We start from the raw sequence: 57,012 nt of genomic DNA on the forward strand, positions 1-57,012 counted from the left end.
CCGTCGCCGACCCGTCGGCCGCCCGCGCCGCGGCGACCGAGATCGAGATGGAGCGCGGCCCGGGCGGGGTGTGGACCGCGACCGGCGAGGCCGGCTGGACCGATCAGGCGTACACCTACGCGGTGGAGGTCTTCGTGCCCTCCCTCGGAGAGGTCGTCACCAACACGGTCACCGACCCGTACTCGGTGGGCCTGACCCTGAACTCGCAGCACTCGGTGCTGCTGAATCTGGACGATCCGCGCTGGGCGCCCGAGATCTGGGCCGAGACCCCTGCCCCGACAGTCGACCAGTTCACCGACCAGACCATCTACGAGCTGCACATGCGGGACTTCTCCGCCGGCGACGAGGCCCTGCCCGAGGAGCTGCGCGGCACCTACGCCGCCTTCGGCCACCCCGACTCGGCCGGCTCGGCACGCCTGGCCGAGCTCGCCGAGGCGGGGATGACCACCGTGCACCTGCTGCCCACCTTCGACATCGCCACCATCGAGGAGGACCGCGCGGTCCAGGTCCAGCCGGACATCCCGGCCGATGCGGGGCCGTCATCCGAGGCGCAGCAGGCGGCGGTGACCGGGGTCGCCGACCAGGATCCCTACAACTGGGGCTACGATCCGTTGCACTACATGACCCCCGAGGGCTCCTACGCGACCGAGGGCCACGAGGTGGGCGGCGAGCGCACGCGCGAGTTCCGCTCCATGGTGGGCGAGCTGCACGCGATGGGCCTGCAGGTGGTGCTCGACAAGGTGTACAACCACACCGCCGCGCACGGCCAGGCGGACACCTCCGTGCTGGACCGCGTGGTGCCCGGCTACTACCACCGGCTCAGCCTCGAGGGCGCGGTGGAAACCTCCACCTGCTGCTCGAACATCGCCACCGAGCACGCCATGGGCGAGAAGATCATGGTGGACTCCACCGTGACCTGGGCCCGCGACTACGGGGTGGACGGCTTCCGCTTCGACCTGATGGGCCACCACAGCTCCGAGAACATGCTCGCCGTGCGCGAGGCGCTCGATGCGCTCACCCTCGAGGCCGACGGGGTGGACGGCGAGAGCATCTACCTCTACGGCGAGGGCTGGGACTTCGGCGAGATCGCCGGCAACGCACGCTTCACCCAGGCCACGCAGGGGCAGCTGGGCGGCACCTCGATCGGCACCTTCAACGACCGACTGCGCGACGCCGTCCACGGCGGCAGCCCCTTCGACACCGACAAGCGCACCGCGCAGGGCTTCGGCAACGGCCTGTACACGATGCCCAACGGCCACGCGGAGGCGAGCGAGGAGGAGCAGCTGGGCGACCTGCGGCACCGCACCGACCTGATCCGCCTGGGCATGGCCGGGAACCTCGCCGACTTCGAGCTGCTGAGCTCCTCCGGCGAGGTGGTGCGCGGTGACCAGCTGGACTACAACGGCGCTCCGGCCGGGTACGCCACCCGGCCCGAGGAGTCGGTCAACTACGTCGACGCGCACGACAACGAGGCGCTGTACGACCTCAACGTGTGGAAGCTGCCGCAGGACGCGCCGATGGACGTGCGGCTGCGGATGAACACGCTGTCGCTGGCCACCGCGACGCTCGGCCAGTCCCCATCCTTCTGGGCGGGCGGCACGGATCTGATGCGCTCGAAGTCGATGGACCGCGACAGCTACAACTCCGGCGATCACTTCAACACGATCGACTGGACCATGCAGGGCAACGGCTTCGGCGAGGGCCTGCCCCCGGAGGAGAAGAACGGCGAGGCCTGGGACCTGATGGTCCCGATGCTCGAGGATCCGGCCAAAACCCCCACGCCCGAGGACATCGAGCTCTCGAGCGAGGTCACCCTGGACCTGCTGCGCCTGCGCTCCTCCTCGACCCTGTTCACGCTCGGCGACGCGGGGCTGATCCACGAGAAGGTCTCCTTCCCGAACGCCGGCGCCGACGCCACCCCCGGCCTGCTGGTGATGCGGGTGGACGACACAGTGGGCGAGGACGCGGACCCCGCGCTCGACGGCCTGGTCACGGTGTTCAACGCCTCCGACGAGCCGATCACCGAGGCGATCGACGGCATGGCCGGTCTCGAGCACGAGCTGCACGAGGTCCAGGCCGACGGCGCCGACGAGGTGGTCAAGGGCGCGACCTGGGATGCCGCGACCGGCTCGGTCACCATCCCCGCACACACCGTGGCCGTGTTCGTGGCCCCGCAGGCCGGCGGTGAGCAGCCCGGTGGCGGGGACGAGGAGCCCGGTGAGGGCGACGGCGGTGACGGCGAGCAGCCGGGTGACGGCGAGCAACCGGGCGACGGCGAGCAGCCGGGCGACGGCGGCGAGGCACCCGGCGACGCTCCCGGCGCCGGTGACGAGGGCACGACGCCCGGCGACGGGGACGAGGACGACCAGGCCCCCGGCACCGGCGCGGGCACCGACACCGGCTCCGGCTCCGGCTCCGGCTCCGGCTCCGGCTCCGAGGAAGCGGCCGACGGGGGGCGCGGGCCGCTCGCCCGCACCGGGTACGAGCTCCTGCCGTGGGCGCTCGCGGTGACGCTCGTGCTCGCCGCAGGCATCGGCCTCACAGCCCGGGCCCGCCGCCGGGTCTGAGCAGGAAGCCCAGCCCACCAGGGGCCGCTCCCCCTCCCCGCCCGGCCGGGCGCCAGCCCACCAGCCACGGGCAGAAAAGTTCCACTCACCTGGTACTTTCCGTCAGGTGGCCGGGCGGCCGGACGGGCGGCCGGGCGGCGGGTCTGCACGGCTTCCCTCCCCCGCCACAGGCCGAAACGTTCCACCACGGTGGTACTTTCCGTCGCGTGGCCGGGCCAGGAGGTCGCGGGCTACTGCCGGGGCCCCGCAGGCCTCCGCCACTCGGCGAAAGGTTCCGCGTCAGCGGAACTTCTCGTCACCTGGCCGGACGGGCAGAGTGGACAGTAGAGCGCCGACGATCGGTTCCGGGTCCACCACGCGGCCTCGGTCGACGATGCCGTGGACGGCGCGGACATCATCACCACGTGCACGGCCGACAAGGCCCGAAACACGATCCTCGACCTCTCCCAGGTGCGGCCCGGCGTGCACCTGAACGCGATCGGCGGCGACTGCCCCGGCAAGACCGAGCTCGACGCACGGATCCTCGAGCAGGCGGGGGTGTTCGTCGAGTTCACCCCGCAGACCCGCATCGAGGGCGAGATCCAACAGATGGCCCCCGACTTCCCCGCCACCGAGCTGTGGGAGGTGCTCACCGGCGCCGCACCGGGCCGCACGAGCGCCGAGCAGATCACGCTGTTCGACTCCGTCGGCTTCGCGATCTCGGACTTCGCGGCGCTGCGCTGCGCCCGCGACGCGACCGCCGGCAGCGACCTGCAGGACGAGGTGGACCTGGTGGCCCGACCCGACGACCCCAAGGACCTGTTCTCCCTGGTGGACGTCCTGGCCCCGGTGAGCTGAGGATGAGCGAGCAGGCGCCCTCCCACGTCGTGCTCGTCCGTCCCCACCATTTCCGTCCGAACCCGCAGACCGCGGCCGACAACGCCTTCCAGCACGAGCTCACGGCGTCGGGGAGAGGGTGCTGGCGATGTCGACTGGGCGGCGGCGCAGCTCAGCTCGTCGCAGCGGCGCGTGATCGAGCGGTCGTGCCGGATCCTCGCGGTGCAGCGGTGCGCCGAGCCGTTGCTCCTCCCGCACGCACGGGGTACGGTCGGGCTCAGCTGTGACACGAGCGACGACGAGGTGGATCGTGATCAACGCTTTGCCCTTCGTCCCCTTCTCCCGGGACGACCTCGGATGACCGCCACCAGCTGGTCGCCGACGGATTCCGCCTACCAGGCGAGACTGCTGCGCGCCCATGAGGAGCTGCGCGAGCACTCCAACCTGCGCGGTGGCGGGACTGCGGTGCGCGAGCCGGTGCTCGCCTCCTGGCGCCGCTCCCTCGCCGCCGTCCCCACCGCCGACGCCGTGCCCACGCGCCCCGTGCTCGAGGGCGAGGAGCTCGCCGTCGCTCGGCAGGAGCACCTCTTCTCCGCCGTGCTGCCGCTGCTGCGCTCGCGGCTGATCGTCCCCGCTGTCGAGGCCGGGCTGATGGTCGCGCTCGGGGACGCCCGCGGCAGGCTGCTGTGGGTCGAGGGCAGGCCGCAGCTGATCTCCCGCGCCGATGACATGGGATTCGCCGCCGGCGCCGACTGGTCCGAGACGGTGATGGGCACCTCCGCCCCCGCACTCGCCCTCACCACCAGCTCCCCGATGCAGGTGGTGGGTGCCGAGCATTTCCACGAAGCGGTGCACCCGTGGAGCTGCAGCGCCGTGCCCGTGCTGCACCCGCACACGGGAGAGACCCTCGGCGTCCTCGACGTCACCGGGACCGCTGAGGCGGTATCCCCGCTGGTGCTGCCGCTGCTCGAGGCCACCGCCCGTGCCGTCCGGGAGGAACTGCGCAGCCTGCTGCCGGTCGCTGCCGCGATGGAAGAGCGCGCCAGCAGTGCTCCCGCGCCGCCCCGTCGGCCCCGGATCCTGCCCCGCTCGCCCTCCGCGCCGGCAGTGCCCGCCGCGCCGGAAGCGCCGGCACCCGCGGAGCTGCTGCTCACCGGCCGACGCACCGCCCTGCTGCGCCACGGCGGGCAGAGCATCGAGCTGAGCGGTCGGCACGCCGAGCTGCTGGCCCTGCTGCATCTGAGCCCCGACGGCATCAGCGGCGGGGAGCTCGCCGAGCAGCTGCACGGGAGCCTCCGCGCCGAGGGGACGGTGCGGGCCGAGGTGGTGCGGCTGCGCAAGGTGCTCGCGGCGGTGCCCGCGCTCGAGATCGCCTCACGCCCGTACCGGCTCACCGGTGCGGTGGTCAGCGACCTGAGCCGAGCCCTCGCCGCTCTCGAACACGGCGACCTCGATGCCGCCCTCGACCACGCCGCAGGCGACCTGCTGCCGAGCTCCGAAGCTCCCGCGATCCGTGCCCTGCGCGGCCGCACCGACGCCCACCTGCGCGAGCTGCTGCTGGAGACCGGCACCTCCGTCCAGCTGTGGCGCTACGCCCAGCGGCCCGAGGCCGACGGCGACCTCGAGGTGCTCATGGCGATCCTCGAGATCGCCCCGTCGGACGCCCCCGAGCGCTCCGCCGCCGCGGCCCGCGCCCGCGCCCTCCGCGGCGAGGGCGGCTGAGCCGCCGCCGCACCCCTTCCCGGCTCCGGGAGTGACGAAAGTGGGGTTATCCGCGCGTCATAACCACAGGTCTGACACGTTCGCGGGCGGAGATGGGGTGTGCGGGCGGGCACCCCCGCGGGCGCCGTCCGCAACGTTCGTGCAACGTGACGTGGATTACGGTGCTGGGCATCCGACGAGGACGTCGGCGCGCAACGCAGCGAAAGGAACGTCATGACCGTCTACGCACGTCCCGGCACCGAGGGCGCGAAGGTCACCTTCAAGCCCCGCTACGACAACTACATCGGCGGCCAGTGGGTCCCGCCCGCCAAGGGCGAGTACTTCGAGAACCCCACCCCGGTCACCGGCGAGATCTTCACCGAGGTGGCTCGCTCGACCTCCGAGGACATCGAGAAGGCGCTCGATGCCGCCCACGCCGCCGCGCCCGCCTGGGGGAAGACCTCGGTGGCCGAGCGAGCGGTGATCCTCAACAGGATCGCCGACCGCATCGAGGAGAACCTCGAGATGCTGGCGGTCGCGGAGACCTGGGACAACGGCAAGGCGATCCGCGAGTGCCTGAACGCGGACCTGCCGCTGGCGGTGGACCACTTCCGCTACTTCGCCGGCGCGATCCGGGCGCAGGAGGGCGCCCTCTCGCAGATCGACGATGACACCGTCGCCTATCACTTCCACGAGCCGCTGGGCGTGGTGGGGCAGATCATCCCGTGGAACTTCCCGATCCTGATGGCGGTGTGGAAGCTCGCTCCCGCCCTCGCGGCCGGCAACTGCGTGGTGCTCAAGCCCGCCGAGCAGACCCCCGCCTCGATCCTCGTGCTCACCGAGCTGATCGGGGACCTGCTGCCGGACGGCGTGCTGAACATCGTGGGCGGCTTCGGCGTCGAGGCGGGCAAGCCGCTTGCCTCGAACAGCCGGATCGCGAAGATCGCCTTCACCGGTGAGACCACCACGGGCCGCCTGATCATGCAGTACGCGAGCCAGAACCTGATCCCGGTGACCCTCGAGCTCGGCGGCAAGAGTCCAAACATCTTCTTCGACGACGTCGCGATGCAGGACGACGCGTTCTACGACAAGGCGCTCGAGGGCTTCGCGATGTTCTCCCTGAACCAGGGCGAGGTGTGCACGTGCCCCTCGCGCGCGCTGGTGCAGGAGGGCATCTACGACTCCTTCGTCGCCGACGGCATCGCGCGGGTGGAGGCCACGAAGCAGGGCGATCCGCTGGACACCGACACCATGATCGGTGCGCAGGCCAGCAACGATCAGCTCGAGAAGATCCTCTCCTACATCGACATCGGCACGCAGGAGGGCGCGAAGCTGCTCACCGGCGGCGGGCGCGCTGATCTGGGCGGTCACCTCTCGGGTGGCTACTACGTCACCCCCACGATCTTCGAGGGGGACAACTCGATGCGCATCTTCCAGGAGGAGATCTTCGGGCCGGTGCTCGCGCTGACCCGCTTCAGCGACTACGACCAGGCCATGTCGATCGCGAACGACACCCTCTACGGGCTCGGCGCCGGAGTGTGGAGCCGTCAGCAGAACACCATCTACCGTGCCGGCCGCGAGATCCAGGCCGGCCGCGTGTGGGTGAACCACTATCACAACTATCCGGCGCACTCGGCGTTCGGCGGGTACAAGTCCTCCGGCATCGGCCGCGAGAACCACCTGATGATGCTCGACCACTACCAGCAGACCAAGAACCTGCTGGTGAGCTACTCGGAGAACAAGCTCGGCTTCTTCTGACCCCGGGCCGGACCCCGGTCGCGGCCCCTCCGCCCTGCGTGGCGGAGGGGCCGCCTCATGCACGCGAGCGCCACAGCAGCCACACGAAGTACGGCGCGCCGAGCAGCGCGACCATCAGCCCGGCCGGGACCTGTGCGGGGGCGATGAGGGAGCGTCCCAGCGCGTCGGCGAGCCCCACCAGCGCGCCGCCCAGCAGCATCGCCACCGGTATCACGCGCAGGTGCCGCCCGCCCACCAGAGCGCGGGCCAGGTGCGGGGCGACCAGGCCCACGAAGCCCACCACCCCGACGGCGACCACGCTGAACGAGGCGAGCACCGCGGCGAGGCCCATCACCGCGAAGCGGGTGCGCTCCAGGCGCACCCCGAGCACGCGCGGGCTGTCCTCGTCGATCGCGAGCAGGTCCAGCTCCCGGTGCAGGGCCAGCAGCGCGGGCGCGATCAGCACCAGCGCGATCAGCACCGGGGTGACGTCGGCGAGGCTGCGCCCGTAGGTGGTGCCGGAGAGCCAGGTGAGGATCTTCGGGGTATCGAAGGGGTTCGCGCTCAGCAGCAGGAACGTGGTCAGGGCGCTCATCGCGTAGCCCGTGCCGATGCCCACCAGCACGAAGCGTTCCGGGGCCAGTCCCCCGCGCCAGGCCAGCAGCGAGATCAGCGCGAACGTCGCGACGCCCACCGCCACGGCGCACAGCACCATCAGGGGGCGGGAGCCGCCCAGCAGCGTCACCACGCCCGCCGCGCCGAGGCCGGCCCCGGCGGTGATGCCGAGCAGGCCGGGCTCGGCCAGCGGGTTGCGCACGGTGGTCTGCACGGCGGTGCCGGCCAGTGCCAGCGCCGCCCCGGCGATGACGGCCGCGCCCACCCGCGGCACCCGGTCGGTGAGCGCGCGGGCGATCAGCTCGGGGGCGGCGCCGCGCGCCCACAGCAGCAGGTCGCCGGTGCGCAGCCAGAGGCTGCCGGCGAGCAGGCCGAGCACCACCACCGCTGTCACCAGGACGGTCAGCACGGCGAGGACCAGCAGGACCCGTCGGCGCGAGCGCGGGCCGATGCGCGCCTGGGGAGGCTGTGCGGCGGGTCCGGAGTCGCGCAGGCGGCGGGCGAGCAGCACGATCATCACCGCGCCGAGCAGGGCGGTGGGGATGCCGGTGGGGATCGCGGCGGCGCCCTGCGGGGTGAGGAGGGCGCGCATGCCCGCATCGGCCAGCAGCACGATCAGTGCGCCGAGCAGGCCCGAGACCGGGATCAGCAGGCGGTGGCGGTTCACCGTGCCGACCAGGCCGCCCAGCAGCCGCGCGAGCACCGGCGCGCCGAGGCCGACGAAGGCGAGCGGGCCCGCGACGGTGACGGAGACGGCGGTCAGCAGCACCGCGCACAGCACCGCGAGGGCACGGGTCGCGGCGACCGGGATCCCCAGGGAGCTGGCCGCGTCATCGCCCAGGCCCAGAACGTCCAGCCGGCGCGAGAGCAGGAGCGCGCCGAGCAGGCACAGGGCGATCACCGGCAGGGCCCGCAGCGAGGCGTCGAGGTTCAGCTGGCTCAGCGAGCCGCTGCCCCAGGCGTACAGGCCGGTGGTCTCCGCCTCGAAGAGGATCAGCAGCATCGAGGTGCCGGCCTGCAGCGCCATCGCCACGGCCGAGCCGGCGAGGATCAGCCGTGTGGTCGAGGAGCCGGCGCCGCCCGCGATCGCGAGCACGAGCGCCGCGGCCGCGAGTCCGCCGACGAAGGCGACGCCGCCGGAGGCCCACAGCGGGACGGTCAGGCCGAGGGCCGCCACCGCGGTGATCGCGAAGTAGGAGCCGGCCGTGACCGCGAGCGTGTCCGGGGAGGCGAGGGGGTTGCGGGAGATGGACTGCAGCAGCGCCCCGGCGGCGCCGAGCGCGATGCCCACGGCGATGCCGGCGGCCAGGCGCGGCAGCCGCGAGGCCACGAGCACCTCGGCCACGCCCACCGCGCGCTCGGGGCCGGGCAGCCCGGCCAGGTGGCGCAGCAGGTCGATGACGCCGAGGTCGGAGGTGCCCTGGGTGAGGTGCCACAGCCCCACCAGCACCACCGCCCCCGCGAGCGCGAGGACGGTGACGGCCCCGACGAGGTGCCCGCCGGTGGCCCGCCGGGTCACGGAGCGGTGAGGGCGTCGACGTAGGCGTCGATGGCCTGCTCGGAGGAGCGGGGGCCGCCGAAGGTCCAGATGCCGGAGGGGAAGGCGTGCACGCGACCCTCCTCGACGGCGGGCAGGGAGGCCCAGATCGCGTTCTTCTCGAGCTCGGCGACGTAGCTGCCGTCGGGGTCCTCGTTGCCGGTGTAGAAGAGGTTCGCCTCCCCCACCTCGATGAATCCCTCGATGTCGCTCTGGCCGAGGCCGTAGACCGGATCGACCTCGCCGGGCCAGGCCGGGGTCAGGCCGAGCTCCTGCCCGATCGCGGTGAACAGGGCACCCTCGCCGAAGGGGCGCAGGGTCACGTTGCCGCCGTCGACCCAGCCGTCGAAGTACACGAAGTCGGTGGTGGGCAGGCCGGCGGCGGAGATCTCGCTCTTCGCGTCGGCGAGGTGCTGCTCGAACTCGCCGAGCACCGCCTCGGCGCGCTCGGAGCGGCCGGTGGCCTCGCCGATCATGCTGAACAGGCCGGTCATGTGCGCGATCGGGTCGGTCGAGTCGGCGCCGACGGTCGCGAGGACAGGCACGCCGCGCTCCTCGAGCCGGCCGAGGATCTCGTCGTCCTCGCCGGTGACCTCGACGATGACGAGGTCGGGGTCGTTGGCGAAGAGGGCCTCGAGGTCGGGCTCCTGGCGGGTGCCGACGTCCGCGGTGCCCTCGGGCAGGGTCTCCGCGCTGACCCAGGTGGTGAAGCCCTGGACGTCGGCGACGGCGACCGGTGCGACGCACAGGGTCAGCAGGTCCTCGGTCTGCTGCCATTCGAGCACGGCGACCCGCTCGGCCGGGGCGTCCAGCTCGACGGTGCGGCCCAGGCCGTCGGTGACGCTGACCGGGCCGGTCGACGTGGAGGTGTCATCCGCCGCGCAGGACTCGCTGAGCGCGGCGCCTGCGCCGGCCGAGGCCTGGGCGGCCTCGGGCACCTCGGTGGTGCCGCATCCGGCGAGGGCGGTCAGGGCGAGCACGGCGGTGGCCGCGGCGAGGACGCGGCGGGGACTGCGGGGGCTGCGGGGCATGGATTCTCCTGGAGCCCCTGGCGGGGCCGAGCTCCCTCCGACGGGTCAGGCGGAGGCGGGGAGGGGGACCGAGCGGCGGCTGCGCGCGTCGATGCGCAGGCGGCCGTCGGCGGGATCCGCGGTCACGTCGATGGGGATGTCGTAGACGTGGCTGAGGTGCTGGGAGGTGAGGACCTCGCCGGCGGTGCCGGCGGCGTGGACCTGGCCCCGGTGCAGCAGCACCACCTGGTCGGCGATGCGGGCGGCGTGGTCGAGATCGTGCAGGACGATGCCGACGGCGACGCCGTGGACCTCGGCGAGCTCGCGCACGAGGTCGAGGGTCTCGATCTGGTAGCGCAGGTCGAGGTGGTTCGTGGGTTCGTCCAGCAGCACGATCGCGGTGTCCTGGGCGAGGCAGGAGGCGAGCCAGACGCGCTGCATCTCCCCTCCCGAGAGCTCGCCGACGGCGCGGGCGGCGAAGTCGGTGATCCCGGTCAGGCGCATCGCGTGGTCGATCGCGGCGAGATCCGCCTCGGCGAGCCCGGCGAAGCGGCGACGGTGGGGGTGGCGGCCGAAGGCGACCACGTCGCGGACCGAGAGCCCCTGCGGGGCGCTGCGGGTCTGGGTGAACAGGGTCAGCGCACGGGCGAGCTCTTTCGCGCCGAGCAGTGCGGTGCTGCGCTCCCCCGCGCCGTCGGCGATCCGCGCCTCGCCGCCGCGCAGCGGGTGCAGGCGCGCCAGGGCGCGCAGCACCGTGGACTTCCCGCTGCCGTTGGGGCCGAGCAGGGCGGTGACCTCGCCCGGGCGGAGGGAGAGGGAGACCTCGTGGACGACGGGGCGCGCCCCATAGGTCAGGGTGAGGTCCTCGCCCGCGAGGGCGGGGCGGGGCGCAGGGACGGGCCCGGGCACTGGAGTCGACACAAGGTAAGCCTAGCCTTATCCAATTTCGCTCGTCCACTCATGCGCATATCGCGGACGCCGCGGGTGCGGGCGGGGCCTCACCCCTCGTGGGTGGGGGCGGTCCTCTCCGCGGGCTCCGTGACCTGCTCGGTGCCGGTGATCCGGCCCAGATGGTCCATCACGTGGAAGATGATCAGCGTCGCGAGCGTGCCCAGCGCGATGCCGGTCAGCTCGATGCCGCCGAAGGTCCAGGTCACGTTCGCGATGCCGACCACGAGGGCGACGCCTGCGGTGAACTGGTTCTTGGGGCGGGAGAAGTCGACCTTGCCGTCCACCCACATGCGCACGCCCACGATGCCGATCAGGCCGTAGAGCACGAAGGTCACCCCGCCCAGCACGCCCGGCGGGATGGTGAAGATCGCGGCGCCCACCTTCGGGGACAGCGAGAGCAGGATCGCGGCGATGCCCGCGACCCAGTACGCGGCGGTGGAGTAGACGCGGGTCGCGCTCATGACGCCGATGTTCTCGCCGTAGGTGGTGGTGGGCGAGCCGCCGAAGCCGGCCGAGAGCGCTGTGGCGATGCCGTCGGAGGCGAGGGTGCGCCCCACCATGTGGTCGAGGTTTCGGTGCGTCATCAGCCCCACGCTCGTCACGTGGCCCACGTTCTCGGCCAGCAGCACCAGCACCACCGGCAGGAACATCGGCAGCAGGCCGAGGTTGAACTCGGGGTGGTGGAACTCGGGCAGGCCGATCCAGGCGGCCTCGCGCACCGGGGTGAAGTCCACCTCGCCGCGCAGCACGGCCACGCCGTAGCCGATCAGCACGCCCAGCAGGACCGAGATGCGTCCCAGCATCCCGCGGAACAGGGCGGTGCACAGCACCACCGCGAACAGGGTGACGGTCGCGGTGACCGCGGACTGCTGGAAGTTCTGGTACGCGGTGGGGGCGAAGTTGAAGCCGATCAGCGCGACGATCGAGCCCATCACCACCGGGGGCATCAGCACGCTGATCCAGCGGGTGCCGACCTTGCTGACCAGCAGGCCCAGCAGCGCCAGGAGCACGCCTGTGACCATCACGCCGCCGAGCGCGGCGCCCATCGAGTCGGACTGGGTGGAGGCGGTGATCGGGGCGATGAACGCGAAGGAGGAGCCGAGGTAGCTGGGCACCTTGTTCTGGGTGATCACCAGGAACAGCAGGGTGCCGATGCCGGAGAACAGCAGGGTGGTCGAGGGCGGGAATCCGGTCAGCAGCGGCACCAGGAAGGTTGCGCCGAACATGGCGATCACATGCTGTGCGCCGATGCCGATGGTCAGCGGCCAGGCCAGCCGCTCCTCGGGGCGGACGATCGCGTCGGGCGCGATGGTGCGCCCGTCTCCGTGCAGGCTCCAGCGGAACATGGTTCTCCAAGGGGGCGAGGAGGGGGAAAAGAGGGTGAGCGGGCGGGGTGCCGCGGCGGGTCACCGCGGCGGGTCAGGCCGAGGGGAACAGCTTGCGCCGGGAGGTCTCCTCGGTGACGTCCGGGACGCGCTCCAGCAGCGAGACGCGCCCGCCGTCCCGGGCGCGGAAGTCGGCGAACATCCGGGTGAGGTCCGGGGCGCCGAACTCGTCCCGCACCGGGGCGGGGACGGTGAGCATGAGTGCGGCGCCGAGGCCGATGAACAGCGCCACCCCGCCGGTGACCAGTCCCGCGCCCGCGGCCATGGCCAGCGAGTTCACGATCACGTCGAGGAAGCCGACGACCACTAGCACGAGCGCGGCGACCACGCCGCTCGCGCGGGCGCTGACGGCGGGACGGGACAGCAGCGAGGTGCGGCCGAACAGGGAGACCACCACGAAGCAGCCGCAGACCACCGCGTCGATCAGGTGGAGCACGGGCCCGCCGGGGGCGCGTCCGCTCACCGACGCGATCGCGGCCAGCAGGTGCCACAGCACCGCGGCGGCGTGCATCAGGGCGCTGAACTCGAAGGCGCGCACGGTGTAGACGAGCCAGTCGGTGCGGCGGAAGGAGACGGGCATGCTGCGCACGAAGGAGCGGGAGATCATCAGCCCGAAGGCGGCCACGAGGTAGGGCAGGTAGACGAAGCCGGTGGCGAAGCTCAGCGGGGCCGCGAACTGCAGGCCGAGGGTGTTGTCGGCGAGCGCGGCGATCACCAGGGCCCCCACCACGGCGGCGGAGAACACGTACCAGGAGCGCTCGCGGCGCAGCGCGGCGGCGAGCACCACGGCCAGCAGCAGCGCGGAGATCAGGGTGTTCGCGAAGGTCATCAGGGAGAAGCCCCAGCCGGTGGTGAACAGCCGGCCCACCATCATCACGAGCGCGATCAGCAGGGCGAGGGCCGCGCCGCCGGCGATGCCCAGCAGCATGCTGCGGGCCACCTGCCTCGCGCGCTGCTGGGGCAGATATCCCTCGTGGGCGCGGGGCTCGATGCCCACGAGCGCGCCGAGCAGCAGCAGGGACACCCCGATGCCGATCCCCACGGGCGGCCCGTCGGGCAGGGAGGCGAACAGCACCGGCAGCGAGAGCACCAGGTCCGCGCACAGCACGAAGACGGCGGTGAGCAGGGAGGGCAGCAGGCCCGCCACGCGCAGGACGCGCACGGCGCGCAGCGGCGGCTTCTCGGGCACCCAGCGCAGCAGGTGCACGGCGGCCAGGGCGGTGATGCCGGTGCCGATCGCGATCTTCCCGATCACTTCGAGCCAGGGGCTGTGCGCGAGTGTGAAGGTAGTGGTCATCGCGGTGACCAGGCAGATCAGGGCGAGCACGTCGCGCAGCGCGTCGAACACTCCCAGGTCCTTGAACCGCTCGGGGAGCGTGAAGCCTCCCAGCGGGATCTCGTCGTGCTCGGCGTTGGGGGTGGTGCCGGAGCGGGCGTAGGAGGTCTGGCTCGGGGTGCGCAGCGGGGCGGTGAGGGGCGGCTCCCCGGTGTCCCCCGCGTCTCCCGCGTCCCCAGCATCTCCGCCGTCCTCGACGTCCTCCTCCGCGAGCACCGGGATCGCGCCCGTGCTGGTGTCCGGCTCGGCGGCGCCGTCGAGCTGGTCGAGGTCGATGTCGCTGAGGTCCACCGTCTCGTTCTCGCCGGGCGGGAGCGCCGGAGAGGCGGCCCGACGGGCCAGCAGCGGGGTGGCGTAGCGGTCGAAGGCGGCGCGGTCGGGAAGGCGGTCGGTGGGCAGGTTGTGGGGGTCGTCGATCGCGAAGATCCAGTCGTCGTCCTGGCCCCGGCCCTGGCCGTCGCGCGGGTCCCTGTCCATCGACCTTCTCTCCTGTCGTCCGACGCCCTGGGGCCTGATCCTGCCCGCGGCGCGTGCGCGCGTGCGTCTTGCATCCTAGAGAGACGAGCGGCCGTGGCTCCGTCGGCGCGCCGACGAGGGGTGCGCTGTGCGTCTCAGGCGCGCGTGCAGTCCTCGCCGTGCGGCCCTCACAGATGCAGGCGCTTGGCCAGCTCGTGCCGCACGGCGCCGCCGCGGATGGTCAGCAGCAGCACCACCGCGAGCAGGCTCAGGCCGCCACAGATCGCCGAGGGGATCACGGTGCCCACCCAGCCGAGCGCGAGGAACACGATCGGGGTGAGCCCCAGCAGCACGGTCAGTCCGCTGTAGACGACGTAGTCCCCCACCTCCATCCGCATCACCCGCGCCGTGATCACCAGGCCCGCGATCGAGGCGGCGCACACGATCGGCACCACGTAGGTCAGCGACCAGCCGTACCAGCCCGAGAGGTAGTCCCAGTAGACGCAGATCCCGCCCGCGATCAGCACCAGGTACACGATGAACTTCGCGAGGTTGCGGCGCTTGCTGATCGCCATCACCACCACCAGCCAGGTGGTGACGATCCCGAGCCACACGCTGCGCAGCACCCCGATGCCGTCGCTGTCCCGCCCGAACAGCAGCTGGGCGAGGAAGGACAGCAGCACCACCGCGAGGGAGCTCAGCAGCAGCACCCGCAGCACGCGGCGGCGCGAGAAGCGCAGCGGCACCGTCGGGTACGGGCCGGGCACGGGCTCGCCCAGCAGCTCGGTCCCGCACAGCGGGCAGCGCACCCAGTCCCCCTCGACGGCGACCGTGCAGTCCGGGCAGCGCCTCATGTCGCGAACTCCAGCAGCTCGTCCTCGGAGACGCGGGGCGCGGCGACGGTGACCTCGACCCCGGCCTCGGTGAGCAGCGCCGCGTACTCGCGCACGTGGTCGGTCTCCACGAAGGGGGCGGTGAAGCTGAGGGTGAGCAGGCCGTCGTGGGACATGGCGCAGAACTGGGGCCGCACGGCCGAGACGTGGAACAGCATCCGGCCCACATGGGATTCGGCGGGCTCCGGCAGCGTGACGCGGCCGAGGTTGGAGATCGCGACGGTGAGGGCGCGGTTGTTGGCGTGGTTGATCAGCCCCAGCAGCAGATCCTTGAGCGGGCGCGGCACGATCCGGGCCAGCGGCAGGCGCTCCACGGCCTGCAGGCGGTGCAGCTTGCGCTCGAGCGCCTCCGGGGTGGCCTCGACGCTGAAGGCCTCCTGCAGGGCGCGCGCGACCGCTCCGGGCGAGTCGTCCCCACGGCCGTAGGTGTGCTCGACCCGGATGGTCGCGAAGAAGTTCCGTGCGGAGGTCGAGGGGAAGAACTGGCGCAGGTTCACCGGCACCGAGGCGGTCATCGTCGGCGCCGCATCGCCGGGATCGGCGCGGCGGATCGCCTCGAAGAACAGAGCGGTGAGGTACATGGTCAGCGCCACGCCCTCCGCTTTCGCGAGGCCCAGCACGGCGCGGGCCGGCATCGTCAGCTCGATCACGCGGGGGCGGTTGTCCGGGGTGCGGGTGCCGCGCACGCGGTGGATGCGCCGACGGGGCCGGCGGGGCGAAGGCCTCTTCTGGGGCTCCTCCTCGGAGACGTCTGCCTCCTCGACGGTGAGCACCGCGGGGGCGGCCTCGCGGCTGAACTCCTCGTGGTGGTCGTCCGCGGCGGGGCGGCGCCGGCGGCGACGGCGGAAGTAGTGGGCGAAGGAGTCGGTGGTCAGCTCGTGCACCTCCTCGGCGGCCCGGGCGCCGGGATGGGTGCCGACGGCCTCCGGCGGCGGATCCGGTCGCTCCGGGGAGCCGGGCCTCGCCTCGATCAGGGCGGCATCCGTCGGCGCCTGGTCCGGGAAGCGCCGACGGGTGTAGGCGGTCAGCAGGTCCGTGAGGAACCACAGCGCCCCGGTGCCGTCGGAGAGGGCGTGGAACACCTCGAGGCTGAGGCGGCGGCGGTGGTGCAGCACCCGGAACAGCAGGGTGCGGCGGTCCGCCTGGTAGAGCGGGGCGCAGCTGTGCTCGGTCTCCGGTTCCACCTGCGGGTGCAGGTCGCTGTCCTGGAGGTAGTACCAGAACACGCCCCGGCGCAGCACCGCGTGGTAGAGCGGGAAGCGCGCGAAGGTCTCCTCGAGCGCGTCCTGGAGCAGCGCCGGATCGACCTCGTGGTCCAGCTCGGCGCTCATGCGGAACACCTTGGGGTCCACGTCGCTGCGGGCGGCGGGGAAGATGTTCGAGGCGTTGTCCAGGCGCACCCAGTGCCGGCGTCGGGCGGCTGCGTTCATCCGCGCTCCTGCCCGGGGGCGCCCTGGTCGAGGAACTCGTCGATCACCTCGTAGGCCTCGCGCAGCGGGCGGGCGAAGCGGGGCAGGGTGATGAAGCCGTGCAGCGCCCGCTCGACGCGGTGCAGTCGCACCCGGTTCCCGGCCTCCTCGAGCGCGTGCGCATATGCCTCGCCCTCGTCGCACAGCAGGTCCAGCTCGGCGGTGATCATCAGCGTCTCGGGCTGGCCGGTGAGGTCGGTCGCCATCAGCGGCGAGACCAGGCGGCTGCGCCGCTGCGCGGGGTCGGGGACGTACATGTCGAAGTAGTCCTCGACCTCGGTGTTGGTCAGGCGGTAGTCCTCGCCGTGGCGGCGCACCGAGGCGAAGGGGGAGGTCTCCGGATCGTGGTCCCAGTGCGTGACCGGGTAGAGCAGGATCTGGCGGGAGGGGGTGCGATGGCCGCTCTCGCGCAGCAGCAGCGACACCGCAGCGGCGAGGTTCCCGCCGGCGGAGTCGCCCATCAGCACGATCTTGTCGGCGTCCTCGAGCCCGGCGCGGCGCGGGTCCTCGAGCAGCCGGCGAGCGGTGCCGTAGCAGTCCTCGAGCGCGGCGGGGAAGGGATGCTCGGGGGCCAGACGGTAGTCGACCGAGGCGACCCGGCAGCCGGCGAGGTCCGCCATCGCGGCACAGGCGGGGGTGTAGCTCTCGATGTCCCCGGTGACCCAGCCGCCGCCGTGGAAGAACAGCAGCAGCTCCTCGCGGCGCTGCTCGCGCGGGGTGAACACGCGCACCGGCACGCGGTGCCCGGTGCCGCTGTCGGAGAAGGTGTCCCAGGTGGGGGTGCGATAGCGGGCCACGGGCAGGGCGGCCAGCTGACGCTGCAGCTGGCGCACGCGCTCGTAGTCCTCCCGCATGTCCACCCGGACGGCGGAGAGCAGGCGCAGCGCGAGCCGCAGCAGCGGGTTCACGAGCGAGCGCCGGAGGGGGCGGAGTGCGGGGACGGGTCCGTCATGTCCTCGAGGATAGTCATCGCCGCTCAGCGCAGGTCACGCTGCTCGCCGGCGAAGCGCACGGCCGGGCCCGCGTCCACCCGCCCTTCCCCCATCTCCACGACGGGGCCGATCAGCAGGCGGTGGGTGGCGGCGTCCACGGCCTGCTCGACGCGGATCGCGAAGTGGGCGAGAGCGCCGGGCAGGATCGCGTCGCCGTCGGCGGTGCGGGTCACCTCGAGGCCGCTCAGCATCCCCTGCAGCGGGGAGGCGGGGGTGCCGAAGCGGTCGGCGAGGTGCTGCTGGTCCTCGGCGAGCAGGGTCAGGCAGAAGTGCCCGGCCTCCTCGACCGCCTCGGCGGCACGGCCCATGCCGTAGAGGGCCACGAGCATGGTGGGCGGATCGTAGGAGACGTCGAGATAGGAGTCGACGGTCACCAGCAGATCGCGGGAGCCGGAGCGGGTGCTGGCCACGGCCAGCCCCACGGCGAGCAGGTCGCTCAGGCGCCGGTACTCGTCCTGGTCGACGGGAGCGGGATCGGTCATCGGGGCGGCTCAGCGGGCGGTGGGCAGCATCCGGGCGCGGGCCGAGTCCGAGTCCACGACCTCCTTGCCGAAGGGGAAGCAGGTGACCGGGATCAGCTTGATGTTCGCCCAGGCCAGCGGGATGCCGATGATCGTGACGGCCTGGGCCACGGCGGTGCCCACGTGACCGAGGGCCAGCCACCAGCCGGCGATCACGAACCAGATCACGTTGCCCAGCGTGCTCATCGCGCCGCCGGCTCGCGTGTCCACCACCTCGCGGCCGAAGGGCCAGATCACGAAGCCCGCGATCCGGAACGAGGCCAGGCCGAAGGGGATGGTGATGAGGAAGATGCAGGCGAGGACGCCGGCGAGCAGGTAGCCGAGGAACAGCGCCCACCCCGCGGTGAGCAGCCAGATGATGTTCAGGACGAGAGTGAGCAGAGAGCGCATGGTCCCAGCGTAGGGAGCGGGGACGATCGGGGCCATGGGGCGATCCCCCGTTCGTGCGGTGCGGGCAGCCGCCGCGGAGGTCTGTCGAGCATCACGCCGTGCGGGGAGGAGGCGGCCCTGCCCGGCGACTACCCTGGGACCCATGCCTGCTCCCGAGATCGCGCTCACCCAGCGTTTCCAGACCGCCTTCGCCGCCGCCTTCGGGCCCGAGTTCGCCGACGCGGATCCGATCATCCGCCCCTCGCAGTTCGCTGACTTCCAGTGCAACGCCGCGATGGGGCTCGCGAAGCGCCTGGGCAGGAAGCCCCGCGACATCGCCGCGGAGATCCTCGCCGCGGTGGATCTCGAGGATATCGCCGAGACCCCGGAGATCGCCGGTCCCGGCTTCCTGAACATCCGCCTGCGCACCGACTGGGTGGCGGCGCAGGCCGCCGAGCTCGCGGCCGACGCGCGCCTGGGCGTCTCCGTCCCGCAGTCCCCGGACACCGTGGTGCTGGACTACTCGGCGCCGAACGTCGCCAAGGAGATGCACGTCGGCCATCTGCGCACCACGGTGGTGGGCGATTCGATCGCACGCACGCTCGAGAAGCTCGGGCACAGCGTGATCCGCCAGAACCACATCGGCGACTGGGGCACCCCCTTCGGCATGCTCATCGAGCATCTGCTCGAGGTGGGCGAGGACAGCCCCGAGGCCGATCAGCTGCGCACCGATCCCAACGCCTTCTATCAGGCGGCGCGCGCGAAGTTCGATGCCGCGGAGCAGGCGGGCTCGGGCGACGCGGACGCCGAGGGCGCCGACTTCGCCTCGCGCGCCCGCAGGCGGGTCGCGACCCTGCAGTCCGGGGACGCGGAGTCGCTGCGCATCTGGACGAACCTGGTGGACCTGTCCAAGCAGTACTTCCACCGCATCTACGACATGCTCGACGTGACGCTCACCGATGAGCACCTCGCGGGCGAGTCCACCTACAACGACCTGCTGGCGGCGGTGTGCGACGACCTCGAGACCGCGGGGATCGCGCGGATCTCCGACGGGGCGCTGTGCGTGTTCCCCGAGGGCTTCACGGGCCGTGACGAGCAGCCGCTGCCGCTGATCATCCGCAAGTCAGACGGCGGCTACGGCTACGCCACCACCGACCTCGCCGCGGTGCGCCACCGCGTGCGGGACCTCGGCGCGGACCGCATCGCCTATGTGGTGGGCGCGGCGCAGGAGCTCCACTTCCAGATGGTCTTCGCGAGCACCCGGGAGGCCGGCTGGCTGCCCGAGGACGTCGAGGCGCAGCACGTGAAGATCGGCTCGGTCCTCGGCGAGGACGGGAAGATCCTGCGCACCCGCTCCGGCTCCTCGCTGCGCCTGATGGCGCTGCTCGAGGAGGCCGTGGCCACGGCCCGCACCGTGATCGACGAGCTGCGCCCGGATCTGCCCGAGGCGGAGCGGGAGAAGATCGCCCATGACATCGGCATCGGCGGCGTGAAGTACGCGGACCTCTCGACGGCGCACGATTCGGACTACACCTTCGACCTGGACCGGATGCTCGCGCTGACCGGCAACACGGCCCCGTACCTGCAGTACGCGGTGGCCCGCATCCGTTCGATCGGGCGCAAGGCGGCAGCGCAGGGCATCACCGCCGCGGCGGCGCCGCGCGTGGACAACGACGCCGAGCGCGCGCTCGCGCTCGCGCTGCTGGAGTTCGGGCCGACGCTCGAGGCCGTGGGCGCGGAGTACGAGCCGCACCGGCTGTGCGCCTACCTGTTCTCCCTCGCGCAGGCGTTCACGTCCTTCTACGAGGCCTCCCCGATCCTCAAGGAGTCCGACGAGCAGGTGCGCGCGGGCCGGCTCGCACTCGCGCAGCTGACCGAACGGGTCCTGGTCGAGGGTCTGGACGCTCTGGGTGTGAACGCGCCGGAACAGATGTGACGCCGGATGTCCTCCGATCGGGGGATCTGCGGCATTTCGTACAGCTGTCCGCGGCCGTGACCGAAACGTGGCCGGACGTTACCCAAACGTGCCCGGCCCGAGAGGCCTGCGCCCTGGTTCTGGCCGGGGGCGCTTCCTAGGCTTGAGCAGTGCCGCCGATCCGTTCCGTCCACCTGGTCCTCTGGGTGGCCTATGCCCTGGTGACGGTGGTGCACATCGGCTCCCTGCTGGCGGAGGCGGAGATGCTCCAGCGCCTCACACAGCCGCTGTTCGCACCCCTGCTGATGGCCGTGCTGCTGACCGCCGCGCCGCAGCGCTCGCGCACCATCACGCTGCTGATGTGCGGCCTGCTGTGCGCATGGGGCGCGGACACGCTCGGGCAGCTGCTGCCGGACGTCGTGCAGCTGCTGACGGTGTTCGGCTTCCTGGGTCTGCTGGTCTTCTATTCGGCGGCGCTGTACCCGCTGTGGGCGCGCACCCGCGACGCGATGCGGATCGCCCTGGCGATCCCCTACGCGGGCGTGGTGATCGGCCTGTTCGTGGCCTGCGCCGACGGGGCCGGCCCGCTGCTTCCCGCCGTCGCCGCCTACGCGGTGGCGCTCGCGGCGATGGCGTTCCTCTCCGCCGGCGGCAACGGACTGACCTGGTCCGGTGGCACCCTGTTCCTGGTCTCGAGCTCGCTGCTGGCGATGGACTGGTTCCTGCCGGGTGCCTCGATCGCGTTCAGCACCGAGCTGGTGATGCTCACCTACACCGTCGGGCACGCGCTGCTGATCGGCGGGATGGTGCGCGCGATGCCGCAGCGCCGCTGGACGGTCTGCGCTCCCGGCGCCTCACTCGTCGTGGTGGAGAGCTAGCCCAGCACGCGTCGCAGCAGCTCCGCCTGCTCGCGGTGGAGGCGCTCGATGTCCTCCCCCTTGCGCGGCACCAGCTGCAGGCCCAGGCGGCCGCTGATCTCGCGGTAGGCGAGATCGGCGCCGTTCTCCTCGAGCTGGAGCTTGGCCACCCGCACCTCGGAGAGGAACAGGTCCCGCATCCCCACGCTCAGATGGATGGGCGGCAGCCCCTCGAGGCGCTCGTTGAGCGGGGACAGATCCGGGTCGTCGAGCGGGGTGCGGCCGGCGTAGCGGCGGGCCGCATCGCGCAGCAGGCGCCGCTCGTGGACGGGATCGGCCTGATCGGTCTCGGTGATCCCGGCGTTGGCCAGCTCGAGGTCGAGCCAGGGCGACATCACGATCAGCGCCGCCGGGGCGGGGATCTCGGGACGCTGCTGCAGGCGGCGGGCGATCACGAAGGCGAGGCCCCCACCCGCATGCTGCCCGGCCAGCACCCAGGGGCGGTCGGCGAGGCGCCCGTCGGCCGCGAGCGCGGCGAGCACCGCCTCGACGTCATCCCGGCCCACCGGATGCTGATGGTCGGGGGCGTTGCGGTAGTCGATCATCAGACCGGCGCAGTTGCGGGCATCGACCTGGCGCGACAGCCACGCCCAGTCGCTCACGAAGGGGCCGGAGACGTACGCGCCGCCGTGCAGGAACACGATCACGCCGTTGTCCGCCCGGTGCTCGTCGAGCCAGACGGTGCGGGTGCGGCCGATCATCTCCGGTTCGATCGCGTGGGACTTCAGCACATGGCCGGGAGGCGTGGGGCGGCGCGCCTCGCGCAGCGCCTGATGGGTCAGGGCCGACGGGATCGGGATGCGGCGCACAGCGCGCGCCCCTGTCACCACGGCGTCTCGGATGCGACCCATCACTGCCTCCTGTCCGCGGCCCTCCGGGGCCGCCTCGCTGGCGAATGGCACCAGCGTAACGAACCCGGCTGTGACCTCAGGGCGCCCGTCCTGCCCGGTACGCTTCGCTCATGCCTTCGACGCCCCTGTCCGGTCCCCTGCTGGTGCTCGCCGCGATGCCCGAGGAGGCCGCCCCGCTGCGGGCCCGCCTCGAGGGCGCCGTAGAGGTCGAGACCCCCTTCCTCGGCGGGGTCAGCGCCTCTCGCGGCACGCTGCACGGCATCGAGACGATCGTGGTCACCACCGGCATCGGCATCGCCGCCGCCACCGGCGCGGCGACCTGGGGGATCCTCTCCACCTCGCCCGCGGTCGTGGTCGCGGCCGGTTCCTGCGGCGGTCTCGCGGCCGACGTCGAGGTGGGCACGCTGATCGTGGGCGAATCCTTCACCTACTCGATCGCGGATGCGACGGCCTTCGGCTACGAGCCCGGCCAGGTGCCGGGCGGTCCGGTGCGCTTCGACGCCGAGCGGTCCCTCGTCGAGGCTGCGGAGCAGGCCGCACGGCGGGCCGACGCCAACGGTGACGGGCACGGTGTGCGCCGCGGCCTGATGCTCTCGGGGGACGCCTTCGTCACCGCGACCCTCGCCAGCCCCATGCGGGAGCGTTTCCCGGCGGCGCTCAGCGCGGACATGGAGACCACCGCGAGCGCCCGCACCGCCGAGGTGCTCGGGGTGCCCTTCGTGGCGCTGCGCGCCGTCTCGGACCTGTGCGGGCCGGCCGCTGGTCAGCAGTTCCATCTCGAGCTGGAGGTGGTCGCCGAGGTCTCCGCGCGCGCCGTCGAGGAGCTCGCGAGGGACCTGACCGTCTGATCACAGGCGGGTGAGCGCCGGCTGTGCGGCGGCGCACGTTCACGCCGCACCGGCTGTGGCACAGCCCACCCGGATGTCGCTTCTGCCCACCTGATTGACGGTTCCACCTGTCGCCGGGGCGGTCCGCCCGTTACGGTGCTAGGGATTCAACACACATCCCCGTCCCCCTTTCGGAAAGAGGCACCGTGTCCGCTTCGTCGGCCCCGAACTCTCCCCCGTCCTCCTCAGCCACGGTCGAAGAGCGCCCGGAACCCGCGCAGAGCTATTCGCTCTCGAAGCCGGTGTTCTTCGTCGCCGGCGGGATCATCCTGCTGGCGGTGCTGTTCGCGCTGCTGCTGCCGGATTCCTTCAACGCGACGATCTCGACCCTGAACTCGACCGTCGTCAGCTCGATCGGCTGGTACTACGTCCTGATCGTCACCGCCTTCGTGGTGTTCGGCGTCGTGATCGCCGCGAGCCGTATGGGCAGCATCCGCCTGGGCAAGGACGATGACGAGCCCGAGTACAGCATGTTCTCGTGGTTCGCGATGCTCTTCGCGGCCGGCATGGGCATCGGCCTGGTCTTCTGGGGTGCTGCGGAGCCGCTGACCTTCTTCAGCGAGAACGGCGCCCCGCCGAACGCGGCCGGGCTCTCGGAGCCCGCCCGGGCCGAGCGTGCGCTGGGCCAGACCTTCCTGCACTGGGGCCTGCACGCCTGGGGCATCTACGTGATCGTCGGCCTCGCCGTCGCGTACGCGGTGCACCGCAAGGGCCGCCCGGTCTCGATCCGGTGGGCGCTCGAGCCGATCCTCGGCAAGCGCACCGACTCCTGGATCGGCGACGTGATCGACATCATCGCCCTGGTGGGCACGCTGTTCGGCATCGCCACCTCGCTGGGCTTCGGCGTCAACCAGATCGCCGCCGGCCTGGACCATCTCGGGGTGCTCCCGAACTCCACGACCGTGCAGGTCGTGATCGTGCTCGTGGTGACGGCGCTGGCGACGCTCTCCGCCGCGAGCGGCGTGGACAAGGGCATCAAGCTGCTCTCGAACCTGAACATGGGCCTGGCCGCGCTCCTGCTGGTGACCGTGCTGATCCTCGGCCCCACTCTGTTCCTGCTGCGCGATGTCGTCTCCAACATCGGCTACTACCTGCAGAACTTCCTGCAGCTGTCCTTCCAGACCCTGCCCTTCCGCGGTGAGGAAGGGGCCTCCTGGATCAACGGGTGGACCACCTTCTACTGGGGCTGGTGGATCTCCTGGTCGCCCTTCGTGGGCGTGTTCATCGCCCGCATCTCCAAGGGCCGCACGGTCCGCGAGTTCATCACCGGCGTGCTGCTGGTCCCCACCGCGCTGACGTTCCTGTGGTTCACGATCATGGGCGGCACCGCGCTGTACAAGGCCGTCCTCGAGGGCGTCGACTTCACCGGCGGCACCGGCGACATCGACCCGAACACCGCGCTGTTCGACACCTTCAGCCAGCTGCCCGCCGGTGCGCTGCTGTCCGGCATCGCCGTGGTGCTGGTGTCGATCTTCTTCATCACCAGCGCCGACTCGGGCGCCTTCGTGATCGACATGATCGCCCATAAGGGCGATCCGAACCCGCCGCGGATCACGCGCATCTTCTGGGCCTCGGCGTCCGGCGTCATCGCCGCGTCCCTGATCTGGGTCAGCTCGCTGTCCGGTGACGAGGAGGCCTCGGGCATGACCGCGCTGCAGTCGCTCGCGCTGCTGTCCGCGCTGCCGTTCTCGATCGTGATGATCGGTATGTGCATCTCGCTGTGGCGCTCGCTCGGCACAGAGGTCAAGGTGATCGAGAAGCTCGAGCTGCGCCTGCGCCAGCGCGAGTTCATGGACCGCTACTCGGACCGCATCTCCGACCAGGTCGAGGCCGAGGTCGGGGCGCAGATGGAGGCCCAGGTCGGCGCGCAGGTGGAGGCACAGGTGGAGGCGCAGGTCGCCGAGCACCTGCAGGCCTACACCCCCACCCCGCAGCCGTCCATGCAGGAGGGTACGACCGAGGAGGGCGGTGCCCCCGGTCGTCGCAAGCGCAGGAACCCCTTCACCCGGGACTCCTGACCCCCGCTGCGCGTGGCGGCTCCGCTCAGCGGGCCGCCACGTGCAGCAGCTGTGCGCCCTCGACCAGGGCGCGCAGGTTCGCGGTGATCCGCTCGTCGGCCCCCACCGGCCGGCCACCGGCCGCGTGGGGCGTGATCAGCAGTCGCGGCGCATCCCACAGCGGATCCTCCGCGGGCAGCGGCTCCGGCTCGGTGACGTCGATCCCCGCGCTGCCGAGGGTGCCCGCCTCGAGCGCCTCGCGCAGCGCGACCTGGTCGACGGTCGCGCCGCGGCCCACGTTGATCAGCACCGCGTGGTCGGGCAGCGCCGCGAGCACCTCGCGTCCGATGATCCCGGCGGTCCGCTCGGTGGCGGGCAGGATGTCGATCAGCACATCGGTCTCGGGCAGCAGCTGCCTCACCTGGTCATCGGCGATGACTTCGAAGCCGGCACGGGTGCCGGCGCTGCGGGCCACCCCGCGCACCTCGGCGCCGAGCGCCTTCAGCGTGGGGGCGAGGTTCTGGCCGATCTCGCCGAAGCCCCAGATCAGTACGCGCGCCCCGATCAGGCTGGTGATCCGGCCCTTGGGGTGCAGCGGCTGGAGCCCGCCCAGCTCGGAGGACCAGTCGTGGCGCTGCTGGGCCTCGCGGGCCTCCGGCAGGCGGCGCAGCAGGCTCAGCAGCAGCGCGAGGGCGTGCTCGCTCACGGTGAGCGAGTGCAGGCCCGCGCCGGAGGCGATCACCACCTCCTCGTCGAAGCCGGCGGCGAGGATTCCGTCCACGCCCGCGGAGAGGGACTGCACCAGGCGCAGGTCCTTCAGGTTCTCGGCGGCGGAGGCGAGGTGGCGGCGCGAGGAGCCCCAGACCACGAGCACCGCGGCGTCGTGGTGCTCGGCGGGGATCTCGGCGCGGGCGTCGATCGTCACCGCCTCCCATCCCTCGGGCAGCGTGGGGTCCAGCGGAACGGTATCGGGCAGCAGGATCTTCATGCGCCCACCCTACGGAGTCCGTGCCGGGCTCGGGCCCTGCGGGCCGCGGTCCGGACAGCGGGAAACCCCCGTGACCGCACACCGAGGGGTCCTATAGCCTGCACACATGCGCTCTGGCACCACCCCCTCCCTGACCGGTCTGACGAGAATGGCCACGGGTGCGGTGACGGTGCTGCGCACGGCGACCCGCAGGACGCGGCAGCGGGCGCGCCGCGTCGCGGTCGCGGCCCCGCTGGACACCGGCGGCTTCCTCGGCGCCTCGGTGACGGCCTGGATCTCCACCTCCCCGAGCCTGCTGCCGCGCACCTGGTGGATGTGGGCGACGAACATCGCCTTCTCCGAGGTGTACGGCTACGCGGCCGGTGCGATCGCGGGCCGGGTGGTGCGACGCGTCGGGCGGGAGCTCGGCGTGAGGGTCGACATCGCCGAGGATCATCGCCGACGGGCCCGGCTGCTCGGCGGGAGCGCCCTGGTGGGCATCACCGCCTACTCGTGGGTGCGCGGCGTGCTGCGCCAGCGCGAGATCAGCCATCTGGTCCAGCAGGAGCCGAAGAACCTCGCCACCCATGTGGTGGGCGGCGTCGCCGGGCTCGGCGCCTTCGCCGGGGCGCTCGTGCTCGCCCGCGCCACCCTCGCCACGGCTCACCTGTACCGGGCGATGCTGCGCCCCTACCTGCCGCCGCGCGCGGTGCGGGCGGTGTCCCTGCTGCTGACGGTCGCGACGGTCGCGGTGCTCACCGACCGGCTGATCCGCGGTCGTGTGCTGGAGGGGATGATCGAACGCGCCGAGGCCGCGAACCGGCTGATCTCCCCCGAGGTCGCCCGGCCCACCTCCTCGCTGCGCTCGGGCGGCCCGGAGTCGCTCGAGACCTGGCAGTCGCTCGGCGCCCCCGGGCGCAAGATCGTCTCGAGCGGCGCGGACCGCGCCCTGATCGAGCAGACCGTGGGCGAGGAGGCGCTCGAGCCGATCCGCGTCTATGCCGCGACATCCGGCACCCGCACCGTCGAGGACGCCGTGCGCGCCGTGGTGGCGGAGCTTGACCGCACCGGCGCCTGGGACCGGGAGGTGCTGGTGCTGTTCACGGGGACCGGCACCGGCTGGCTGCAGGAGTGGTCGCTCTCGGCGATCGAGTTCCTCACCGCCGGGAACTGCGCGACCGCCTCGATCCAGTACTCGCTCTATCCCAGCCCGCTCACGTATCTCATCGACCGCCGCTCCCCCCAGAGCGCCGGGCGCCTGCTGCTGCAGGCGGTCACGCGGCGCATGGCCTCGCTGCCGCCCGAGCGCCGACCGAAGCTGTACGTGGCCGGGGAGTCGCTGGGCTCCTTCGGCGGGCAGGCCGCGTTCCGGGACGTCGAGGAGATGCTCTCGAGCGTCCAGGGCGCCGTGTGGACCGGCACCCCGAGCTTCACGCCCCTGTGGCAGCAGCTCACGGCACGGGCACGGCCCGGCTCCCCCGCGATCGCCCCGATCATCGACGACGGGCGGCACATCCGCGTGGTGACCCGCCCGCAGGATCTGCACCGCAACTACTGGGGCGGCCTGTATGCGCAGTGGGAGCATCCCCGGGTGGTCTATGCCCAGCACCCGTCGGACCCGGTGGTCTGGTTCTCCCCCACCCTGCTGTGGCGGGAGCCGGCCTGGCTGCAGGAGCGGGTGGGGCATGACGTCACCCCGGCGATGCGCTGGTTCCCGTGGATCACCTTCTGGCAGATCGCCGCGGACATGCCGCTGTCGATCAAGGTCACCGGCGGGCACGGCCACTCGTATCACGAGGAGATGGTGCCGATCTGGGCCGCGGTGCTGGGCCAGGACGCGGCCGAGGGCCAGCGCGAGGCGCAGAAGCGGCGCCACCGCGCGATCATCGGCGCGATCCGGGAGATCAACCCGCAGGTCTGAGCCCGGGATGGGTGCGGCGCGGCCCGCTCAGCGGCGCGGCCGGCTCAGTGGCGCGGCCGGCTCAGTGGCGCGGCCGGCTCAGGGGTTGGGGCCGACGGCGACAGGCCGCTGCGGGTCCGCGCTCCACTGCGACCACGAGCCGGGGAACAGCTTCACGCGCGCGAAACCGGCGCTCTCGAGGGCGAGCAGGTCATGGGTGGCTGTGACCCCCGAGCCGCAGTACACGATGGTGTCGCGGTCCTCATGCGCCCCGGCGGCCTCGAAGCGGCGGTGCAGCTCCTCGGGCGGCAGGAAGTGTCCGTGCTCGTCGAGGTTTCCGGAGAAGGGCAGGTTGACCGCGCCGGGGATGTGGCCGGCGCGTGGATCGATCGGCTCGCTCTCGCCGCGGTAGCGCTCGGCGGCGCGGGCATCGATCACCAGGGCGCCGCCTGCGGCGACCTCGTCCGCGGTGGCGAGGCGGCTCTCGGGCCATTCGCGCACGGGCACGTCACCCGGTGCGGGCTGCTCGTCCTGGGTGACGAGCGCGCCGTCCCAGGCGGCGAGCCCGCCGTTGAGCACTGCGGCGTCATGGCCGAGGGCGCGCAGCATCCACACCAGGCGGGCGGCCGGGGCGCCGTTGGTGTCGTCATAGGCGATCACCGTCGAGCCCGCTCCCACGCCGGCGCGGCGCAGCGAGGCCGCGAAGTCCTCCGCGGAGGGCAGGGGGTGGCGCCCGGCGCCGTCGCGGGCGGGGGCGGCGAGCTCGGTGTCGAGGTCGATGTACACCGCGCCGGGCAGGTGCCCGGCGAGGTAGGTGTCGCGGCCCTTGGAGCCGTCCAGGGCCCAGCGCACGTCCAGCAGGTGGAGGGCGAGCTGTCCCTCGGCCGCCTGCGTGCGCAGGGCGTGCAGGTGGGCGAGGTCGATGAGCGGGGGCAGCGCGGAGGTCATGGTCGAAGCCTACGCGCCCGCGATGCTCAGGCCTTGAGCTGGAGGTCCACCCGCACCAGGCGGTGATCCGAGGTGGGGAAGGGGTATTCGCCGGTCAGCTCGCTGCCGGGCTGGCCCTGCTCGGGCCAGTACACCGCCGAGGTCACCACCTGGAGGGGCCGCGAGGGCAGCACGTAGTCCACGCGCAGGTTGCCGGGGGCGGGATCGTCGCCGAAGTCCGCGGTGTCGTAGCGGGGGTCGCTCTCGTGGTCCGCGTTCGCTCCGCCCTGGGCCTCGGAGGCCTCGACAGCACCCCGGCTGGCCGGGAGGGTGTCCTGCACCCGCGGATGGGAGAGCAGCTGGTCGATCGCGCCGGGCCAGGAGTCGCCGTCGGCCGGATCGGAGTTGTAGTCGCCCACGATCACGAACTGCTGATCGGGGGCGAGGCCGCCCGCCTCGCCCGCATCGTCGACGATCCAGGAGGAGCGGCGGCCGGGGCGCAGATAGTCCGCCCAGAGACGGATCTCGTCGCTGTTGCGGCGCTGGTTGCGCTTCTCCGGCCCGTCGAAGCTCGGCGGGGTGGGGTGGGCGGCGAGCACGTGCAGGACGGTGCTGCCGATCCGCACCGGGACGTCCCAGTGCGACTTCGAGCTCAGGCGCATCTCGGCCGAGATCTCGGGGCCGTAGAACTCCTCGGGCATGAGGTTGGCGGGCATGTCCGCCCAGCGCAGGTTCTGGAAGGTGCGCACCTGCTCGGTGAGGATCGGGTACCGCGAGAGGATCGCCATCCCGTACTGGCCGGGGAACTCGCCGAAGCCCCACGCGTCATCCGGGCCGCCGACGGTGCCGTCCTGGTTCAGGTCCAGGCCGCTGGGCACGCCCGTGTTCACCGGCGCGGTGAAGACGTACGGGTAGTGGACGGGGCTGGTGCCGTTCTGGGGGACCTCGAGGTACTTCTCGCGGAAGAGGTCCAGGCCCCTGCCGTCCTCGTCGTGATCGAACTCGTTGAGCAGCAGCACGTCGGGGTTGTTGATCTGGATGACCTCGGCGACCGCTCGGATCTGCGGATCCTCACCGGTGGCGAGGTCCTTGAGCAGCTGCCCCTCCTCGGCGCGGTTCAGGGAGGCGTTGAAGGTCGCGATCCTCGCCTGCTGGAAGCGTCCCCGCCGACGGGACGGGGCAGGCGCCGCCTGAGCGGCTGCGGCGGCGGGCAGACCGATCCCGGCGGCTGCGGCCGCGGCGATCGCTCGACGACGGGTGAGGCGAGGAGTCATGCCTCCATTGTGCATGCTCGATGCGAGCGGGAACACCTCGCTGTGGACGGTGACAGACTGGCGGCATGAGAATCGCTTTCCTGGGGACCGGTCGTATGGGCACCGAGCTCGCCCTCCACCTGCTCGCGGAGCACGAGCTGACGGTGTGGAACCGCACCGCGGAGCGCACCGCGCGCCTGGCCGAGGCAGGCGCCTCCGTCGCAGGCAGCGCCGCCGGGGCCGTCGAGGGCGCGGAGCTGGTGATCACCTCGCTGTTCGGCCCCGCCGCGGTGCGTGAGACGGTGATCCAGCCCGCCCTGATCCCGGCGGGCGTGCCGTGGGTGGACACCACCACGGTCTCCCCCGCCGATGCGGACGAGTTCGCCGCGGCGGTGCCGAGCTACGTGGGGGTGCCGGTGATCGGCACCCTGGGCCCGGCTCGCAAGGGCACGCTCGGCGTGTACGTGGGCACGCCCGACGAGGCGCTGCGCGCGCAGGTGCTCGAGCTGGTGGCGCCGTGGGCGGATCCGGCACGGCTGCGGGGCGTGGACTCGGGCCGCAAGGCCGCCGTCGGCAAGCTGATGGCGAACCTGGCGCTCGCGATCAGCGCCCAGGGCCTGCGCGAGGCGCTCGCGCTCGGCGAGGCCACCGGCACCTCCCCCGCGGAGACCCTCGAGATGCTCGATTCGACAGGGCTCGCGTTCATCGCCGGGATGAAGGGCGCCTTCGTGCGCGGCGAGCGCGGCACGGAGGGCGGTGACTTCACCGCGAACGCGATCGCGAAGGATGCGCGACTGATGATCGACACCGTCGGCGACGCCGAGCGGCCCGGCGCGGACCTTCCCGCGCTGCGCGGCGCCCTGGCCTCGCTCGAGGCGGAGATCGCCGCCGATCACGGCGAGCACGACTTCTCGACGATCCTGCTGCCCGGGGCCGAGCGCACCGGGGAGTGACCGGCTCAGATCCCCACGGCGGTGAGCACCGCTCGGGCGGTGGCCTGCGGGTCCTGCCCGATCGGTACCGTGACGTCCTCGACCCCGGCCGCATCGAGGATCCCGGTGAGCTCGTCGAAGCGATCCAGGTGCCAGGCCAGCCCTGCCGGGTCGAGCTCGTGGCGGCGGCGCAGCCGTTCGCGCACCAGCTGCCGCGGCGCGGTCAGGCGCACCACCGTGAGCGGGCAGGCGAAGGCGCGCTCGTAGCCCTCGCGGTCCTCGCGCGCCTCGAGCACCCCCGCGGCGAGGAGCACCTGCGCGCCCGCCTCGCGCAGGTTCGCCGCGACCGCGCCGAGGTTGGCGAGCTCGAGCTGATGATGGAACGGGTCTGCGTCCGGTGCGGGCCAGGCACGGCGCAGCCAGTCGAGGTCGAGGGCGGCACCGGGGATCCCGCGGCCGGCGAGCTCCTCCCCGATCGCGCCGAGCGCGGTGGTCTTGCCGACCCCGACCGCGCCGTTCAGCAGCACCGCGCGGGGCGCGGGAGCGGCGACGTCGGCGGCGGCGTCGGCTCCGTTCATCGCAGGTCCGCGAGGACGCCGACGGCGGCCTGGCGGCCGCTGAACAGGCAGCCGCCCAGGAAGGTGCCCTCGAGGGCGTTGTGCCCGTGCACCCCGCCGCCGCCGAAGCCGCTCGCCTCGCCGGCCACGTAGAGGCCCGGGAGGGCGCCGCCGCCGTCGGCCCGCTGGGCGCGGCCGCCGAGGTCCGTCTCGAGGCCGCCGAGGGTCTTGCGCAGCAGCACATGCAGGCGCACCGCGATCAGCGGCCCGGCCTTCGGATCCAGCAGCCGGTGCGGGGCGGCGGTGCGGATCAGCCGGTCCCCGAGGTACTTGCGCGCCCCGTGGATCGCGGTGATCTGGGTGTCCTTCGAGAACGAGTTGCCGAGCTCCGCGTCGCGGGCGCGGATGGTGCGCTCGAGGGCGGCGGCGTCGATCAGGTCCTCACCGACGAGCGCGTTCATCTGCGCGACCAGGGAGGGAACGTCGTCGGCCTGCAGGAAGTCCTCGCCGTGGTCGAGGAAGGCCTGCACGGGGCCGGGCGGGCCGGGCTTCACACGGGAGAGCACCTGGCGCACGTCCTTACCGGTGAGATCGGGGTTCTGCTCGCTGCCGGAGAGCGCGAACTCCTTCTCGATGATCTTCGCGGTGAGCACGAACCAGGAGTGGTCGTGCCCGGTGGTGCGCAGGTGGCGCAGGGTCGAGGTGGTGTCGAAGCCGGGCAGCGCCGGGGCGGGCAGGCGCCGGCCACGCGCATCGATCCAGAGGGAGGAGGGGCCGGGGAGGATGCGGATGCCGTGCCCGCGCCAGACCGGATCCCAGTTGCGGATGCCCTCGGTGTAGTGCCACATGCGGTGGCGGTTGATCCAGTGCGCGCCGGCCTGTTCCGCGGCGAGCATCCCGGTGCCGTCCACGCTCGCAGGCACCCCGTGCACGACGCTGCTCGGCATGGTGCCCAGGTCCTCCGGCCACAGCGAGCGCACCAGCTCCTGGTTGCCGCCGATCCCGCCGGTGGCGACGACCACGGCCGCGGCCCGGTACACGAACTCGCCCACCACCTCCCGGTTCGAGCCGACGCCGCGCGGGCTGTGGTCCTCGGCCAGCACGCTCCCGCGGACTCCGGTCACGCGCCCGTCCTCGACCAGCAGCTCCTCGACGGCATGCCGGGTGCGCAGGATGATGCGGCCGCTGCCGCGATGCGCGGCGAGCTTCTTCGCGAAGGGCTCGACGATGCCCGGGCCCGTGCCCCAGGTGATGTGGAAGCGGGGCACCGAGTTGCCGTGCCCCTCGGCGCGGCCGTCCCCGCGCTCGGCCCAGCCCACCACCGGGAAGCTGCGGTGCCCGAGGCGGTGCAGCCAGTCCCGTTTCTCCCCCGCGGCGAACTGCAGGTACGCCTCGGCCCAGCGGCGCGGCCAGTGATCACCGGGGCCCTCGAAGGCGGCCGAGCCCAGCCAGTCCTGGCGGGCGAGGTCGAGGCTGTCGCGGATGCCCAGGCGGCGCTGCTCCGGGGAGTCGATGAAGAACAGTCCGCCGAAGCTCCACCAGGCCTGCCCGCCCAGGTCCTGCTCGCCCTCCCGCTCGAGCAGCAGCACGCTGCGCCCGGCGTCGGCGATCTCGGTGGCGGCCACCAGCCCTGCCAGGCCGGCGCCGATGACGATGACCTCTGCGGAGGGCGGCGTGCTCATCTCAGCGCACCTGGATGCGGCGCACCCGCTCGAGGTGGTCGGTGCTGTTGACCCCGGACATGGTGCGGCTCTTCTGGCGGTTGTTGGTGCCCACCTTGCGGTCGCCCTGCTTGAGATTGCCGACGGCCACCTCGGTCTCCTTCTCGAAGTGGTGGCGTTTGTCCGTGTTGCGGTAGTAGCGGTAGATCCCGACGTACACCGCGATGAACACGGCCGGCCCCGCGAGGAAGGGGAAGGCGATGCCGATCGCGCCGGAGTCCGAATCGGCCAGCAGCATCCCGGTCGCCGGATCGGCGGCCATCTCAGCGAGCAGCGGGAGCATCGGATCCTCCTGGGGAGCGAAGCGGGCAGAGCGAGCGGGTCATCGTCGGCCTCATCCCGCCAGGAACCAGCCGAAGCCCACCACCGCGCCGATCACGGCGGCCACGGAGCCGGCCGCGCAGGCGAGCGCGAAGATCTTCGGATGGGAGACGGGGACCGAGCCCATGGTGTTGCCGTTGCGGGCGTTGACGGCGATGTAGTGGGTGAGCGAGTCCTGGCCCTTGGCGGAGTCGGCGTAGCTGTACAGCCACACCGGCACGTACACCGAGACCCAGCGGGTGCCGCGCACGGCCACGCCCTCCTGCTCCCAGCGCACGCCGCGGTCGTAGCGGCCGATGGTGGGGCTCGCCTTCGCCCGCGCGATCGCGAGGAACTTCTCCTCCACCTGGTCGTCCACGTCGCGCACGTTGAGGTCGCGCCGCTCGGAGGTGAAGTTCTTGAGGTAGTTCGAGTTGTAGGCGACCGCGTTCTCGGTGTCGTAGGGCTGGACTGCGTTGAGGATGTTGTTGGTGGCCTGCGCGTTGTCCTTCGCGTCGAAGCGCTCGGCGGATTCGACGGTGAGATCGTCCACCAGCAGGTCGAAGGCGCGCTGGACGGAGTAGACGTCCGCGTCGTAGTAGGTCTCGGTGACGTAGTTGTCCTTGCCCACCTTGCGCCGCACCGTGTACTGGCGGGTGGTGACCTCGCCGGTGCCCTGCAGCACCGCATGCATGTTCCCGTCCACGACCATGTACGGGATGTACACGCCCATCACGTTGTCCGGCACGAACTCGGCCTTGAAGCGGGGGTGGGCGAAAGCCTTGCGCTTGTCGGCGAACGCCTCGATCCGCTCGATCGCCTCCTCGCGCGTGAGGTGGAAGGGCAGCACCGCATCAGGCACCGCGCCGTTGGGGATCTGCGAGTTGATCGAGAGGGTCTGCCGGCACCAGTGGCAGCGTGCCTGCAGCTGCTGCTCGACGTTGATCACGACCTCCGCACCGCAGCCCTGGCACTTCAGGGTCATGGTGGTGAGGTCCTCCTGGATGTCCGCGGTGCCGGAGGCCATGGTGTGGCCCTGCAGCTCCGCGATGGAGGTGTCCAGCCCGAAGGCCTTCTCCGCGTTCTCCTCGTTCCAGCTGTGACGGCAGTAGGCGCACACCAGCGCCTTCGCGGTCAGCGAGTACTGGATGTCGGTGCCGCCGCAGCGGGGGCACTTGTTCAGCCCGTCGGCGCGGCCGGAGCTGGTGTCGATGATCCGGTTCGAGGAGTGCTTGCGCAGCGCCTCGGCCGCCCCGGCGACGGCCTCGTCCCCGAGCATCGCGGGGGGCTGCTGGCCGCTCTTCCGCTGCGCGCCCTTCGCCCCCTGCGGAGGCTGTGCACCCTGAGGAGGCTCCGCGCCGGGGAACTGCGGCGCGGAGTGCTGGGCCGCACCGCCCCCGGCCGGCTGCGCGAAGCGCCCGTCGGCCGGAGCGGGGGCGCCGGGCCCCTGCTGCCCCTGCCCGGGGCGGAGCGGCTGTCCGGCGGGCGCGGGCGGGACCGGCCCGCCGGCAGGAGCATCCTGCCGACGGGGCTGGTCCGGTCGCGCCCACTGCGGGCCCTGCGGGGGAACGCTCATCACTGCGCTCTGTTCTCCACTCGGTCCTTCGCTCAGAGGCCGAGCGCGGCCTTCTTCGCCGCCTCGTAGTCCTCTTCGCTGATCAGGCCCTGCTCCAGCATCTGCTTGTACTGGGCGAGCTTGGCCACCGGGTCCTCCTGCGCGGGCGCGGCCTGCTGCTGCGGCGCCTGCTGCTGGGGCTGAGCCTGCTGCGGCGCACCCTGCTGGCCAGGCGGGGCCCACGGCTGGACCGGGTTGACCATGCCGCCCGCGGCGCCCATGCCCGCACCGAACATCGCCAGGCCCGCACCGCCGCCGGTCTCGCCCGCGGCCTGCACGCCGCGCGCGGCGGCCTGGTTCATGAAGGACTGCGAGCGTGCGCCGGAGAGGGCGTCGGCCTTCTGGACGTCCTTGAGCAGCTCGCGGGTGTGCTGGTCGTACTCGATCGAGACGATCGCGGTCTTCACGATCGCGAGCCCGCGGTCGCTGGACCAGCGGTAGCCCTCCTCGACCGCGGCCGAGAGCGACTGGGCGAAGCCCACCGAGTCGCCCTGGATGCGGGAGATGCGGTTGCCCTTGTCGGGATCGTTCGTGTAGCGCGAGAAGGCCTGGGCGAGGGAGCCCACGACCTCCTGGAACAGCTGACCGCCGGCGGCGTTGTCCACGTCGCCGAAGTCGAACACGGGCGCGTTCGCGGAGATGAAGGTGGCGGGCACGAAGTTGTGCACGAACAGCAGCGGGTCGATGATCCGCAGCGTGTACGAGCCGCGGCACACCGCGCCGACCTGCGAGTTGAGGTAGGCGTCGTCCCAGTAGATCTCCGACTGGGTGCCGAACTTGTTGTCCGGGATCTCCTTGAGGCTCACGTAGAAGGCGAGCTGCTGCGAGGAGGGGCGGCCGCCGAACTTGAAGCGCTCCCAGGAGGTGCCCACCGTCGAGGCGAGGAGGTCATCGCCCGCGAACACGGAGCGCGCATCCGGGGACTGGTCGTTGAACTCGTAGCCGCCGGCCTCGGTGATCAGGCCCGTCGCACGGCCGTCGACCACGGTGATCAGCCCGTAGCCCTGGGGCACGAGGATCTTCGAGCCGTTGGAGATGACGTTCTGCGAGCCGCGCACGTTCGAGCCGCGCCCGGCATTGGTGCCCTGCGGGACGGCCGGGAACAGCGCGGCCGTCTGCGGAAGACCGTTCGGAACGGTCAGGAAGTCCTTCCACTGATCGGCGAGCATCCCGCCGACAGCGCCCTTGAATGCCTGGATGAATCCCATGTGAGCTCCTTCGTCGCCCCCGAGCGTGTGGTCGCCGTCATGGTATCCCGCCGCCCCGAACGCGCGCTGGGTCCGGGCAGTACCGTCGTGGTCCATGGAGCGATACCGGCCGTGGGGCGAGCGGCATCAGGTCGTGCTGTATCTCGGCGCCATCGGGGCGGGCCTCGGCCTCGGGGCGCTCGCCCCTGGCGCGGCCCCGTCACTCGGTCCCGCGGTCGAACCGGCGATCGCGGCGCTGCTGCTGGTGACCTTCCTCGGAGTGCCCCTGCTCCGGCTCGGCGCGGCGCTGCGGGACGTGCGCTTCCTGAGCACGCTGGTGCTGGTGAACTTCGTGATGGTCCCGCTGATCGTCGCGGTGGTCACCCGCCCCCTCGCTCACGCCCCCGAGCTGCTCGTCGGAGCGCTGCTGGTGCTGCTGGCCCCGTGCATCGACTACGTGCTGGTGTTCACCGCACTGGCAGGTGGAGCGCACGCACGGCTGCTGGCCGCGACGCCGCTGCTGATGCTCGGCCAGCTGCTCGCGCTGCCGGTGCTGGTGCCGCTGCTGAGCGGCCGCGCGGTCACGGGACTCCTCGAGGCGGGCCCATTCCTGCGGGCTCTGGCACTGCTGGTGCTTCTGCCGCTGCTCGCGGCGGCGATGCTGCAGCGGTTCGCACCGCGTCTGGACCTCTCCGGGGCGATGGTGCCGCTGATGCTGCTGGTCCTGTTCACCGTGGTCGCCTCGCAGACGCCGCGGCTGCTCGGCGCGGGGACCGCACTGCTCGCCCTGGTGCCGGCGTACCTCGCCTTCCTCCTGCTCGCCACGGGCGCCGGGATCCTCGTGGCACGGCTGACCGGCCTCGACGCCGCGCCCGCCCGTGCTGTGACCTTCTCCGGCGCCACCCGCAACTCGCTCGTCGTGCTGCCGATCGCCCTCGCGATGCCGTCCCCACTCGTGGCCGCGGCGGTGGTGACCCAGACAGTGGTCGAGCTGCTGGGCATGGTGGTGCTCGTGCGGGTGCTGCCACGGCTGCTCAGCCGGTGATGTCGAACCTCGCGAGCCTGCGGCTGTCCCCCGAGCTCTGCAGCGCGAGCAGCTGGGCGTAGATCCCGCCCGACGCCGCGAGCTCGGCCGGGGAGCCGATCTCGTCGATGTTCCCGTCGCGCAGGGTGATGATGCGGTCCACGCCGGCGATCGTGGAGAGCCGGTGGGCGATGATCAGCGAGGTGCGCCCGGCCATCAGCTGCTCGAGGCCCTTCTGCACCTGGATCTCGGCCTTGGTGTCGAGCGCCGAGGTGGCCTCGTCGAGCACCAGCACCGGGGCGTCCTTGAGGATCGCGCGGGCCACGGCGATGCGCTGGCGCTGACCGCCCGAGAGCTTGAGCCCCCGCTCCCCGATGACCTGCTCGTAGCCGCCGTCGAAGCGCCGGATGAAGGTGTCGGCGTTGGCGCGGCGGGCGGCCTCGACCACCTCCTCCTCGCTCGCCTCCGGACGACCGTAGGCGATGTTCTCGCGGATCGTGCCGGAGAACAGGGAGGCGTCCTGGAAGACCACGCCAATGCGGGCGCGCAGCTGGTCCAGCGGCAGATCGGCGCTCGGGCGGCCCACCACCTCGATGCTGCCGGCGCGCGGCTCGTACAGCCCCAGCAGCAGGTTCACGATCGTGGACTTGCCGCCGCCGGACTCGCCCACCAGGGCGATCTTCTCGCCCCGCTCGACCTGGAAGTCGATCCCGTGCAGCACGTCCTCGCCGTCCTCGTAGGCGAAGGAGACGTTCCGGAAGGCGACCACGGGGGCGCCGGCCACGGGAGCGATCGTCAGCGCCGTCGAGGTGCCGCCGTCGGATCCCTCGGGCAGCTCCCCCGCCGTGCCGTCGGCGTGCCCGGCGTCTCGGGCGTCCTCGGGCCGGGCCGCCATCACGGCGGCGGTGCGCGGATCCACCGGGGTCTCCATCACCCGGAAGTAGTCCTTCGACCCGGCGATCGCGCGCTGCGCGGAGTCGATCACCCAGCTCATCGACTCCACCGGGGCCTTGGCCATGCTCATCAGCTGGATCAGCAGCACCATCTCGCCGAGGCTGAAGCCGCCCTGCACGGTGCGCACGAAGATGATCACGTAGATGCCGAAGAAGATGAGGTTCAGGAACGCACGACGGATGACGTCCATGCGGTGCCAGTGGGTGGACTGTGCGCGGGTGGTCGCATCGGTCGAGCGGAAGCGGCGCGAGAAGTCCTCGAGCTCGCCGCGCTCGCGCACGAAGGACTTCACCACGCGGATCTGGCCGACCACCTCGGCGAAGCGCCCCGAGGCGATGTCCACCTGCTCGTTCTTCTCCCCCTCGAGCCGCTGCCACTTCACCGACGTCAGCGAGGTCAGCCACACGTAGACCGGGAACACGATCAGCAGCAGCACGGTCAGCGGCCAGGCGTAGTACGCGCTGATGGCGAGCACCGCGGCGGTGGTGATGAGCATCGACGCGAAGGAGTTCGACATCATCTTGGTGAAGTTCGTGATCTCGGTGATCGAGCGGTTCAGCCGCGCCACGATCGTGCCGGTGATCTCGCCGTCGAACCAGCGCTGCGGCAGGTGCAGCAGCTTGTCGTAGTAGCGCACCGAGAGGATGGTGCGCATCCGGTTGCTCATCACGTCGCCGAACCAGCCGCCGACGTTGGAGATCACCGTGACGGCCAGCTCCGCCAGCAGCACCGCCGCCGCGATCAGCACCACCGTGCGCACCGCGCTGCCGGTGGCGGTGTCACCGCCCACGGCCGCGGCGACGGTGTCGGTCGCGTGGCCGATGAGGAAGGGGACGGCGAGCCCCGCGACCGCGGTGAGCACCGAGCAGACGATGATCGCGGTGTACAGCGGGGCGAGCGCGCGGGTGAAGCGGAGGATGCGCAGCAGGGAGGTCACCTGGCAAGCCTAGGCGCTCGGGGGCGGAGGATAGTGCACGCCCCCATCAGTCCGACTTCGGACCCACCACGCCCAGGAGCACGCCGAGCGAGGCCCTCTCCCCTGCGCGCCTGCGCCGCACCACTCCGCTGATCAGGGCGTAGGGCACGAGCATCACGAAGCCGACGGCGCTCAGCAGCAGGATCGCCACCACCACGGAGCCGTCGCCCTCGCCCCCACCGCCGGTGCCGGTGCGGGCCACCAGCAGGGCCGCGGCGATGTTGCGCTGGCTGGTGAGGATCGCGGGACCGTCCTGGACGGTGAGGGTCTCCCCCGCGAGGTCGCCGGCGATGCGGCCGGCCACGAAAGCGAGCGCCACCAGGCCCACCGCCACGAGCATCACCGGGGAGAGCAGCAGCTGGATCACCAGCGAGGTGTTCGCACCGAAGCCGGAGAGGAACATCAGCACCGCCGAGACCGCGGCGACTCCGCCGGAGATCCGGGCCAGCAGGTCCGCGCGATCCGGCCAGACCGCGGCGATGACGATCCCCGCGATCATCGGGGAGAGCATGGTGCCCAGCAGCAGGCGCGCCACCGCCCAGCCGTGGACGCTGACGTCCTACAGCAGGAACGGCACCACCAGCGGCATGAACAGGATCGAGCCGAGCAGGAGCACCGCCATGGGTCCGGCGGTCTCGCCGTAGGGGATGCGGGCCATCGCCCCGAGCTGGAGCACGAAGGGGGCGCCGGCCGCGCACAGCGCGATGATGAACCCCTCCCCGATGTGGTGCGGGAGCAGGTCGCTCATCAGCCAGATCAGCAGGGTGCCCACGGCGGGCACCACCACGAAGTTCGCCCCCAGCACCGAGAAGACGGTGCGGCGGTCGCGCAGCTGCTGGCGGAAGGAGCGCAGCGGGGTGCGCAGCCCCATCGAGAGCATCGACGCGATCGCGAAGGCCGGCACGCTGATGGAGATCAGCAGACCGAGCAGGGATTCGAGCGTGTGCACCACCGCAGGGTACGCGTCGGCGCCGGGAGGGTCTCAGATCCAGCCGTTGTCCGAGGCGGTCCTCACGGCCTCGGCGCGGTGGGTGACGCCGAGCTTCCCGATCACGGCGGAGATGTGGTTGCGCACCGTGCCCTCGGAGAGGAAGAGAGTCTTCGCGATCTGGGCGGTGGTGCCGCCGGCGGCCGCGGCCTGCAGCACCTCGGTCTCCTTCGCGGTGAGCGGGCTCGGGCCGACGGCGAGGGACTGGGCGGCGAGCTCGGGATCCACCACCCGCAGGCCCTGGTGGACGCGGCGCACCGCGTCCACGAGCTGCTCGACGGGGGTGTCCTTGACCATGAAGCCGAGCGCCCCGGACTCCATGGCGCGGCGCAGGTAGCCGGCGCGACCGAAGGTGGTCAGCACGATGATGCGCGGCGCGTCCTCGGTGCCCCGGAGGGCCTCGGCGGCCTCGATCCCGTCGGCCGGCCCGGGAGAGCCGTCGGGGCTCTGCCCGGCGGGCATCTGCACGTCCAGCAGCAGCACGTCGGGGCGGTGCTCCGCCACGGCCGCGAGCGTGCTCGCGCCGTCGGCCGCCTCCCCCACCACCTCGATCCCGCTCTCCAGGCGCAGCAGCGCCACCAGGCCGGAGCGGAGGATCGCCTGGTCATCGGCGACGACGAGGCGGATCATGCGTCCGCTCCCATGGTCGCGCGCAGCCGGGTGCCGGTCTCGCAGGAGGACACCTCGAGCCGGCCTCCGGCGAGCGCGAGGCGGGCCTCGAGGCCGCGCAGCCCTGAGCGGGAGGCGCCCTGCGGGATGCCGACGCCGTCGTCCTCGACGGTGACGGAGTGCTCGTCGACCGCGATCTCGGCGCGCGTGGCGCGGGAGTGGCGCACGATGTTGGTGACTCCTTCGCGGATGACGTAGCCGAACAGCTCGGCGAGGTCGTCGTGCAGCGGGGGCAGGGCGGTGGGGACCTCGGCCTGGATCCCGACGGTGCTCAGCACGGTGCGGGCGGAGGCGATCTCGGAGGCGGCGCGCACGTGCTGCATGCCGGAGGCGGTGGCGCGCACGTCGGCGAGGGCCTGGCGCACGGTGGTCTCGATGTGGGCGAGCTGGGCGCGGGCGGCGTCGGGGTCGGTGTCCACGAGCCGCCGGGCGAGCTGCGCGGAGATGGTCAGGGAGGTCAGGGAGTGGCCCACCAGGTCGTGGAGGTCGCGGCCGATGCGTTCGCGCTCGGCGGCGACGGCGAGCACGGCGTTGCGACGCTGGGCGGCCTCGAGCTGCTCCTGGAGCACCTGCTGGCGCACGCCGTAGCCGATGCCCCAGGCCATCACGGCGCCCATCACGGCCAGGCCCGCCGCGACGTACACCTCGAACACGATCGACAGCACCAGCACCGCGAGACTCATCGCGAGCATGCTCGGCACGGCCCAGCGCCAGGGCAGCAGCAGCACATGCGTCATGGCCTGGAACATCACCATGAACAGCACGTTCGCTCCGAGCACGGGGATCAGCAGCAGCACCAGCGCGGTGCAGATCGCGAACCACGCCAGCCGCACCCGCTGCGGGTACAGACCGATCCCGGTGGAGTAGACGAACAGCACCCCGTAGACGGGCAGCAGCACGGTGGCGATGAGGGCCTCGAGGCCGGGATCGTTCCACCAGGCGAAGGCGATCGGGATGAGGATGAACAGCACCGGCGGGAGCGCGAAGGCGAGGCCGCCGGACTCGACGGCGGCTCGGTGGATCGCGCGCGGGGTGAGGGGCCGGGTCGCGGCCTCCTCGTCGGAGCCGCGGGCCCAGGCCCCCCACGTCGGGGTGTCGGTGCGTGCCATGACGGTCATTGTGTCAGCGACGCTTCAGGCCCACGGCCCGGCGCATGCCCAGCGCGCACAGCAGCCCGAGCACGAGGGTCCAGGCGCCGATCACGGCCAGCCCGGTCACGGGCAGCTCCCCTCCCTGGGTGGTCCACTGGCCGAGCTGGGAGATCCAGTAGGTGGGCATCGCCTGGCCGAGCTGCTGCATCCAGGTCGGGAAGGTCTCCAGCGGCATCCACAGCCCGCCGAAGATGGCCATCGCCATCATCGTGATCACGCCGCCGGCCATCGCGGCGCCGCCCTTGAGCACGGTGCCCAGCACGATGCCGATCAGGATGGTGGGCAGCAGGCCGAGCCACAGCACGCCGATGGTGGCGAGGAAGCGGGCGGGGGCCAGCTCGACGCCGGTGGCGAGACCCACCAGGCCGACGGCGATCAGCGCCGGGATGATCACGGCGCTCGCGGCCATCACGGAGCCGGCCAGGAAGGAGCGCGGGGAGAGGCCGGCGACGATCAGCTGGCGCAGGAAGCCGTTGCGCTGGTCCTCCTGGATCTGGGTGCCGGCGGTGACGGCGGCGCCGAGCCCGCCGTAGGCGGCCATGTTCACCATGATCATGGTGCGCACCTGCCCCTCGGACTGCTCCCCGAACATCATCGAGAACAGCAGGTACATGCCCACCGGCAGGGCGATCGTGAAGACCATGAACATCACGTTGCCCATCGTCATGCGGGTGGTGTGCAGCGCGTAGCGCAGGGTGCGGGTCGCGGCCGACGGGGCGGCGGCGGTGCGGGGCCGGGCAGAGGTGAGCGTGGTGGCGGGCGCGGTGGTCATGGGGGTGTTCATCGCGGGGTCTCCTCGTGGTGGTGGTCGGTGATGCGGACGAACGCTTCTTCGAGGCCGGGGGCGGAGACAAGCACGTCCTGGGCCTGGCCGGCGAGCGGGCCGGTGAACAGGGCGGCGAGCGCGGCATCGGAGTCGGTGCACAGGGCGCGCACCCGGCGGGCGTCGGTCTCGTCGGCATCGGCGCTGTCCACGCCGGGCAGGGCGGCGACCTGCGCGGGGGTGAGGCCGCGCAGGCTGATCACGCGCCCGGAGACGGCGGCGCTGATCTCTGCGCCGGTGCCGTCGGCGACCACGCGGCCGCGGTCCATCACGATCACGCGGCCGGCCTCGCGCTCGGCCTCGTCGAGGTGGTGGGTGGCGAAGACGACGGTGCGGCCGGTCGAGGCGACGCCCCGCATCTGGTCCCAGAAGGCGCGGCGGGCGCCGACGTCCATGCCGACGGTGGGCTCGTCCAGCAGCAGCACCTGCGGGTCGCCGAGCAACGCGATCGCGAAGCGGACCCGCTGCGCCTGCCCGCCGGAGAGGGCGCCCATCTTGCGGGTGATGATGCCTTCGATGTCGGCCTGGGCGATCACCTCGGCCAGCGGCATGGGGTGGGCCTGCAGGGAGTGGAGCATCCGCAGCATCGAGCGCACGGACTGGTCCGGCAGCAGCGCGCCGGCCTGGAGCATGGTGCCGATCAGCCCGATGCGGGTGGCGGTGGCCGGGTCGGTGCCCAGCACGCTCACCTCGCCGGCGTCGGGGGTCGCGAGCCCCACCAACATCTCCATCGCGGTGGACTTGCCGGCGCCGTTGGGGCCCAGCAGCGCCACGATCTCGCCGGCACCGATCTCGAGGTCGAGCCCGTCGAGGGCGCGGACGCTGCCGTAGTGCTTGCGCAGGCCGCGCAGGCTGATCGCGGAGGGGGTGCTCGCCTGGTCGGGGGCGGTGGCGGGGGCTGTCGTCGTGGTCATGGCACCACGATCCCGTGACGGCGCCCGGCTCCCCAGTCCCCTCGATCACCTCCGCTCCATGACAGCCGTCATGGTCGCGGGCGCGGGGGCTACCCTGGCCCGGTGCTGATCAGACAGGTGCGGCCCTTCAACACCGCCTCCGGCGAGGTCCCGTCCCGTGCGGTGGACCTGCGCCTTCGTGACGGTGTGATCACCGAGCTCGCGCCGGGGCTGAGCCCCGTCGACGGCGAGGACGTGCTCGAGGCGGAGGGCGCGATCGCGATCCCGGGGCTGTGGGACCAGCATGTCCACACCGGCCAGCTCGCCCAGGCCCATGCCCGGCTGGACACCTCCGGGGCGGGCAGCGTGGGCGTGATCCTCGAGCTGGTGCGTTCCGAGCTCGCCGCGCGGCGCGAGACCGCTGTCGCGCCGGCGCAGGCGCTGATCGGCTTCGGCCACCGCCTGGTGGATTTCGCGGTCCAGCCCACGGTGCCGGCGCTCGATGAGGCCACCGGCGCGGTGCCGACGGTGCTGATCGGCGGGGATGCCCATCACGCCTGGCTGAACTCCGCGGCGCTGCGTGCCCTGGATATGCCTGCGCGGGACGGGATCGTCGCCGAGGAGGACTGGTTCGCGGTGGTGCCGCGTCTGACCGTCCTGCCCGGGGTCGCGGAGTCCTTCGCGACCGGTGCGGCGATGCTGCAGAGGCAGGCGCTGCAGCGCGGTGTGGTGGGCCTGGTGGACATGGAGTGGGGGCGGCCGTGGGAGACCTGGCCGCAGCGCGGCCCGCGGATGCGGATCCGCACGGCTGTGTATCCCGAGGAGCTCGCGGCCGCGCCGGGGCCCACGGGCACGGTGCTCGATGCCCGGGGCCTGGTGACGATGGGCCCGCTAAAGGTGATCGTGGATGGCGCGCTCGGCTCCCACTCGGCCTACACCCGTGACGCCTACACCGATGGTCACGGCTATGCGGGCCGGGGCGTGCTGAGCGTGGGCCCCGAGGCGCTGCGCGAGGCGCTCACGCAGGCGAAGGCCCAGGGGCTGACCGCCGCGGTGCATGCGATCGGGGATGCCGCTGCGCAGGTGGCGCTCGAGGCGATCGCCGCGGTGGGGATCCCTGCGCGGATCGAGCACGCGCAGATGCTCACCGATGACGACATCGACGCGATGGCGGCGCTCGGCGTCACCGCCTCCGTCCAGCCCGCTCATCTGCTCGATGACCGCGATGCGACCGACGTGGTGTGGCCCGGCCATGGCGCCCAGGCCTTCCGGCTGCGGGATCTGCGCGATGCCGGGGTGCCGCTCGCGCTGGGCTCCGATGCCCCGGTCGCACCGCTGGATCCGTGGCTCGCGATGGCCGCGGCCGTGCATCGCAGCGCCGACGAGCGGCCCGGCTGGCATCCCTCCCAGCAGCTCCAGCCGCGCGAGGCCCTCGCCGCCTCGACCGACGGGATCACCTCCCTGCAGGTGGGCGGGGTGGGTGATGTGGTGCTGCTCGAGGACTCGCCCTTCGCGGACGTCCCGCTCGGGGCCGACGGGCTGATGGTCGACTCCGCCGCGCGCGAGGCGGCGCAGCGGCTGCGGGAGACCGAGGTGCTCGAGACCTTCGTGGCCGGGGAGCCGTCGCTCGGGCTCTGAGGGTCAGCGCGCGGTACTCGCCACGTGCAGCGCCTGTGCGATGAGCACGCCCTGCAGCGGCAGGCGCCCGAACGCGATGGCGCGCTTCTTCGGGCGGGCGCCGCGCCAGTCGTAGGCCATCTGCAGGTTCGCGGGGAACACCGCGAGGAACAGCGCGGCCGCGGCGATGCCGCCGAGCCGGCGGGTGCGGGGCACGGCCAGCAGCGCCGCGGTGCCGAGCTCCGCGGCGCCGGAGGCGTAGGTGTAGTTCCGGGCCGGTCCGGGCAGCGCCGGCGGGACGATCGAGTCGAACGGCGCGGGGCGCACGAAGTGCAGGGTGCCCGCGGCGCCGAGCAGGGTGGCGAGGAAGGCTGCGGTCCGGCGTCGCCTGGTCATGCCGCACCTCCCGCAGAGAGCAGGCAGAACTCATTGCCGGAAGGGTCACGGAACACCCGCCACGGCAGCTCGCCCCGGTCGGGGTGGATCTCGTGGCCGCTCGGCCAGGCCCAGTCCTCCGCATCGCGCGCCGGATTCGCCGAATCCACCGGCTCCGCGGTGAGCGTGGTGGTGCCGAGCGCCGCTTCCCAGAAGCGACCGAGGCGACGCGGATCGAGGGCGTCGATGCCGAGCTTCTCGAGGAACATGCCCGCCAGTGTGCGCTCCGCGCGCCGCCGACGCCAGGGGGAATTCCCTCGCGCTGCGGGAGGACGGCGTCGTACGGTGATTCCGGTTCCGCGTGGAGCCCTGAGGGAAGGAGGAGCTGATGGTCGTCGCCGTGCTGACCCCTGCTGTCCTCCCTTCCGTCCCGGCCTGCTGAGATCTCGCTGGCCCTCCCTCAGGAGAACCCCATGACCTCGTCCTTCGACAGGGACGCCTTCTTCGCCCGCGCCATGTTCACCGCCACCGTCGCCGAGCTCGAGACGGACCAGCGCTGGTCCACCTGGCCCGAGACCGCCCACACCCTCGACCCCGGCCCGCAGCCCTTCCCCGACTGCGTGGTGCAGCACGACGGAGCGATCGACACCGAGCTCGGCATCCTCAAGACCGGCAAGGAGGCCGACGCCTGATCATCGACGTCCCGCAGGTGATCGACCTGATCGCGAACCCGAACGGCTCGGACTTCCTGCGTCGCGGCTGCGAGAACGTGTGCACCTGGCTGCGGGCGAACGGGGCGCCGGCGTCGGCCGCGGAGCCGCAGGAGTGGGCGGCCGCCGCGCAGCATGCGGTCGCCGGCTGAGGAGCCTCAGCCCCGTCGGCCGAAGAACCACCAGCGCCGACGGGCCCGCGGCTGCGACGCGACCGGCGCGGGCGGCTCCTGCGTCGGCGCCGCCGCGCGCAGCGCGCGCCACTGCCTGGCGGCGTCGTCCCCGTCCCAGGCGGGGGCGAGCAGCACCTGGAAGGGGTTCTCGCGGCGGTCCTCGTGGACCCGTTCGGTGAAGTCCTCCGCGTACTCGCGAGCGGCCTGCTCGGTGGGCAGATCGGTGAGGGTCTCCGCGCGGCGCTCGTACTCCTTGCGCAGCAGCACCACCACCGGCAGCAGCGCCTCGCGGTCGATGTCGCCGCTGGCCAGGCGCTGGTTGATCCACCAGTCCGGGTCGTGGGTGTCGGGCAGGCTCAACGGCTTCCCCGCACCGGGCAGGTCGTCGAAGTCGCCCCGCCGGATCGCCTGCTCGATCGCGGAGTCGACGCGCTCCTGCTCTCGCGAGCTCAGGAGTCCGCGCCCTCCTCGACCAGCGCCGCGAGCCGGTCGATCGAGGCGAGCAGCTTCTCGGCGGTCATCGCCTGTGCCTTGGGCAGGCGCTTCTCGTCGTACAGCTGCGAGTAGTCGTACAGGTGCGTGACCAGGGTTCCGCCCTCGACGGGCTCGAGCTGCCAGGCCCAGAGGTGGCCCGGGGGCGTCTCCCCCTTGGGTGCGGGCAGCCAGGCGATCGCGCGGCCCTCGGCGAAGTCCACCACGTGGTTCTCGCGCACCCCGCCGTTGCGGTTGGTCATCACGAAGACATCGCCGACGGCGCGCACGCGCTGGTCGGGCGCGGCTTCGGCGAGGTTGTCGTTGCCGTCCCAGCGCGGCTGCTGCGCGGGATCGGCGATCAGCTCGAAGATCGTCGCGGCCGGCGCGGCGATCTCCCGGGAGGCTCGGACGAGGCGCTGCTGTTCCTGGCTCATGGCTCCATCGTGCCACTCGATGGGGCGGTGTCCTCGAAGACATCGATCGAACCGGCGTAGTTCGCGACCCACACCCGGCGCTGGGTGGGCTCGTAGGTGACGCCGATGGGGTTCTGGCCCACCTCGACGGTCTGGATCTCCTCCATGGTCGCGGTGTCGAACTTCGTCATGGTGTTCGCGTAGTAGTTCACGACGTACAGCGCGAGGCCGTCCGGGGAGATCGCCATGGTGCGGGGCTCGCGGCCGGTGCTGGCCTCCCGCAGCACCTCGCCGGTCGCGGCGTCGAGCTCGAGCAGCGTGTCCTCGCCGGAGACGGTGAGGTACATCCGGGTCGCGTCCGGGGAGAGCACCAGGTGGCGGGGCTTGCGGCCGGTCTCGAGCACCACCTCGCTCTCGCCGGTGACCAGGTCCACCCGGTACAGCTCGTCGGCGTACATCGCGGTGACGTACGCGGTGCGGTTGTCGGGCATCACCACGCTGCCGCGCGGGGCGGCGTCGACGGGGATCTGGCTCGTCTCCTCGCCGACGGCCAGGTCGAGCACGGAGACGGTCTCGTCGCACCAGTTGGAGACCAGGGCGAGGCTGCCGTCCGGGGAGAGGGAGATGAACTTGGGGACCCGGCCCACCTCGATGACCTGGTCCCATTCGCCGCTCGCGAGGTTCAGGCGGTACACGGCGGAGCGGCCGATCTCTTCGCCGTTCCGGCAGTCGTCGGTGGCCTTCGCGCCGGCGCCCGGGCCCTTGAGGGAGTACTGGGAGACGTACGCGTAGGCGCCGTCGGGCGAGAAGACCGCCTCGACGGGAGCACCGGTGGTCTCCCCCGCCCGGTCCTCGTGACCGAACTGCGAGAGGTCCACGCTGTCGCTCACGGTCGCGGTGAGCTCGAGGGTCTCGGGGTCGTACAGCGTCGAGGTGTGGCTGTACATCATGTTGTTCGCGATGACGGCGCCCGCCGGGCTCGCGACCACGGACTTCGGGGTGATGTCCCCGGTGATCCGGTCCAGCTGCGCCAGGCGCGTGGTGTTCGAGGGGTCGCCGGGCGGGTGCTCGGGCGCGGCCCCCGCGGCGTGGCGGCCGGTGTTCGGGGTGACGATGCTGGTCGCCAGTCCCGCGACCATCCCGCCGGCCATCACCAGGGAGAGGATCGCGATCGCGATCGTGAACTGCTCATGAGGCCGGCCGCGCCGGTTCCTCCTGCGATGCTTCGCCTGCACGCCCATGCACAGCCCCCTCCCGTGCGGCCGAACCTAGTCCGGCGGGCACCGGCGGTGCGGGAGGGTCGCGGCGTGTCGCCCTCAGAGCTCGGGACGGCCCTGCAGCACCAGCTCGCGGAATCGCACCCGGTAGCCGAGCTTCTCGTTGATCTCGATCATCCAGGGGTTCACGTGCGAGTTCCAGGTGACCAGGGCGCGCAGCTGCGGGGCGCGCGCCGTCAGCTGACGATGGGTGGCGACCTTCAGCGCGAGGCCCAGGCGGTGCCCTCGATGCTCGGGCATCACCAGGGTGTTCTCCTGCCAGCCGAGAGTGCTGTGCGGTGAGCGGTGCACGTGGATCTCGGTGTTCCCGGCGAAGCTGCCGTCGGGCGCGACCGCGACCGCCGTGATCGACTCCAGGCCCTGCTCGCGCCGACGCCGCTCCCCTTCGCGGATCCGTTCCGGGGTGTACTCGGGCGCCTCGTGCTCGACCTCCTCGTCGGGTTCGTCGAGCTCGAGCTGGCGCATCAGCCTCCCGTACGCCTCGAGGTGCTGCTCGGGGATGTCGCCGTCCCACAGCTCGATGCGGTACTGCCCGATCCTCTCCTCCGCCTCGGCCTGCAGGGAGTCCAGGAGCGAGCTCTCGAGCGGGAGCGGCAGCACCCGGCACACGGCGAGGTTCTTGCGGCTGATCCCGAGGCGGCGGGCGAGGCGGTTGACGGGCTCGTCGGGGCTGTCGGCGTCGCCGTCGGCCGGGATCTCGCCGTAGGCCTCGACCAGGGTGCGGCCGGAGTCGCGGATCGCGGGGATCAGCGCCTCCTCGGCCAGCTGTGTCGCGATGCCGCGGCCGCGGAAGGCGGGGTGCACCTCGACGCCCACCGAGATGCTCTCGAGGTTCTCGCGCAGGGGGACGAACACCGAGGCGCGGCCGACGAGGCTCTCGCCGCCCTCGAGCGTCTCCGCGAGAGCGATCCAGCGCTGGCCCCGCCAGTACGAGGAGTCGACCATCTGGGCGCGCAGCTGCTCGCGGGTGAGCGCCTGGGAGGCCCCGTAGGTGTGCTCGTCGAGCGCGGTCTCGAGCGCGAGGTACTGCTCGAGGTCGAGGTCGGAGGAGGGGTCCAGGGGGCGGATGCTCACATGCATGGGGTCAGTGGACCATGGCGGATCCCTGCAGGTCGACGGATTTATCGGGCCCTGCTTGACTCTCCCCCAGGGGCAGTCCCGAGCGTGGTCGTCACCGGGACGGACCCGGCGCCCGGGATACCGGGCGAGGAACGACGGAGGAGCACGTGGGGAGAGAGCTGTTGAGCATCGGGGAGCTGGCCGCGCGCAGCGGGCTGAGCCCCAAGGCGCTGCGCCTCTACGCGGAGTCGGGGCTGCTGGTCCCGCGCCGCGTGGACCCGTTCACCGGCTACCGCTCCTACGGCACCGACCAGGTCGCGCGGGCACGGCTGATCGCCTCCCTGCGCGGCATCGGGATGGGGCTCGCCCGCATCCAGGTGCTCTGCGATCTGGACGGAGCAGCCGCCGCAGCGGAGCTGCGCTCCTGGTGGCGGCAGGAGGAGGCCGACGCCTTCTCCCGCGCCGAGGCCGTCCGCTCCCTCGCCCGTGACCTCGGGGAGCTCCCCTCGAAGGACATCATGACCGCATCCACCACCAGGCCCCGCACCGCCTCCGCGCTGCACATCGGCCTCGAACGCTCCGCACAGCAGGACGCCGTGCTGGCCCGCGAGCTGCCCGGCGGGCGGACCCTGCTCGCGGTGGCCGACGGCTTCGGCGCCGCGGACGACCTCGCCCCGCAGCTGCTCGGGCGGCTCGAGCGCGAGCTGGCGGCCGATCCGTCGGCCGCCCCTCTCCCAGCCCTCGAGTCCGCGTGGCGGGAGATCGAGAAGCTCGTCCCTGCCGACGGGGATGCCGGCTCGACCCTCACCGCCGCGCTGCTGGACGGGGATCGCCTGCACATAGCCCACCTCGGCGACACCCGGGTGGTCCTCGTGCGCTCCGAGCGGATCGAGCACGTCACCCAGGACCACACGCTGCTGCGCTCCCTGGTCGAGGCGGGTCGCCTGTCCCCCGAGGAGGTCGCCGCGCATCCGGATCGTGCGGTGCTGAACCGCGCTCTCGCCGCGGGCGCGCCGACGACCCCGGACCTGCTGGTGCGTCGGCTCGAGCCCGGTGACCTGGTGCTGCTGTCCACTGATGGGCTGCATGCCGCGGTCGATCCGGCGGAGCTCGCGGGGGTGCTGACCTCCGGCGGGGAGCCCGAGACGCTCGCGCACCACCTGGTCGACCTGGCCCTCGCCGCCGGCGCGCCGGACAACGTGGGCCTCGCCCTCGCTCAGCTCTGAGCGCGGGCGGCGCGGACCATGCGGACGATCCCGACGATCGACGCGCCGATCAAGCCCACCAGGCCGACCGCCAGCAGCGGGCCGCCGCCGCTCGCGAGCACCGCCCAGACGATGCCGAAGTAGGGCACCTGCATCCACAGCGCCGTCCAGACCAGCAGCCTCTCCCCTTCGCGGTACATGGCCTGGGCGTTGCCGTCGGTGATCTCGGCGGGATAGTTGAAGCCGCGCGGCCGGGTGGACATCGCCGCCAGCGCCAGCGAGAGCACCACCATGATCCCGGCGACGACGAGGAGCGACCATCGCGGCCCCCAGTCGTCGGCCTCCCCGCTGGGACCGAAGTGGGTCGCGACCGTGTCCGGGAGGGAGGGGTAGCGCACGAGCAGCCAGGCCGTGATGCCGAGCGTCGAGAGCACCGTGAACCATCGCAGCGCCCGGGTGACCGGGCCGGTGGTGTAAGTGCGGGCGGGGCGCTGGGACTTGGTGCGGATCGTGCTCATCGTGCTCTCCACGCTACCGATGCCGACGGTGCGATCGCCTCCGCCTATGGTCGAGGGCCGCGTCGCCCGCGGTGGGAGCGGCGCACCCCGCGATCGGGCTCGACATCCGCCCCCACCCCGGTGCGGGCCTCGTGGTGCAGGGCGTCGGCGAGGTACGGCAGGGAGAACTCGACGAAGCCGCGCCCGGCGGGACGGATCAGCTCCTCCTCGATCAGGCGCTCGCGGTAGGTGGACTGGTTGCGGGGGTCGATGCCCATCCGTCGTGCGATGTCGCCGACGGCCGACGGGCCCTCGTCCTCGAGCATCGCGTGGAGGTACTCGCGCTTGCGGGGACTCAGACCGCGCAGCGCCGGGCCGTGCACGTTCTTGATCATCGCCGCGACCACGGCGTCGCGGCTCGCGCGCACGTCCTCGATCTCGATCGTGTCCGCGTCCCCGCTGCGCTGCCAGGCCTTGGAGCCGATGAGCTGGATCAGGTACGGGTAGCCGCAGGAGATCTCGCCGGCGAGCACCGCGGCCTCGGGGGTGATCGACCGGGTGGTGTCCGCGATGGTCATGCGGATCGTCTCCGCCGCGGTGCCGACGTCCACGCTGCCCACCTCGATCCGGTGCGCGCGGCGCAGGAAGGTGGTGCGCTCGTGGTCCAGCAGCGCATCGACCCCGGGACGCACACCGGCGGCGATGAACGCGACCGCGTGACCGGAGCCGATCAGGTCCTGCACGTGCTGGGTGAGGGCGTGCAGCTGGTCACGATCCACCGACTGCAGCTCGTCGAGGGTGATCAGCAAGCCGCCGCCGTCCTCGTCAGCGAGCTGGGCGAGGCGGTCGAGCACCGTGCTGAGCACCTCACCCTCGCCGTCGTAGCGCTGGACGATGTCGCGCGAGGCGCTGAGCGAGGAGATGCGTGCGGAGGTCAGGCGCGAGGTCTCCGCCTCGGGGTCGAGCTCGCGCAGGTGGGCGATGGCCTGGCCGCGAAGCTCCTCGACCAGGGAGGTCGAGGAGGTGTGCATCCGCAGGTCGATCCAGCCCGCCTCGAGGGCGAGCTCGCGGAACTCGGTGAGCAGCACCGTCTTGCCCGAGCCACGGGCGCCGGAGATGAGGATCGCGCGGGCCTCGGGCACGTTCCCCGCGAGGGCGGCGGTGAACTCCTCGATCGCGAGGTCGCGGCCCGCGAGGATCATCGGGGTGAGGCCGAAGCCGGGGTGAAGGGGTTCGGGCTTCCGGGGGTGAGGCCGGCGCCGGCTCCTGTGCCTGTGCCTGTGCCTGTGCCGGGGCGAGTGCTGCGCGGGGTCATGCCGCCATCATGTCGCGTGTGCTGCTGTGTGTACAGGGGCGGCGCGGCTCGGGGTTCATTGGGGGCCACCCTCTCGACCATTCCTCCTCACCGCGAGTTATCCACATTCTCGCGACGGCGGATAGGTGTTTTCGAGAACAGTTCCGACGGGCCACGCGACCGGTCCACTTCTTCTTATCACGCGGGCCCGACAATCGAGGCCGCAGCAACCCTCCGCACACCCTCAGGGCGAGGGCGACGGCGCAGTAGAAGCGCACGTCCATGCCGACATTCTCCGCCCCGCACGCCCCTCAAATCCCTCCACCTCTCCTCCACAATGGCGGGTTTTCCACACAACGCTCCCTCCACACTGGTGGGTTATCCACACGTTCTTTCCTCCACACTGGTGGGTTATCCACAGATTCGTCCCCATTTGATGGTGACTCTTCAGTAAGCGGGTTCTGGCAAATAGCGTGGAGTCATATTCGTCAGTCGTGCATCACTGTGGTGCCGGGTGCAGGAAGGGGGTGGTGTTGGTGGGTGGTTTCGAGGAGTTCGAGGACGGGCGGCAGGGCGAGGCGGCAGAGGGCCCGGCCGGGCACCACGCCCCGACGTCCTCGCCGACTCCTGAGGGGGTCGAGGGGCTGCCAAGGTGGTCGGTGCGTGCGCGGCGTGTTCTGGATGAGGACGTGATCCTCGAGGAGGTCACCCCAGGCAGCCTCGAGGCGGCCCGGGTGTTGGCGCTGCATCGCACGATGCGGACGCGGGCGAGTCTGCACGCCCATCAGCTGCGGCAGCTGGCGACGTTCTTCCGTGAGGACCCCGAGGTGCGGGGCGCACTCGATGATGCGGACCTGACGGCGTTGAAGATCGCCGCAGGGATGCGGTGCAGCTATGTGCAGGCCTGGGCGAAGGTCCGCGACGCCCATATGGCGGTGTCGTGGATGCCGGTGACGTTCACGTATCTGCGGCGGGGGGATCTGCCCGAGGCGTGGCATCACTACCTGATCCGTCACGTCCGTCGCCTCAGCGAGGAGCAGGCCCGCCAGGTCGATGCCCACATGGGCGGGGTGGAGATCCCCTCGGTCTCGCAGGACACGTTCGAGAAGCAGGTCCGCCGCGCGGTGAACCCCGAAACCGCCGCTGACATCCCGGCCCCCGCGACGTCCGCGCGGGATGTGGAGATCGTGGCGATCGATACCGATGCGGGCACGGCGTCGTTGATGGTGACGGGCCCGATCCTGGAGATCAAAGCACTCGCGCACCGCCTCGATGTCGCGGCCCGCACGGTCCAGAAAGCCCAGCGCCACGCACTCGAAGCAGGGGCTGTGGGGCCGTTGCCGTTCGACATCGATGAAGACCTGGTCGAGCGGGGCCGGGCCCTGTCGCTGCGGAGACTGCGGTATGCGATCTTGACTCACTCGGTCCTGGATATCGATCCGGTCCAGGAAACCAGCTCACCGTTCAAACTGCTGGTGACCGTGCCTGCCACAACCCTGCTCGGGGTCGATGAGGGCCCGGCAATGCTGGAGGGCATGACCCCGGTCCCGGCCGAGCAGGCCCGCGCCCTTGCCGCGGGAAGCCAGACCTGGTGGCGGATCCTCACCGACCCAGTCACCGGCGCGTACCTGCCGGTGACGTCGAAGACCTACCAGCCCGGAGCGCAGATGCGGCTCCAGCTGCGACTGCGCCACAGCCACTGCGCCGTCCCAGGATGTGCTCGCTCGACCGCCACGACGGCCGAGGATGACCACATCATCGAATACGACCACGAACACCCCGGGCAGGGCGGGCAGACGAGTCTGTGGAACCTCCACCGATTGTGCTGGCAGCACCACCAGATGAAGACCGCCGGACTGCTCGACCCCGAACGCGACCCGCACGATGACCCCACCACCGGCGATGGCACCACCACCGCTGGGCCGCTGGAGACGAGGTGGATGATCGACCGCGAGATCCGAGCGAGGGCGCGGGAGGATACGGACCTGCTCACCCCGCACACCGCCGCCGTGATGGAACGGACCTGGCGAGCACACCAACGCGCCCACGAGGACGCCATGCGCCTGCACGCCCAGGAGATGGCCCGGCCCCGCGATGAACGCGTCGCCGAGCAGCGTGCCGCTGCCCGGGCCGCTCACCACAGACGCCGGATCATCCCACCCGGCCCCACCACCGACGAGACCGAACCACCCTTCTGAACCAGGGTCAGACGATCTCCACGCCCGCGGCGGTCAACTCCTCCTCCAGTGAGGGGATCCCCGCGGGGTGGACGGCCGCGGTCAGGTCCCGCAGCACCCGCACCGGGGCCCCGCGCTCCGCCGAGCCCAAGGCGGTGGCGCGCACGCAGAAGTCGTAGGCGAGGCCCACCACGTCGATCTGTTCCCAGTGACCGTCGGCGATCAGCTGGTCCACCTGCTCACCGGTGGCGTTCACCGTCCCCTCGAGCACGCTGTAGGAAGGAATGCCATGCCCCTTGAGCACGATCTCGAGCCGCTCCCCCAGCTCCTCGGCGAGATCCGCGATCTCCGTGCGCAGGGCCGCGCCCTCCGTGCCCGCGACGCAGTGCACCGGCCAGGTCTCGGAGAAGTCCGGCTCCGCCGGCGGCACCGCGAAATGCCCGCCGTTGTCGGTGTCCCCGCGATGCCAGTCCTGGCTGACGAGGATCCGGTCGTAGCCCGCGCCGTGCTCGCGCACATGCTCGGCGATCCGCGACGCGACCGCGCCGCCGCCCTCCACTCCGAGGGCACCTCCCTCACAGAAATCGTTCTGGACATCGACGATGATCAGCATCCGCGGCGGCACGGTTCCTCCTCGAGCGAGCGACAGGGTCGACACCCAGGGTACGGAGTGCCCTCACTCATCAGTCCGCCGCACCTGGCACAATCGCGGCATGCCAGCGTCGCTTCCCCACCCGACCGTGCCCCGTTCCTTCCCGCGGCTGCTCTCGCCGCTGGATCTCGGACCGTTCGAGGTGCGCAACCGTATCGTGATGGGCTCGATGCACGTCGGGCTCGAGGATCGTCCCGGGGACGTCAAGAAGCTCGCGGCCTACCTCGGCGAGCGGGCCCGCGGCGGTGCCGGGCTGATCGTCACCGGCGGCTACTCCCCCGACCGCACCGGGCGGCTCACGCCGGGCGGCGCCCAGGCCGACGCTCGCACGATGCGCAGCCATTCCCTGGTCACCCGCGAGGTCCACGAGGCCGACGGGCGCATCATCCTGCAGCTGCTCCACGCCGGCCGCTACGCCTTCCACCCGCTGTCCGCCTCCTCCGCCGCGGGGAAGTCTCCGCTGTCCCCGTTCCGCGCCCGTCGGCTCACCCGCCGCGGCGTGGGCCGCACGATCGAGCACTTCGCCGAGGCGGCCCGCCGCGCGGTCGAGGCCGGGTACGACGGCGTCGAGATCATGGGCTCCGAGGGCTACCTGCTGAACCAGTTCCTGGCCCCCGCCACCAACCGGCGTCGGGACCGGTGGGGGCGCGGCGCAGAGGGTCGGCGCGCGATGCCGCTCGCGGTCGCCGCCGCGGTGCGCGAGGCGATCGGGCCGGAGGCGCTGCTGAGCTACCGCATCTCCCTGCTGGACCTGGTCCCCGGCGGGCAGACATGGGAGGAGACCTCGGCACTGGCCCAGGGGCTCATCGAACGCGGGGTGGACGTGCTCTCCTCCGGGATCGGCTGGCACGAGGCGCGGGTCCCCACCATCGTCACCTCCGTCCCGCGCGCGGCCTTCGCCGAGAACACCGCGGCTCTGCGCGAGATCGTGGACGTGCCGGTGATCGCCTCGAACCGCATCCACGCCCCCGCCGTGGCCGAGCAGATCCTCGCCGATGGGCAGGCCGATCTCGTCTCCATGGCCCGCCCGCTGCTGGCGGACCCGCAGCTGCCGGCGAAGCTCGCCGAGGGTCGTGCGAACCAGGTCGTCGCCTGCATCTCGTGCAACCAGGCCTGCCTGGACAAGGTGTTCGACGGCAAGCGCGCCAGCTGCCTGGTCAACCCCCGTGCCGGGCACGAGACCGAGCTCGTGCTCACGCCGGTGATCGAGCGTCGCGCCCGCAAGGTCGCCGTCGTCGGCGCCGGGCCCGCCGGGCTCGAGGCTGCCCTGGCCGCCGCCGAGCGCGGACACATCGTCACCCTCTACGAGGCGACCGGGGAGATCGGCGGT

At 72.1% G+C, this 57,012-nt stretch carries 51 protein-coding genes and 1 pseudogene (2 of these 52 cut by a window edge); 17 read left to right on the forward strand and 35 right to left on the reverse strand.

From position 1 onward, the window contains the following. The 4 genes and pseudogenes from pulA to adh form a co-directional block, all read left to right on the forward strand. Positions 1-2,567, forward strand: partial view of a pullulanase-type alpha-1,6-glucosidase gene (pulA, locus tag BN4251_RS08775; RefSeq protein ID WP_087484718.1) — the 3' end only. The gene continues 3,592 nt to the left of window position 1, outside the view; the window shows 2,567 of its 6,159 coding nt (coding positions 3,593-6,159); the start codon falls outside the window, past its left edge; its stop codon occupies positions 2,565-2,567. A 342-nt stretch (positions 2,568-2,909) separates the two neighbouring features. Continuing rightward, positions 2,910-3,404, forward strand: a pseudogene (locus tag BN4251_RS08780) (Rossmann-fold NAD(P)-binding domain-containing protein); the annotation flags it as partial. 336 nt (positions 3,405-3,740) lie between these two features. After that, a complete protein-coding gene (locus BN4251_RS08785) occupies positions 3,741-5,105 on the forward strand; it encodes a GAF domain-containing protein (RefSeq protein WP_087484720.1) in 1,365 nt (454 codons plus the stop codon). Between the two features lie 213 nt (positions 5,106-5,318). Next, positions 5,319-6,842: an aldehyde dehydrogenase gene (adh, locus tag BN4251_RS08790; protein WP_087484721.1), complete on the forward strand. Its 1,524-nt coding sequence runs from the start codon at positions 5,319-5,321 to the stop codon at positions 6,840-6,842. 55 nt (positions 6,843-6,897) lie between these two features. Here adh and BN4251_RS08795 read toward each other — a convergent pair whose 3' ends face one another. The 10 genes from BN4251_RS08795 to BN4251_RS08835 form a co-directional block, all read right to left on the reverse strand. Beyond that, entirely contained in the window at positions 6,898-8,955 is a 2,058-nt protein-coding gene (locus tag BN4251_RS08795) for an iron ABC transporter permease (RefSeq protein ID WP_245810266.1), read from the reverse strand. Continuing rightward, positions 8,952-10,004, reverse strand: coding sequence for an iron-siderophore ABC transporter substrate-binding protein (locus BN4251_RS18690; RefSeq protein WP_245810267.1), 1,053 nt, complete (start codon positions 10,002-10,004; stop codon positions 8,952-8,954). The genes BN4251_RS08795 and BN4251_RS18690 overlap by 4 nt, the downstream gene beginning before the upstream one ends. Positions 10,005-10,049: 45 nt before the next feature. Then, on the reverse strand, positions 10,050-10,904 hold the full coding sequence (locus BN4251_RS08800) for an ABC transporter ATP-binding protein (RefSeq protein ID WP_087484723.1): 855 nt from the start codon (positions 10,902-10,904) through the stop codon (positions 10,050-10,052). Between the two features lie 77 nt (positions 10,905-10,981). Then, a complete protein-coding gene (locus BN4251_RS08805; RefSeq protein ID WP_087484724.1) occupies positions 10,982-12,280 on the reverse strand; it encodes a uracil-xanthine permease family protein in 1,299 nt (432 codons plus the stop codon). A 73-nt stretch (positions 12,281-12,353) separates the two neighbouring features. Continuing rightward, positions 12,354-14,132 (reverse strand): DUF7937 domain-containing protein, encoded by a 1,779-nt coding sequence (locus BN4251_RS08810; RefSeq protein ID WP_087484725.1) that lies wholly within the window; start codon positions 14,130-14,132, stop codon positions 12,354-12,356. A 167-nt stretch (positions 14,133-14,299) separates the two neighbouring features. Further along, entirely contained in the window at positions 14,300-14,965 is a 666-nt protein-coding gene (locus BN4251_RS08815) for a DUF6320 domain-containing protein (protein WP_087484726.1), read from the reverse strand. Further along, positions 14,962-16,434 (reverse strand): alcohol acetyltransferase, encoded by a 1,473-nt coding sequence (locus tag BN4251_RS08820; RefSeq protein ID WP_087484727.1) that lies wholly within the window; start codon positions 16,432-16,434, stop codon positions 14,962-14,964. Before BN4251_RS08820 ends, BN4251_RS08815 begins: the two co-directional genes overlap by 4 nt. Further along, positions 16,431-17,381, reverse strand: coding sequence for an alpha/beta hydrolase (locus BN4251_RS08825; protein WP_087484728.1), 951 nt, complete (start codon positions 17,379-17,381; stop codon positions 16,431-16,433). The genes BN4251_RS08820 and BN4251_RS08825 overlap by 4 nt, the downstream gene beginning before the upstream one ends. 68 nt (positions 17,382-17,449) lie before the next feature. Next, the gene (locus BN4251_RS08830; protein ID WP_087484729.1) at positions 17,450-17,947 is read right to left on the reverse strand and encodes a flavin reductase family protein; all 498 of its coding nucleotides are present in this window, start codon (positions 17,945-17,947) and stop codon (positions 17,450-17,452) included. A gap of 9 nt (positions 17,948-17,956) precedes the next feature. Next, a complete protein-coding gene (locus BN4251_RS08835; protein ID WP_087484972.1) occupies positions 17,957-18,376 on the reverse strand; it encodes a YccF domain-containing protein in 420 nt (139 codons plus the stop codon). Between the two features lie 142 nt (positions 18,377-18,518). On the opposite strand from BN4251_RS08835, the gene argS reads away from it, so the two are divergent. Both argS and BN4251_RS08845 read left to right on the forward strand, forming a co-directional pair. Then, entirely contained in the window at positions 18,519-20,291 is a 1,773-nt protein-coding gene (gene argS, locus BN4251_RS08840; protein ID WP_087484730.1) for an arginine--tRNA ligase, read from the forward strand. Positions 20,292-20,440: 149 nt separating this feature from the next. Further along, positions 20,441-21,148 (forward strand): lysoplasmalogenase family protein, encoded by a 708-nt coding sequence (locus BN4251_RS08845; protein ID WP_087484731.1) that lies wholly within the window; start codon positions 20,441-20,443, stop codon positions 21,146-21,148. Here BN4251_RS08845 and BN4251_RS08850 read toward each other — a convergent pair. Next, on the reverse strand, positions 21,145-22,038 hold the full coding sequence (locus BN4251_RS08850; RefSeq protein ID WP_087484732.1) for an alpha/beta hydrolase fold domain-containing protein: 894 nt from the start codon (positions 22,036-22,038) through the stop codon (positions 21,145-21,147). The genes BN4251_RS08845 and BN4251_RS08850 overlap by 4 nt on opposite strands. A gap of 110 nt (positions 22,039-22,148) precedes the next feature. Between BN4251_RS08850 and mtnN the strand changes: the two genes are divergently transcribed. Further along, positions 22,149-22,886: a 5'-methylthioadenosine/S-adenosylhomocysteine nucleosidase gene (mtnN, locus tag BN4251_RS08855; RefSeq protein WP_087484733.1), complete on the forward strand. Its 738-nt coding sequence runs from the start codon at positions 22,149-22,151 to the stop codon at positions 22,884-22,886. Positions 22,887-23,071: 185 nt separating this feature from the next. After that, on the forward strand, positions 23,072-24,943 hold the full coding sequence (locus tag BN4251_RS08860) for a BCCT family transporter (protein WP_170931898.1): 1,872 nt from the start codon (positions 23,072-23,074) through the stop codon (positions 24,941-24,943). Positions 24,944-24,968: 25 nt separating this feature from the next. Here BN4251_RS08860 and BN4251_RS08865 read toward each other — a convergent pair whose 3' ends face one another. Then, complete coding sequence (locus BN4251_RS08865; protein ID WP_087484735.1) at positions 24,969-25,910, reverse strand: phosphoglycerate dehydrogenase; 942 nt, start codon at positions 25,908-25,910, stop codon at positions 24,969-24,971. 106 nt (positions 25,911-26,016) lie between these two features. Here BN4251_RS08865 and BN4251_RS08870 point away from each other — a divergent pair, with 106 nt between their 5' ends. Beyond that, on the forward strand, positions 26,017-27,810 hold the full coding sequence (locus BN4251_RS08870; RefSeq protein ID WP_170931899.1) for an alpha/beta hydrolase: 1,794 nt from the start codon (positions 26,017-26,019) through the stop codon (positions 27,808-27,810). 78 nt (positions 27,811-27,888) lie between these two features. Here BN4251_RS08870 and BN4251_RS08875 read toward each other — a convergent pair whose 3' ends face one another. Further along, entirely contained in the window at positions 27,889-28,737 is an 849-nt protein-coding gene (locus tag BN4251_RS08875; protein WP_087484737.1) for a sulfurtransferase, read from the reverse strand. Positions 28,738-28,763: 26 nt separating this feature from the next. After that, a complete protein-coding gene (locus BN4251_RS08880; protein ID WP_170931900.1) occupies positions 28,764-29,990 on the reverse strand; it encodes an endonuclease/exonuclease/phosphatase family protein in 1,227 nt (408 codons plus the stop codon). Between the two features lie 65 nt (positions 29,991-30,055). On the opposite strand from BN4251_RS08880, the gene BN4251_RS08885 reads away from it, so the two are divergent. Beyond that, a complete protein-coding gene (locus BN4251_RS08885) occupies positions 30,056-30,922 on the forward strand; it encodes an NAD(P)-dependent oxidoreductase (RefSeq protein ID WP_087484739.1) in 867 nt (288 codons plus the stop codon). A 5-nt stretch (positions 30,923-30,927) separates the two neighbouring features. On the opposite strand, the gene BN4251_RS08890 is transcribed toward BN4251_RS08885, so the two are convergent. From BN4251_RS08890 to BN4251_RS08915, 5 genes are read right to left on the reverse strand one after another with little or no spacing between them, the layout of a single operon-like run. After that, positions 30,928-31,479 carry an ATP-binding protein gene (locus tag BN4251_RS08890; protein ID WP_087484740.1) on the reverse strand — a complete coding sequence of 184 codons (552 nt, stop codon included), beginning with the start codon at positions 31,477-31,479 and terminating at the stop codon, positions 30,928-30,930. Further along, a complete protein-coding gene (locus tag BN4251_RS08895; RefSeq protein ID WP_087484741.1) occupies positions 31,476-33,140 on the reverse strand; it encodes an FAD-binding dehydrogenase in 1,665 nt (554 codons plus the stop codon). Before BN4251_RS08895 ends, BN4251_RS08890 begins: the two co-directional genes overlap by 4 nt. A gap of 1 nt (position 33,141) precedes the next feature. Beyond that, positions 33,142-33,462, reverse strand: coding sequence for a hypothetical protein (locus tag BN4251_RS08900; protein ID WP_087484742.1), 321 nt, complete (start codon positions 33,460-33,462; stop codon positions 33,142-33,144). 51 nt (positions 33,463-33,513) lie between these two features. Next, positions 33,514-35,055 (reverse strand): proline-rich domain-containing protein, encoded by a 1,542-nt coding sequence (locus tag BN4251_RS08905; protein WP_245810268.1) that lies wholly within the window; start codon positions 35,053-35,055, stop codon positions 33,514-33,516. A gap of 32 nt (positions 35,056-35,087) precedes the next feature. Beyond that, a complete protein-coding gene (locus tag BN4251_RS08915) occupies positions 35,088-36,302 on the reverse strand; it encodes an SPFH domain-containing protein (protein WP_087484745.1) in 1,215 nt (404 codons plus the stop codon). A 94-nt stretch (positions 36,303-36,396) separates the two neighbouring features. Between BN4251_RS08915 and BN4251_RS08920 the strand changes: the two genes are divergently transcribed. Further along, on the forward strand, positions 36,397-37,326 hold the full coding sequence (locus tag BN4251_RS08920; protein ID WP_087484746.1) for an arsenic resistance protein: 930 nt from the start codon (positions 36,397-36,399) through the stop codon (positions 37,324-37,326). Here the strand turns inward: BN4251_RS08920 and BN4251_RS08925 are convergent. Genes BN4251_RS08925 through BN4251_RS08950 form a run of 7 tightly spaced genes read right to left on the reverse strand, consistent with a single transcriptional unit; the run spans position 37,316 to position 43,780 of the window. After that, complete coding sequence (locus tag BN4251_RS08925; RefSeq protein WP_087484747.1) at positions 37,316-39,196, reverse strand: ABC transporter ATP-binding protein; 1,881 nt, start codon at positions 39,194-39,196, stop codon at positions 37,316-37,318. The genes BN4251_RS08920 and BN4251_RS08925 overlap by 11 nt on opposite strands. Before the next feature lie 46 nt (positions 39,197-39,242). Further along, a complete protein-coding gene (locus tag BN4251_RS18695; RefSeq protein ID WP_245810269.1) occupies positions 39,243-39,770 on the reverse strand; it encodes a hypothetical protein in 528 nt (175 codons plus the stop codon). Positions 39,771-39,794: 24 nt separating this feature from the next. Then, entirely contained in the window at positions 39,795-40,184 is a 390-nt protein-coding gene (locus BN4251_RS18700; RefSeq protein ID WP_245810270.1) for a hypothetical protein, read from the reverse strand. Positions 40,185-40,217: 33 nt separating this feature from the next. Continuing rightward, positions 40,218-40,853 carry a response regulator transcription factor gene (locus BN4251_RS08935; RefSeq protein ID WP_087484748.1) on the reverse strand — a complete coding sequence of 212 codons (636 nt, stop codon included), beginning with the start codon at positions 40,851-40,853 and terminating at the stop codon, positions 40,218-40,220. Then, on the reverse strand, positions 40,850-42,001 hold the full coding sequence (locus tag BN4251_RS08940) for a sensor histidine kinase (RefSeq protein WP_245810271.1): 1,152 nt from the start codon (positions 41,999-42,001) through the stop codon (positions 40,850-40,852). The genes BN4251_RS08935 and BN4251_RS08940 overlap by 4 nt, the downstream gene beginning before the upstream one ends. Before the next feature lie 13 nt (positions 42,002-42,014). Beyond that, complete coding sequence (locus BN4251_RS08945; protein ID WP_087484750.1) at positions 42,015-42,827, reverse strand: ABC transporter permease; 813 nt, start codon at positions 42,825-42,827, stop codon at positions 42,015-42,017. Then, positions 42,824-43,780 carry an ABC transporter ATP-binding protein gene (locus BN4251_RS08950; RefSeq protein ID WP_087484751.1) on the reverse strand — a complete coding sequence of 319 codons (957 nt, stop codon included), beginning with the start codon at positions 43,778-43,780 and terminating at the stop codon, positions 42,824-42,826. Before BN4251_RS08950 ends, BN4251_RS08945 begins: the two co-directional genes overlap by 4 nt. A 102-nt stretch (positions 43,781-43,882) precedes the next feature. Here BN4251_RS08950 and BN4251_RS08955 point away from each other — a divergent pair, with 102 nt between their 5' ends. Continuing rightward, positions 43,883-45,397: an amidohydrolase gene (locus BN4251_RS08955; protein WP_087484752.1), complete on the forward strand. Its 1,515-nt coding sequence runs from the start codon at positions 43,883-43,885 to the stop codon at positions 45,395-45,397. A 3-nt stretch (positions 45,398-45,400) separates the two neighbouring features. Here the strand turns inward: BN4251_RS08955 and BN4251_RS08960 are convergent, their stop codons facing one another. Continuing rightward, on the reverse strand, positions 45,401-45,772 hold the full coding sequence (locus tag BN4251_RS08960) for a DoxX family protein (protein WP_087484753.1): 372 nt from the start codon (positions 45,770-45,772) through the stop codon (positions 45,401-45,403). Continuing rightward, entirely contained in the window at positions 45,769-46,020 is a 252-nt protein-coding gene (locus tag BN4251_RS08965) for a VOC family protein (RefSeq protein WP_087484754.1), read from the reverse strand. The genes BN4251_RS08960 and BN4251_RS08965 overlap by 4 nt, the downstream gene beginning before the upstream one ends. A gap of 204 nt (positions 46,021-46,224) precedes the next feature. Here BN4251_RS08965 and BN4251_RS18280 point away from each other — a divergent pair, with 204 nt between their 5' ends. Both BN4251_RS18280 and BN4251_RS18285 read left to right on the forward strand, forming a co-directional pair. Then, positions 46,225-46,443: a hypothetical protein gene (locus tag BN4251_RS18280; RefSeq protein WP_425426197.1), complete on the forward strand. Its 219-nt coding sequence runs from the start codon at positions 46,225-46,227 to the stop codon at positions 46,441-46,443. A gap of 17 nt (positions 46,444-46,460) precedes the next feature. Further along, a complete protein-coding gene (locus BN4251_RS18285) occupies positions 46,461-46,613 on the forward strand; it encodes a hypothetical protein (protein WP_170931901.1) in 153 nt (50 codons plus the stop codon). A gap of 6 nt (positions 46,614-46,619) precedes the next feature. On the opposite strand, the gene BN4251_RS08975 is transcribed toward BN4251_RS18285, so the two are convergent. From BN4251_RS08975 to BN4251_RS08990, 4 genes are all read right to left on the reverse strand, one after another. Further along, complete coding sequence (locus BN4251_RS08975) at positions 46,620-47,087, reverse strand: DnaJ family domain-containing protein (RefSeq protein ID WP_087484973.1); 468 nt, start codon at positions 47,085-47,087, stop codon at positions 46,620-46,622. After that, positions 47,084-47,542, reverse strand: coding sequence for an SRPBCC family protein (locus tag BN4251_RS08980; protein ID WP_087484755.1), 459 nt, complete (start codon positions 47,540-47,542; stop codon positions 47,084-47,086). The genes BN4251_RS08975 and BN4251_RS08980 overlap by 4 nt, the downstream gene beginning before the upstream one ends. Next, complete coding sequence (locus tag BN4251_RS08985) at positions 47,539-48,762, reverse strand: YncE family protein (protein ID WP_087484756.1); 1,224 nt, start codon at positions 48,760-48,762, stop codon at positions 47,539-47,541. The genes BN4251_RS08980 and BN4251_RS08985 overlap by 4 nt, the downstream gene beginning before the upstream one ends. Positions 48,763-48,837: 75 nt before the next feature. Beyond that, positions 48,838-49,878: a GNAT family N-acetyltransferase gene (locus tag BN4251_RS08990; protein ID WP_087484757.1), complete on the reverse strand. Its 1,041-nt coding sequence runs from the start codon at positions 49,876-49,878 to the stop codon at positions 48,838-48,840. Positions 49,879-50,039: 161 nt separating this feature from the next. On the opposite strand from BN4251_RS08990, the gene BN4251_RS08995 reads away from it, so the two are divergent. Next, on the forward strand, positions 50,040-51,083 hold the full coding sequence (locus tag BN4251_RS08995) for a MerR family transcriptional regulator (protein WP_245810272.1): 1,044 nt from the start codon (positions 50,040-50,042) through the stop codon (positions 51,081-51,083). On the opposite strand, the gene BN4251_RS09000 is transcribed toward BN4251_RS08995, so the two are convergent. Both BN4251_RS09000 and BN4251_RS09005 read right to left on the reverse strand, forming a co-directional pair. Then, the gene (locus BN4251_RS09000; RefSeq protein ID WP_245810273.1) at positions 51,074-51,580 is read right to left on the reverse strand and encodes a DUF1648 domain-containing protein; all 507 of its coding nucleotides are present in this window, start codon (positions 51,578-51,580) and stop codon (positions 51,074-51,076) included. The genes BN4251_RS08995 and BN4251_RS09000 overlap by 10 nt on opposite strands. Positions 51,581-51,624: 44 nt before the next feature. After that, on the reverse strand, positions 51,625-52,761 hold the full coding sequence (locus BN4251_RS09005) for an AAA family ATPase (protein WP_087484760.1): 1,137 nt from the start codon (positions 52,759-52,761) through the stop codon (positions 51,625-51,627). A gap of 619 nt (positions 52,762-53,380) precedes the next feature. On the opposite strand from BN4251_RS09005, the gene BN4251_RS09010 reads away from it, so the two are divergent. Beyond that, positions 53,381-55,051, forward strand: a complete 1,671-nt coding sequence (locus BN4251_RS09010) for an HNH endonuclease signature motif containing protein (RefSeq protein WP_087484761.1) — start codon at positions 53,381-53,383, stop codon at positions 55,049-55,051. Between the two features lie 7 nt (positions 55,052-55,058). Here the strand turns inward: BN4251_RS09010 and BN4251_RS09015 are convergent, their stop codons facing one another. Next, positions 55,059-55,655 carry an isochorismatase family protein gene (locus tag BN4251_RS09015; protein WP_245810274.1) on the reverse strand — a complete coding sequence of 199 codons (597 nt, stop codon included), beginning with the start codon at positions 55,653-55,655 and terminating at the stop codon, positions 55,059-55,061. An 88-nt stretch (positions 55,656-55,743) separates the two neighbouring features. Between BN4251_RS09015 and BN4251_RS09020 the strand changes: the two genes are divergently transcribed. Then, positions 55,744-57,012 carry the 5' portion of an NADPH-dependent 2,4-dienoyl-CoA reductase gene (locus tag BN4251_RS09020; RefSeq protein ID WP_087484762.1) on the forward strand. The gene runs 795 nt beyond the window's last position, so the window shows 1,269 of its 2,064 coding nt (coding positions 1-1,269); it begins with the start codon at positions 55,744-55,746; the stop codon falls past the right edge of the window.

Origin of the sequence: Brachybacterium massiliense (assembly GCF_900184245.1) — a bacterium.
In the GTDB taxonomy this organism is placed as follows: Bacteria; Actinomycetota; Actinomycetes; order Actinomycetales; family Dermabacteraceae; genus Brachybacterium; species Brachybacterium massiliense.

Coding starts and splice junctions, on each gene's coding strand:
- BN4251_RS08785 (WP_087484720.1), top strand. CDS start 3,741: ATGACCGCCACCAGCTGGTCGCCGACGGATTCCGCCTACCAGGCGAGA.
- adh (WP_087484721.1), top strand. CDS start 5,319: ATGACCGTCTACGCACGTCCCGGCACCGAGGGCGCGAAGGTCACCTTC.
- BN4251_RS18690 (WP_245810267.1), bottom strand. CDS start 10,004: ATGCCCCGCAGCCCCCGCAGTCCCCGCCGCGTCCTCGCCGCGGCCACC.
- BN4251_RS08805 (WP_087484724.1), bottom strand. CDS start 12,280: ATGTTCCGCTGGAGCCTGCACGGAGACGGGCGCACCATCGCGCCCGAC.
- BN4251_RS08810 (WP_087484725.1), bottom strand. CDS start 14,132: ATGGACAGGGACCCGCGCGACGGCCAGGGCCGGGGCCAGGACGACGAC.
- BN4251_RS08815 (WP_087484726.1), bottom strand. CDS start 14,965: ATGAGGCGCTGCCCGGACTGCACGGTCGCCGTCGAGGGGGACTGGGTG.
- BN4251_RS08820 (WP_087484727.1), bottom strand. CDS start 16,434: ATGAACGCAGCCGCCCGACGCCGGCACTGGGTGCGCCTGGACAACGCC.
- BN4251_RS08830 (WP_087484729.1), bottom strand. CDS start 17,947: ATGACCGATCCCGCTCCCGTCGACCAGGACGAGTACCGGCGCCTGAGC.
- BN4251_RS08835 (WP_087484972.1), bottom strand. CDS start 18,376: ATGCGCTCTCTGCTCACTCTCGTCCTGAACATCATCTGGCTGCTCACC.
- argS (WP_087484730.1), top strand. CDS start 18,519: ATGCCTGCTCCCGAGATCGCGCTCACCCAGCGTTTCCAGACCGCCTTC.
- BN4251_RS08850 (WP_087484732.1), bottom strand. CDS start 22,038: ATGGGTCGCATCCGAGACGCCGTGGTGACAGGGGCGCGCGCTGTGCGC.
- mtnN (WP_087484733.1), top strand. CDS start 22,149: ATGCCTTCGACGCCCCTGTCCGGTCCCCTGCTGGTGCTCGCCGCGATG.
- BN4251_RS08865 (WP_087484735.1), bottom strand. CDS start 25,910: ATGAAGATCCTGCTGCCCGATACCGTTCCGCTGGACCCCACGCTGCCC.
- BN4251_RS08870 (WP_170931899.1), top strand. CDS start 26,017: ATGCGCTCTGGCACCACCCCCTCCCTGACCGGTCTGACGAGAATGGCC.
- BN4251_RS08875 (WP_087484737.1), bottom strand. CDS start 28,737: ATGACCTCCGCGCTGCCCCCGCTCATCGACCTCGCCCACCTGCACGCC.
- BN4251_RS08880 (WP_170931900.1), bottom strand. CDS start 29,990: ATGACTCCTCGCCTCACCCGTCGTCGAGCGATCGCCGCGGCCGCAGCC.
- BN4251_RS08885 (WP_087484739.1), top strand. CDS start 30,056: ATGAGAATCGCTTTCCTGGGGACCGGTCGTATGGGCACCGAGCTCGCC.
- BN4251_RS08890 (WP_087484740.1), bottom strand. CDS start 31,479: ATGAACGGAGCCGACGCCGCCGCCGACGTCGCCGCTCCCGCGCCCCGC.
- BN4251_RS08895 (WP_087484741.1), bottom strand. CDS start 33,140: ATGAGCACGCCGCCCTCCGCAGAGGTCATCGTCATCGGCGCCGGCCTG.
- BN4251_RS08900 (WP_087484742.1), bottom strand. CDS start 33,462: ATGCTCCCGCTGCTCGCTGAGATGGCCGCCGATCCGGCGACCGGGATG.
- BN4251_RS08905 (WP_245810268.1), bottom strand. CDS start 35,055: ATGAGCGTTCCCCCGCAGGGCCCGCAGTGGGCGCGACCGGACCAGCCC.
- BN4251_RS08915 (WP_087484745.1), bottom strand. CDS start 36,302: ATGGGATTCATCCAGGCATTCAAGGGCGCTGTCGGCGGGATGCTCGCC.
- BN4251_RS08920 (WP_087484746.1), top strand. CDS start 36,397: ATGGAGCGATACCGGCCGTGGGGCGAGCGGCATCAGGTCGTGCTGTAT.
- BN4251_RS08935 (WP_087484748.1), bottom strand. CDS start 40,853: ATGATCCGCCTCGTCGTCGCCGATGACCAGGCGATCCTCCGCTCCGGC.
- BN4251_RS08940 (WP_245810271.1), bottom strand. CDS start 42,001: ATGGCACGCACCGACACCCCGACGTGGGGGGCCTGGGCCCGCGGCTCC.
- BN4251_RS08945 (WP_087484750.1), bottom strand. CDS start 42,827: ATGAACACCCCCATGACCACCGCGCCCGCCACCACGCTCACCTCTGCC.
- BN4251_RS08950 (WP_087484751.1), bottom strand. CDS start 43,780: ATGACCACGACGACAGCCCCCGCCACCGCCCCCGACCAGGCGAGCACC.
- BN4251_RS08960 (WP_087484753.1), bottom strand. CDS start 45,772: ATGACCAGGCGACGCCGGACCGCAGCCTTCCTCGCCACCCTGCTCGGC.
- BN4251_RS08965 (WP_087484754.1), bottom strand. CDS start 46,020: ATGTTCCTCGAGAAGCTCGGCATCGACGCCCTCGATCCGCGTCGCCTC.
- BN4251_RS18280 (WP_425426197.1), top strand. CDS start 46,225: ATGACCTCGTCCTTCGACAGGGACGCCTTCTTCGCCCGCGCCATGTTC.
- BN4251_RS08980 (WP_087484755.1), bottom strand. CDS start 47,542: ATGAGCCAGGAACAGCAGCGCCTCGTCCGAGCCTCCCGGGAGATCGCC.
- BN4251_RS08985 (WP_087484756.1), bottom strand. CDS start 48,762: ATGGGCGTGCAGGCGAAGCATCGCAGGAGGAACCGGCGCGGCCGGCCT.
- BN4251_RS08990 (WP_087484757.1), bottom strand. CDS start 49,878: ATGCATGTGAGCATCCGCCCCCTGGACCCCTCCTCCGACCTCGACCTC.
- BN4251_RS09000 (WP_245810273.1), bottom strand. CDS start 51,580: ATGAGCACGATCCGCACCAAGTCCCAGCGCCCCGCCCGCACTTACACC.
- BN4251_RS09005 (WP_087484760.1), bottom strand. CDS start 52,761: ATGATCCTCGCGGGCCGCGACCTCGCGATCGAGGAGTTCACCGCCGCC.